Raw genomic sequence first — 54,759 nt, 5'->3', positions numbered from 1 at the left:
GCAGCAGCGCCGTGAGGACCACGGCGGTGTGCGCGGGGACCGTGCCCGGGCGCACGAGCGCCCAGAGCGCCATGCCGGCGACGGCCGCCACCTCGAGCTCCGCCACGAGGGTGGTGCGGGCGGCGCCCGCCCATACCAGTCCCGCCACGGCACAGACCGCGGCGAGCCGCAGCACGCTGCCGGGGACGACCGGGCCGTGCCCGACGCGTACGACCGGAAGCGGTCGTTCACGACGGCGTCGCACCCAGTCGTGCACCTCGGCGCGCAGGCTCATCGTCGGCCGTCCGTCACGTGCCGTCGCGAGGCCCAGCGGAACGCGTCGGCCGGTCGGGGGCGCCGGAGCTGGGGCGGTGTGTGAGGCACGCCCCCGAGGATCCCACGGCCGAGCAGCCGTGTCAGCCACGTCGTCGCTCGACGCGCGCGCCTGGCCTGCGACCGGGAAGCGCCTGTCCGCCACCACCTGGTCACCGACGTCACGACCCGACGCCGGCGTGCGAGCAGCCCGGGGCGGCGGGACGCTCGTGGCGGTCCCGCACGGCGCACACCGTGCCGTCCGCCGAACCGGGAGGTAGCCCATGACCACGACCGACGCCCGTCCCGCCACCCGTACCCTCGAGCGGCTCGATCCGGCGACCGGCCGGCCGGGCCGCGACGTCGTCTGCGCCGACGCCGACCAGGTCGGCGCGGCCGTGCACGCCGCCCGCGACGCGTTCGCCGGCTGGCGCGCGACGTCGCCCGCCGAGCGGGCCGGGCTGCTGCGCGAGGCGGCGACCGCCGTCCGTGCCCAGGCGGACGAGCTCGGCGACCTGCTGTGCTCGACCACCGGTCGCCTCCGCGGTGAGGCGCGCGAGTCCGCCGCGGTCGCCGCGGATCTGCTGGACGAGGCGGCGGTCGCGGGGCTCGGCCGCGCGGGCCGCGTGCTGGCAGGAGCCCCCGCCGCGATGGACGTGGTGCGCCGTGAGCCACGCGGCGTCGTCGCCGTCGTCACACCGTGGAACGACCCGTACCCGGCCGCCGCCGGACTGATCGCCGCGGCGCTCGTCACCGGCAACACCGTGGTCCACAAGCCGTCAGAGCGCAGCGACGTGCCCGGCGTCCGGCTCGCCGGGCTCGTGGCCCGGGCGCTTCCCGCCGGCGTGCTCGAGGTGGTCAGCGGCGACGCCGCGACCGGGGAGGCGCTCGTGGCGCACGACGACGTCGCGCTGGTCGCGCACGTCGGCTCCTCGGCCGCGGGCCGGCGCATCGCTGCGGCGGTCGGGCAGCGCGGAGCGCGGGCGCTGCTGGAGAACGGCGGCAAGGACCCGCTGGTCGTGGACGCCGGCGTCGACCCGGCGCGCGCCGCCGAGCAGATCGCGACCGGGGCCTTCGCCAACGCGGGCCAGCTCTGCACCGCCGTCGAGCGGGTGTACGTGGTCGAGGAGGTCGCGGACGCCGTCGTGGCCGAGCTCGCCCGCCGTGCCGAGGAGCTCGTCGTCGGCGACCCCGCCGACCCGGCGACGACCACGGGACCCCTCGTCGACGCCGACCAGCTCGCCGTCGTCGCGGCGCACGTGTCCGGCGCCGTCGAGGCGGGCGCCCAGGTGGTCACCGGCGGCCACCGGCTGGACCGTCCCGGCTCGTTCTACGCCCCGACGGTGCTCGACCGATGCCCGGACGACGTGCCGCTGCTGCGCGAGGAGACGTTCGGCCCCGTCGCCCCGGTGGTCCGGGTCGCCGACTTCGACGAGGCCCTGCGCCGTGCCTCCGCCTCGGCGTACGGGCTGGCGGCGACCGTGCTGACGCCACGGCTCGACCACGCCCTGCACGCGGCCGACGTCCTGGAGGTGGGGACCGTCAAGGTCAACGCCGTCTTCGGCGGCGCGCCGGGCGGTTCGGCCGACCCGCGGCGGGCGAGCGGCGGAGGAGCCGGGTTCGGGCCCGACCTCCTCGACGAGATGACCGTGCGCAAGGCGGTGCACCTCGAGGGGCTGTGAGAAGGGCTGTGACGAGCCTCAGCGCCGCACCATCGACAGGCTGACCGGGTCGACGACGACGGCGACCTCGCGCCGCACCCACCAGTCGCCGGTGCGCCGCCGCTCCTCGGGCGTCGAGAACCGGTAGCGGTACAGGCGTGCCCGCACCCAGCGTGGCCGCTCGCCACCGAACGGGTCGTGGCGCAGCAGGCGCAGCGTCGCCCGGTCCGCCTCGAGCAGCCGCAGCAGGAGGCGCTCGAACCAGAGCGTCCCGCCGGAACCGAGCGGCACGAACCACAGCAGCCAGTCGAGGCGCAGGTGGTACGGCGCGACCTGCGGCGGTCGGCGGTGCACGTCGCCGGGCTTGCCACGGAACTCGTACGCCTGCCACTCGTCCGGTCCCGGGTGGGGTGCGAGCGTGCCCTCGACGACGACCTCCTCGCGGCGGCGGGTCACCGACCCGAAGGCGCCGTACGCGTTGACCAGGCGCCAGGGCTCAAAGCTCGCGTTCATGCTCTGGTGACGCGAGGCGAGGTTGCGCGCGGGCCGCACGGACAGGACGGCGAGCACGGTGACGACCGTGGCGACCGCCACGACGTGCGCGACGGACAGGTCCGGGCTCGGCCCGGCCTGCGCGCCGTCGGGCCCGGACCCCACCGTGCTGAGCATCGACGACCACGCGCCGTCGGAGATCATCGCCGCACCCAGCACGATCGTGGCCCAGTTGAGCCACGCGAAGTTCCCGGTGACCACGAGCCACCCCTGGGTGAGGACCACGACGACGCCGGCGATGCTCGGCAAGGGCTGGGGCAGCCACAGCAGCCACGGCACGCCGAGCTGGGAGACGTGGGTGCCGACCACCTCGACCCGGTGCCACCAGCGCGGCAGGTGGTGGGCGTGCCAGCTGAGGGGGCCCGGCATGGGCTGGGTCTCGTGGTGGAAGTCGAGCGCCGTGAGGTCACGCCACTCGCGCCCGCCGCGCCACTTGATCAGGCCCGCGCCGAGCTCCACGCGGAACAGCAGCCACCGGGCCGCCAGCACCAGCAGGAACGGCACCGGCACGGCCTCGGAGCCGAACCAGGCCACGAGGAACGTCATCTCGCACAGCAGCATCTCCCAGCCGAAACCGTAGAACCGCTGGCCCACGTTGACGATCGACAGGTAGAACCACCACAGGACCAGCAGCACGAGCGTCGGCACCCACCAGGGGCCCGCCTGGGGCAGGCCCGCGACGAGGCTTGCCGCACCGACCACGCCGGTCCACGCCACCGTCGCGAGCAGCCGGTCGCTGTAGCGCCACTGGAACAGCGACGGCGCGTCACGGAACCGGACCTGCGCGGTGAACGTGCGCACCGGTGTCAGACCGTGGTCGCCGAGCAGCGGACGGAACTGGCCCAGCGCCTGCAGGAACGCCAGGCACAGCAGCACCCCGACGCCGCGCTGCAGCACCTGGCGGGCGACGTCGTAGTCGCCGGTCGCCCACCAGCTCTCGAGCCAGGTCGTCCACGCGGGCATGCCACCACGCTATCCAGGCCTCGCGATGCTCACCGCCGCGGACGCCGGCCCGGCCTCAGGTCAGGTGCCGCACCGAGGAACCGTGGTGACGCTCCGCCGCCCGCACGACCGCCTCGAACCGGGTGGACGCCTCGGCCCGAGCGGTGCCGGCCCACGCCACCACCGGCACGCCTTCGCTCCTGAGCTGTCGCAGCCGGTCCTCGCGCTCCATGCTGGTCACCCGCCACGCGATGCGCAGGTGCTCCTCGTGGACGGGACGCACGGCGGGCAGGGTGTCGACGACCACGACCCGGTGCCCGCCCTCGTGCCAGGTGCGCACCATGCGCACCGGCTCGTCGTCGAGCACCGTGGAGAACAGGTACACGACGGCGTCCGCCGGCACGCGCGGCGGACGCAGCCGCCGCGCCGGTGGGCCGAGCGGGCTCGACGTCGCCAACCCGTGCAGGACGCGCCGCAGGTGTCGTCGCCCGGCGGCCGGCGGCACGGGTCGGCGCCGGCGTCCCAGGTCCTCCAGCCCCACGCGGTCGCCGGCGTCCACGACCGCCCGGGCGACCGACGCCGCGGCGTGCCGGGCGAGGTCGAGCGAGGTCGGTTCGTCGATGCGTTGCGGTCCCTCGCCCCGCCAGGTGCGCAGGTCCGGGCCGACCTCGTCGCGGGAGTCGACCACCAGCATGGTCGTGGCCTCCGCCGTCGCGTGGGTGCGACGCACGTAGAGCTCGTCGAGGTCCGGGGCGCGTCGCGCGGTGGTACGCCAGTCGATGCGGCGCAGCCGGTCGCCCGGGGTGAAGGGATGGACGTCACGCAGCTCGCTGCCGTCGCCGAGGCGCCTCGAGGTGTGCGGGCCGGTCAGGCCGCGCAGCCGGTGGGGCAGGGGCACGCGTCCGAGCGGCATCACCTGCGGCAGGACGAGCCGGTCCGGCGCCGAGGAGCGGACCGGGTCCTCCGCCGTCGACCCGCCCGCCCCGTGACCGCGGACGTCCACGACGAACGTCGACTGCGGGCCGGTGCGCACCGTCGCCAGACCGAGGCGCACCGCACGCCGGGTGGCGGGCAGCACGACGTCGACCGGGACGTGCCCGGGAGCCGCGACGCGTGCCTGGAGCAGCTCCGCCCCGGGCGGCGGGTCCAGGAGCAGCGTCGCGCCGAGCTCGCCCGGGCTCGCCTGCTCGTCGTCCGACGTCAGCCTGGTCCGGGTGACCCGGTCCGGCACGCCCTGGGCGAGCGCACCCGGTCTGCCGGACCAGCCGGCACCCACGAGGACCGGCAGCCCCACGAGCGCGACGTCCGCACGCCCGGCGAGCAGCCCCACCGCCAGGAGCAGCAGCCCCACCGACGTCCCGACGACGCCGTGCGGCGTCCGGCGCCACACGGGCTCCCCGGGCCGGCGCGTCCCGCGCTCCTGAGCCCTGGCACGCTCCGTGGTCTCGAACGTCACCGGGCCGACCCGACGGCAGCGGGCCCGGGGACGGACGCCAGCAGCTCGCGGACCACGTCCTCGGGGCGCACCGCGGCCGCCCAGGCGGTCGGGGTCAGGGTCAGCCGGTGCGCGAGCACGGGGACCGCGACCCGCTTGACGTCCTCCGGCAGGAGGTGGTCGCGCCCGTCGAGCACGGCGACCGCGCGTCCCAGCAGCAGGAGGTTCTGCGACCCACGGGGCGAGGCACCCACCTCCAGCGAGGGGTGCGCGCGGGTCGCGGCGGCGAGGTCGACGCAGTAGCCCGCCACGTCCGGGTCGACCTCGACGGCCTCGACGCCCGCCTGCATGGCCAGGACGGTCTCCGCGTCGACGACACGGCGCACCGGTGCGGCCTCCTGCCGCCGCGCGACCCGGCGCAGCAGCACGTCGCGCTCCTGGTCGCGGTCGGGGTAGCCGACGGCGAGCCGCACCATGAAGCGGTCGAGCTGTGCCTCGGGGAGCGGATAGGTGCCCTCGTACTCCACCGGGTTGGACGTCGCCACGACGTGGAACGGCCGTGGCAGCGGGCGGGTCGTGCCCTCCGCGGACACCTGGCGCTCCGCCATGGCCTCCAGGAGCGCCGACTGCGTCTTGGGCGCCGTCCGGTTGATCTCGTCGGCGAGGAACAGCCCCGTGAAGACCGGCCCGGGCCGGAAGACGAACTCGCGGGTGGCGGGGTCGAAGACGCTCGAGCCGGTGACGTCGCTGGGCAGCAGGTCGGGCGTGCACTGCAGCCTGGCGAAGTCGAGCCCGAGCACCGTGGCCAGGGACCGCGCGGCCAGCGTCTTGCCGAGGCCGGGCACGTCCTCGAAGAGCACGTGCCCGCCGGCGAGCACCGCCGCGAGCGCCAGCTCGAGCGAGTCGCGCATGCCGACGACGGCGGTGCCGATCTCGTCGAGGACGGCGCGGCCGCGGTCGGCGACGTCGGCGACGGGCAGCGGGGTGGCGGGGTGGTTCATGCGGAGGGCCTTCCGGTGCGCGGGGGGTCGGGCGGGATGCGTTCGACGGCGTCGAGCCAGCGGTGCAGGGTGCGCGGCGTGGGTGGCCGGCGGGAGCGGAGCTGGTCGACGACGTCGGCGCCGAGGATCGTCGCGGCGGCGTCCCGGTGGTGCGGGTCGGTCAGGTCGATGCCGTGGGGGGCGAGCCGGTGCTGGGCGATCGCGTGGACGCGGCGGGTGATGCGGGCGGAGACCCGCCCGTCACGGGTGAAGGCGGCCCAGCCGAGGTCGGTGACGTCGTGGCGGGCGCCGTGGCGTCGTTCGGCGGGCGGTGCGGGCCAGGCGGCCTCGGCGCCGTCGTCGACCGTGCGCCAGGCGTGCCAGACGACGAGGCCGGCACAGGGCAGCAGGAGGGCGTGGAGGGGGTCGAGCGTGCCGGTGGCGGCCAGCGCGAGGGCGGTGAGGAGCGCGACGGCGGTCGGCAGGTGGCGGCGGGTCATGGTGCGGTGCCCCGCGTGTCGAGGCTGCGGGCGATGCGGGTGAGGGCGGTGCGGGCGGCGGTGACGTCGTCGTCCTCGGTGGGGTGGGTGGTGAAGCGGGCGCGCTGGTAGAGGGTGCGCAGCGTGGCGACCTGGCCGGGTGGGGCGGGGGTGGTGGCGAGGATCGCCTGGGTGAACTCGGTGGGCGTCTGGGCGGGGTCGCGTGCGGTGCCGTGCTCGGCGGCGGCGTCCTCGAGCGCCACCCAGGCGGCGATGACCGCGTCGGTGGGGGTGCGCGCGTCGTCGAGGTGCTGCAGGGCGCGGGTGACGGCGTCGGCGAGCTCGGGCAGGGGGACGGTGGGGACGGCGGCGGTGGCGAGGTCGCCGCCGCGGTCGAGGGTGTCGGGTTCGGGCGGCTTGCGCGGGGCGTCCCGCAGCGCGCGCAGGATCGTGCGGCCGGCGGCCCACAGCAGGAGCACGAGGATGATCGCCCCGAGCACGATCAGGGTGGTCAGGAGGGTGTCGTCGGGTTCGCCGGTGGAGGCGTCCGTGCGGGGCGCGGCTGGGGGCGGGGACGGCTCGGTGGTGGGGAGTGGTCGACCGGGTCCGGCGTCGAGGAGGAGCTCGGGCACGGTCAGGTGCCAGGGGGTGGCGGTGGCGGCGCCGAGGACGACGAGCACGGCGAGGACCACCAGGGCGGCTGGGTGGGAGAGGACGGTGGCCGGGTGCGTCCGCCGCCCGGCGGGCGTCACGGGAGCAGGTCGCGGGCGTGCTGGCCCGCGACGGCGGCCGCGACGAACGCCGCGGGGTCGGCGTCCAGGCCCCGGCCCATGGTGGACAGCCGCGCGGGGCATCGGCGCAGCGCCTCGAGGAGGTCGGTGGTGGCGGGGACGTCGACGAGGCGGTGGCGCGCACCGAGGGTGGCGGCCTGGTCGTGGACGCGACGGGTCAGGGCGGCGCCCCAGCCGGGCAGGTCCTGCAGGGTGTCGTCGGGGTGCGGCACGACGACGTCGGCGCGCGCGAGGGCGACCCGGCCGTACGCGGTCAGGGAGTGGTGGGACACGCCGAGGTGCCGGTCGCGCGCGTCGGCGCCGGACACGCGCAGGGAGGCGACGGGCCGGCCGCCGAGGGTGGCGGCGGCGTTGACGGCCTCGCCGGCCGTGACCCCCGAGAAGCCCCATCGGGTCCCGGTGCCGAGGTTGCCGGGCCCCTGAGCCACGACGACCAGGTCGGCACCGACGACGTGGTGGGCGGCGAGCAGCCCGCTGTGCACGCTGACGGCCTCGTGGTCGCCGCCGAACGCCTGGCCGACGGTGAGGGTCGCCTCGAGCCAGCCGTGCTCGCGCAGCGCGGCGACGGTGCGCGAGAACGCGGCGGGCAGCGCTCCGCCGTCGGTCATGAGGTAGGCGACCCGTGGTGCGGCCGTGCCCGCGAGCGCCGCGGCGTACCGGGCGCCCGCGACGATCGCGGGCACGGCGGAGTGCAGGTCGGCGACGACGACGGGGGTGGCCGCCAGGTCGTCGGCGTCGCGCAGGACGTCGTGGTGGGCGGACTCCTGCTCGTCGACGCCGAGCACCATCGCCTGCAGCGGGGTGTAGCGGGCCTTGACGAGGTGACCGGGTCCGGGGACCGGGTCGGGGGGCACGGCGTGGGGGTCGGCGGGGGCGACGACGAGGGCGTACCCGCCGGTCCCGAGCCCGCGGGCGAGCGCCGAGACGTTCAGTGCGAGCCGGTCGCCGACCTCGGGGTCCCCGACGAGCGTGGTGTAGGCCAGGGCGCGGACCTCGCGGACGCCGTCCCCGCCGTCCGGGGCGGGCAGCGGTTCGCCGAGCCGGACGGTGAGCTCGCGTGCGCCGGGCCAGGCGCGGCCCCGGGCGGTCACGGAGCCGGTGCGCCAGGTCACGTGGTCGGCGGCGGTTCGTCGGTGGGTCGGCCCTGTCGTCACCCGTGGAAGCGTACCTGGGACTACCGTGGTGGCCGATGGCAGGTGATGACGCGGCGGGCGGCCCGCCGACCCGACCGGACGAGCGTCTGCTGAACCTCGTCATCGCCCTGGTGAACACCTCGGCGGCCATGACGAAGCAGCAGGTGCGCTCGGGCGTGCACGGATATGACGGCGCTCCGTCCACGGAGGCGTTCGAGCGGATGTTCGAGCGCGACAAGGACACCTTGCGCGCGCTCGGCGTCCCGATCGTGACGGTCGAGGGCTCGGGGCACAGCGACGAGGTCGGCTACCGGATCGACAACGAGGCGTACGCCCTGCCCCCGGTCGACCTGACCCCCGCGGAGCTCGGCGTGGTCTCGCTGGCCGCGCAGCTGTGGTCGGACAAGACGCTGCGCACGGACATGTCCCGGGCGATGACGAAGCTCGCGGCCGCCGGTGCGGCGGACGCGGCGGGCGACGCCGTCGCCGGGCTGACGCCGCGGCTGCGGGCCGCCGGGGACGCCTACGGGCCGTTGCTCGAGGCGGTCTCGGAGCGCCGGGTGGCCACGTTCCGCTACCGGGCGGCGAACACGGGCCGGGTGCGGGTGCGCACCGTCGAACCGTGGCGGATCGCCGCGCGCGGCGGAGCCTGGTACGTCGTCGGGCACGACCGCGACCGGGAGGCGACGAGGGTGTTCCGGCTGTCGCGCATCGACGGCCGGGTCCGGGTGGGTCCTGAGGCCGGTGCGTTCACCATCCCCGACCGGGTGGACGTGGACGCCGCGCTGGGCGCCCACGTCGGCTCCGAGCGCACCGCGCACCTCGCCGTCGTGCCCGAGCGTGCCCCGGTGCTGCGGGCGCGCGCCGTGGAGCCGGCCGGTGCGGTGCCGCGAGCGCCGCAGGGTCGTGACGTCGTGACGGTGCGGTTCCGGTCGTTGACGGCTCTGGCGGACGAGGTCGCGGGCTACGGGGCGGCGGTGCTCGTCCTGGAGCCGGCCGAGCTGCGCGCGGAGGTGCGCCGGCGGCTGACCGCCGCGGCGGGCCTGGACCGCGCTCCGGGGGCTACGGGCGGGACGGACGGGGCCGGCGGGCCGGAGGTGCGTCATGGTTGAGCGGGCGGACGACCGGCTGGTGCGGCTGCTGGGCATCGTGGCGTACCTCGACGGTGCCGGTCCGGTGGGCGTGGACGAGCTGGCCCGGCAGTTCGGCGTGACGCCGGAACGTGTCCGCCAGGACATCGACGCCCTGTGGGTCTCGGGCACGCCGGGGTACATGCCGGACGACCTGATCGACTTCGACGCCTACTCCCTGGAGGAGGGGCTGGTGTCGCTGACCCAGGGCCGGGGCCTGACGCGACCGCTGCGGCTCGGCACCCGTGAGGCCGTGGCGCTGGTGGCGGCCCTGCGCGCGATGCACACCACGCCGGCGGTGCAGGCCGACCCGGAGCGGGCCGCCGTGGTGGCCTCGGCGCTGGACAAGCTGACGGCGGCCACGGGGGAGGCCGCCCAGGCGGTGGACGTGCGCCTCGGCGGCGAGGGCGACGCGCGGGTGCTGGGCGTCCTGGCGCACGCGGTCACGACGGGGCGGCGGGTGCGGCTGCGGTACGTCGACGCGGCGGACACCGTCAGCGAGCGCGACGTCGACCCGGTGCGGCTGGTCACGCAGGACGACGCGACCTACCTGGTGGGCTGGTGCTACCGGGCGGCGGGGCGGCGCACGTTCCGGGTGGACCGGGTGCTGGACGCCGTGCCCACCGGCGAGGCGGTGCAGGACCGCGAGGTGGACGGTGACGTGGACGTGTTCGCCCAGGTGGCCGCGGAGGCGGGGCAGTCGGCCCAGGTGGCGGTGCTGCGCCTGGCGTCCCCGGCGCGCTGGGTCGCCGAGGAGGTCCCGGTCGAGTCGGTCACCGACCTGCCCGACGGCTCGTTCGAGGTGCGCCTGCGGGTGACGAACCCGGCGTGGCTGCGCCGGCTGCTGCTGACCAACGCCCCGGACGTCCTGGCGGTCGAGCCCGCCGACGTGGCCCGGGAGGTGGCCGACGCGGCCCGCGAGGCCCTCGCGGCCGACGACGGCGATGCCGACGACGGCGACCCGCCGCGGCTAGGCTGAGCGCATGCCGGGTTGGGGATGGACGCTGCTCGTGGTGTGCGCGCTGGTGCTCCTGGGCTGGATCGCCTGGGGCGTGGTCCGCGCGGGCCTGGCGCTGCTGCGCGAGGTGACGGTCGCGGGCCGCACGTTCGGTGCGGCCTCCGAGCGGGTCTCGGACGCCGTCGCCCGGGCCGAGGCCGCGCGTCCCGACACCTCCGCGACGATGTTCGCCTCCCGCGCGTCCCTGCACGCGCGCGTGCAGGGACGGCGTCGTGCCGGTGACCGACGCCGGGTCGCGCGCCGCGCCCGCCAGCGCGCGACCTGGCAGGCGTGGCGGTCCGGGAGCTGGCTGGAACGACGTCGCGCAGGTGTTCCACCGCACCGTGGCGTAGGCATAGACTGATGTGGCGCCGGCCCGTGGCGCGCACCGAACGCTTGGGAGTTGAAGTCCGTGGGTATCTTCCGAAACCCCGCCGTCATCATCACGCTCATCCTGCTCGTCGTGGTGCTCTTCGGTGCGCGACGCCTGCCGGACGTCGCCAAGAGCGTCGGAACCTCCTTGAAGATCTTCAAGAAGGAGGTGCGTGAGCTGCGCGACGACGACGAGGACGAGCCGCGCCGCAGCACCACCGAGAGCGCCTCCACGGAGGCCGGGTCCGGCACCGGTGCCCCCGCCGGCACCAGCGCCACCACGCCGGCGCCGCCGACGTCCGCCGCCGGCACGAGCGACCCCGGCCCCGGCGCGGGCGAGCACCGGAACGCCTGAGGGGTCCACCGTGCCCCGCACCCCCCGGGACCCCGAGGGGCGCATGCCGCTGCGCGACCACCTGGTCGAGGTCCGCAAGCGCGTCGTGCGCATCGCGTTGGGCCTGCTCGCCGGCGCCGTCCTCGGCTGGATCCTCTACGACCCGCTGCTCGCGGCACTCGTGCAGCCGCTGCAGGAGGCCGCCGCACGGCGCGGCGCGCTCATCGGCCTGAACTTCGACGGTGTGGCGACCGCGATCGACATGCGGGTCAAGGTCTCGCTCTTCCTCGGCGTCCTGGTCTCCAGCCCCTGGTGGCTGTACCAGGTCTTCGCCTTCGTCAACCCCGGCCTGACCCGCAGCGAGCGGCGCTACGTCTACGGCTTCCTGTTCGCCGCCGTGCCGATGTTCCTCGCCGGGGCCGGCCTGGCCTGGTACGTCCTGCCCTACGTCGTGCAGGTCCTCAACGACTTCGTGCCCGAGGGCAGCTCGAACCTCGTGGGCGCCCAGCTGTACCTCAGCTTCGTCATGCGCCTCATCCTGGCCTGCGGCATCGCGTTCCTCGTGCCGGTGTTCATGGTGGTGCTCAACCTCATGGGCACCGTGCGCGCACGCACCTGGCTGGCCGGCTGGCGGTGGGCGATCCTGGTGTCCTTCCTCTTCTCCGCGATCGTGACCCCCACCATGGACGTGCTCAGCATGTTCGCGATCGCCGGTCCCATCTGCGCCCTGTACTTCATCGCGACCGGGATCTGCTTCCTGCACGACCGGCGCGTCGACCGCCGCCGCGTCGCGCCCGTCGGGTGACGCCGGCCGTCACCGGCGGCGCACGACGCCTGGGTGTGGTGGTCAACCCCGTGGCCGGCGGCGGGCGCGGTGCCCGGGCCGGGCGCGAGCTCCTCGACGCGCTGCGCGCCGCCGGGCACGACGTGACCGACCTGTCCGGCAGGGACCTGCAGCAGGCCACCGCGCGCGCCCGCACCGCCGTCGCGACCGGGAGCCTGGACGCGCTCGTCGTCGTGGGCGGGGACGGCATGGTCCACCTGGGCACGCAGGCCGTCGCCGGCACCGGGACGCCGCTCGGGGTCGTGGCGGTGGGCACCGGCAACGACTTCGCCACCTGCCTCGGCCTGCCCGTGCGCGACCACGTCGCGGCGGGCTCCGGTCTGCTGGCGGCGCTGGCAGCCGGGGCCGCGCGCGCCGTCGACGCGATCCGGGTCACCTCGCCCGGCCGGCCCGACCGGTGGGTCGCGGGTGCCGTGTCCGCCGGGCTGGACGCCGCCGTCAACGCCCGCGCCAACGCCATGCGGCACCCCCGCGGTCCGGCGCGCTACACCCTGGCCGCGCTCGCCGAGATCGTCGCCTTCCGCGCCTGGGCGTACACCCTGCACCTCGAGGACGTCACCGACGCCGCAGACCTGCCCCTGACCCAGCCCGACGGCGGCACCGGCGCACGCACGTGGACCGGCCGCGCCGCCATGGTCACCGCCGCGAACACCGACCGCATCGGCGGTGGCATCCGCGTCGCCCCGCACGCCAGCGTCGACGACGGTCTGCTCGACGTGCTCGTGGCCCCGGTGCTCACCCGCGCCGGCGCCGCGACGATCTTCCCGCTGATGTTCTCCGGACGGCACGTGCACCACCGTGACGTGCATCTGCTGCGGGCCCGTGCGGTGACCATCGCCCCGGCACCGCCACCGGCCGCCGACCTGCCGGCCGGCACCACCTCGCTGCCCGAGGCGCACGGCGACGGTGAACGGCTGGGCCCCCTGCCCGTGACCGCCCGTGCCGTGCCCGGCGCCGTCCGGCTGCTGGCCGACGGGCGGCCCTGAGCATCGCCCCTGGCGGCCCGCAGCGACCACCGAGCGGCGGGTGGACGCCGAAGTCACCGTAGGCTGGCGAGCATGACGGCCGACCTCAGCCCCGCCGAGCGGTACGCCGCCGCTCGAGCCCGCTCCGCCCGCGACAAGGCCGACGCCCTCGGCGAGCTCGGACGGTTCCGCACGGTCCTCGACTTCGAGCTCGACCCGTTCCAGGCCGACGCCTGCGCGGCCCTGGAAGCCGGACGCGGTGTCCTGGTCGCCGCCCCGACCGGCGCCGGCAAGACGGTCGTGGGCGAGTTCGCCGTCCACCTGGCGCTGGCCTCCGGCACGAAGGCCTTCTACACCACGCCCATCAAGGCGCTCAGCAACCAGAAGTTCAACGACCTGGCGCGGCGCCACGGCGCCCAGAACGTCGGCCTGCTCACCGGCGACACCTCCATCAACGCCGACGCCCCGGTGGTCGTGATGACCACCGAGGTGCTGCGCAACATGCTGTACGCCGGTTCGACCGCGCTCGAGGGTCTGTCCTACGTCGTCATGGACGAGGTGCACTACCTCGCCGACCGGTTCCGCGGTCCCGTCTGGGAAGAGGTGATCATCCACCTCCCCGACCACGTCCAGCTGGTCTCGCTGTCCGCGACCGTGTCCAACGCCGAGGAGTTCGGCGACTGGCTGGCGACCGTGCGCGGCGACACCGCCGTGGTGGTCAGCGAGCGCCGGCCCGTGCCGCTGTGGCAGCACGTCATCACCGCACCCAGCGAGCCGCGCGGCGTGCCGCGGCTGTTCGACCTGTACGCCGGGCACGTCGACCCGACCGACCCGGGCACGAACCCGCCGATCGACCCGGACCTGGCGCGGCTGTTCCACACCCACGGGCGGTCCGACGGCGGCACGCAGCGGGGCCGTCGTGGTCGCGGAGACCGCGGCTACCGGGGTCGCGGCGGTGCGCGCCCCGCCGGGGGAGCGGTGCCGCAGCGTCGCACGCCGCGGCGCTTCGGCGTCGTCGAGGCGCTGGACTCCGACGCGCTGCTGCCGGCGATCTACTTCATCTTCTCCCGGGCGGGCTGCGAGGGAGCGGTCGAGCAGTGCCTCGGGGCCGGCCTGCGCCTGACGGACGCGGAGGAAGAGGCGGAGATCCGGCGGGTCATCGACGAGCGCACGGTGACCATCCCGCCGGAGGACCTGGAGGTGCTCGGCTTCTGGTCCTGGCAGCACGCGCTGTGCCGGGGGATCGCCGCGCACCACGCCGGCCTGCTGCCGGTGTTCAAGGAGACCGTCGAGGAGCTGTTCGCCCGCGGGCTGGTCAAGGTGGTGTTCGCCACCGAGACCCTCGCGCTGGGCATCAACATGCCGGCCCGCTCGGTGGTGCTCGAGAAGCTCGTCAAGTGGGACGGCACGGCGCACCAGCCGGTGACGCCGGGGGAGTACACCCAGCTCACGGGGCGGGCGGGCCGCCGCGGCATCGACGTCGAGGGGCACGCCGTGGTGGTCGACCACCTGGGCCTGGACCCGGTGGCGCTGGCCGGTCTGGCCTCCCGCCGCCTGTACCCGCTGCGCTCGAGCTTCCGCCCGACGTACAACATGGCGGTCAACCTGGTCAGCCAGGTGGGTGCGGAACGGGCACGGGAGGTGCTGGAGACCAGCTTCGCGCAGTTCCAGGCGGACCGTGGCGTGGTGGGGCTGGCCAAGCAGGCGCAGGCGCACGCCGAGGCCCTCGAGGGCTACTCCGAGGCGATGACGTGCGAGCGCGGCGACTTCGCGCAGTACATGTCGATCCGCCGGGCGCTGACCGACCGCGAGAAGGAGCTCTCGCGCGCAGAGCAGGGCGCCCGGCGTGCCGACGCGGTGGCCTCGCTGGAGAAGCTGCGCCGCGGTGACGTCGTCGAGGTGCCCACGGGACGCCGCCGCGGGTACGTGGTGGTCCTGGACCCGGGCCGCGGCGAGGGCGGGTTCGACGGTCCGCGACCGACCGTGCTCACCCAGGAGAAGCAGGTCAAGAAGCTCACGCTGGCCGACGTGCCCGGCGGGGTGCGCACCGTGACGAGGGTGAAGATCCCCTCCGGGTTCAACCCGCGCAAGCCGGAGTCCCGCCGCGACCTGGCGTCCTCGATGCGCAACGCCCTGGGCGCGTTCTCCGACGACGGCGGCAGCGGGCGGGTGCCCGGGAGCCCCGGACGCCGGGCCGACGCGGCCTCGGACGCGCGGGTGCAACGGCTGCGCGCCGAGCTGCGCGACCACCCGTGCCACGACTGCCCGGAGCGCGACGACCACGCCCGGTGGGCGCAGCGGGCCGACAAGCTGCGCCGTGAGCACGCCACGCTGGTGCGGCGCATCGAGGGCCGCACCGGCTCGATCGCGCGGACGTTCGACCGCACCTGCGTGGTGCTGCGCGAGCTCGGCTACCTGGCCGCGGACGACTCCGGCGCGCTGCAGGTGACCGACGAGGGCCGCTGGCTGCGTCGGCTCTACGCCGAGGACGACCTGCTGCTCGCCGAGTGCCTGCGCCAGGGGACCTGGGACGACCTGCACCCGGCCGAGCTCGCCGCCGCGGTCTCCGCGGTGGTCTACTCGGGCCGTCGCGACGAGGTGGACGACCCGTACGTCCCGGGCGGCCCGCAGGGTCGGCTCGCCACGGCGCTGGACGCCACGGCGCACGTCTGGTCGCAGATCACGTCGCTGGAGGCCGCCTACCACCTGGAGGCCACCGGGCCCCTGGACACCGGTCTGGCCGGGGCCGTGCACCGGTGGGCCTCGGGCAAGAGCCTCGACGCGGTGCTGCGCGGCACCGACGTCGCCGCCGGGGACTTCGTGCGGTGGTGCAAGCAGGTCGTTGACGTCCTCGACCAGCTCGCCGTCGCGGCGCCCCGGCCCGGCGTGCGGGCCGCGGCGCGCACGGCGCAGGACGCCGTCCTGCGCGGGGTGGTGGCCTACTCGAGCCTGTGATCGTGACAGCATCGTGAACCGGCTCGTGGCGGCCGGGGCGACCAGGTGCTCTAGGCTTTCGGCCGTGACCTCCACCCTGTACCGCAACGGTGTCGTCCACTCCTCCGCGGACCCGTTCGCCGAGGCGATCCTCGTCGACGACGGGGTCGTGGCCTGGCTCGGGGCCGAGGACACCGCTGCCGGCCTGGCGGCACGTGCCGACGCCGTCGTCGACCTCGACGGGGCACTGGTGACACCCGGGTTCGTCGACTCCCACCTGCACACCCTGGAGACCGGGCTCGCGCTGGAGTCGGTCGACCTGAGCCCGGGGGCCGCCGGCGACCTGCCGGCCGCCCTCGAGGCGCTGGCGGCCGGGGCCCGCCGTCTCGAAGCCCGGGACCCGGGCGGCAGAGAGGTCCTGCTGGCCTTCGGCTGGGACGACGACGCGTGGCCCGCCGGACGCGCACCCCACCTGGGCGAGCTCGACGGGGCCACCGGCGGGCGCCCCACCCTGGCGGTCCGCGTCGACGGCCACACGGCGCTCGTGTCCTCGTCGTTCGCTGCTGCCACGGGCATCGACCGTGACCCGTCGTGGGACGGCTCCGGCGTCGTGACCGGCGAGACCTACCTGCGTGCCCGGGCCGCCGCCCACGACCTCGACCCCGCCCGGCGTACCCGCGCCTACCGGCAGGCGCTGCGGCAGGCGGCCTCGCACGGCATCGTGTCCTTGCACGAGATGAGCGCTCCGCACGTCGACACCCGCGCCGGGCTGACCGAGCTGATGGCGCTGGCCGCGGACCCCGCCGAGCCGTTGCCGCACGTGGTCGCCTACCGCGGCGAGCTGTGCGCGTCGGTCGACGACGCCCGTCAGCTGCAGGCCGAGCTGCCGTTCCTGACCGGCATCGGCGGCGACCTGACGGTCGACGGCTCGATCGGCTCGCGCACCGCCGCCATGCGCGCGGCGTACGCCGACCTGCCGTTCCCCTCCCCGTCGGGGACCTCCACGAACGGGCAGCTCTACCTCTCGGCGGAGCAGATCGCCGCCCACCTGGTCGCCTGCTCGGAGGCCGGGCTGCAGGGCGGCTTCCACGTCATCGGCGACCGCGCGATGGACGAGCTCGTGCACGGCCTCGAGGCGGCCGCCGACCGAGCCGGCGCGGGGCTGCTGCGCAGCGGGCACCACCGTGTCGAGCACGCCATGCTCGTGGACGCCGGGGCGCTGGCCGCTCTGCTGCTGTACGGCGTGGCCCTGTCGATCCAGCCGGCGTTCGACGCCACCTGGGGCGGACCGCACGGCATGTACGCCGCCCGGTTGGGCGGACCGCGGGCCTCGAGCCTGTCGCCGTTCGCGGACCTGGCCGGTGCGGGCGTGCCCCTGGCGTTCGGCTCGGACTCGCCGGTGACGCGCCTCGACCCGTGGGAGGCGGTGCGCGGCGCCATCAGCCACGCCGACTCCTCGCAGCGCATCAGCGCCCGTGCCGCGTTCCGCGCCCACTCCCGTGGCGGGTGGCGCCTCGCCGGCCTGGACCACACCGGCGCCGGCGAGCTGCGGGTCGGCGCGCCCGCGCACCTCGCGGTGTGGCGCGCCGACTCCCTGGCCGTCCAGTCCGCGCCCGGCCGGCTGTCGCAGTGGAACCCCGAGGCGCGCTCCGGCCAGCCGCTGCTGCCGGACCTGTCGCCCGGTACGCGCGCGCCGCAGTGCCTGCGCACCGTGCGCGACGGCGTCGTGCTGTTCGACGCGATCGACGCCTGAGACCATGGTGACCAGCGTGGACCCCGACGTCGGCCGCACCGCCGCCGCACCGCCGCCGCCCGCGGCGCGACCTGACCGGTGGACCTCCCGGCCGGTGACCCTGCTGCTCGCGGTCGCGGCCGGGGCCGGGCTGTGGGCCGCGTTCCCCGACGTCGACGCCTGGCCGCTGGCCTTCGTCGCCGTCGGCCTGCTGTACGCGGCGCTGCGGCGCGACGGGCGCCGTGCCGCCGCGTGGAACGCCCTGGTCGGTTTCGTGGCGATGCTGACGTTCTGGCTGCCGCACATCTGGTGGGCCAACTTCGCCACCGACACCGTCCCGTGGTTGGCCCTGTCGATCCTGCAGGCCTGCTTCGGCGCCGTCCTCGGTGTGCTGTGGACGTGGGCGCGACGGCTTCCACCGCTGCGGCTGCGCGGGGCCGGTCGACCCGGTGGGGCGACCACCGTGCGCGCATGGGGGCGTGCCGTCGCGCACGCGGGCGCGTTCGCCGTGGTGCTCGTCGCCGTCGAGCAGTGGCGTGCGGAGGTCCCGTTCGGCGGGTTCCCCTGGGGTCGGCTGGCCTGGACCATGGTCGACGCGCCCACCGGTCGGGCCGCGTGGCTCGGCGGCACCACCCTGGTCTCCCTGCTCGTCGCGTTCGCCGGCACCCTCGGCGCCCTGGCGCTGGCACAGGCCGTCGTCGCCTGGCGCACGCGTGCTGCCCGGCCGCGGGACCGCCGTCCGCTCACCGTCGCCGCGGGGCTCGTCGCCGTCGGCGCCCTGGCTGTGCTGGCACCGGCCGCGCTGCCGCTGCCGGCCGGGTCCGCCGCGGCGCCCGTCGCCACCGCCGAGCTGGACACCACGGTCGTCGACGCCGGCACGGCCACCCACGAGGCCGACGGTCCCGTGCTGCTGGCCGGAGCCGTCCAGGGCAACGTGGCCGAGCCCGGCCTGGGTTCCTTCGCCAACCGGGCCGAGGTCCTCAACAACCACCTCGAGGGCACCGCCGTCCTGGCCGACCGCGGCGAGGACCTCGACGTCGTGCTGTGGCCCGAGAACGGGTCCGACCTGGATCCGCAGGAGACTCCCGAGGTCGCCACGGCGCTCGACGAGGCCGCCACCGCGGTGGGTGCCCCGATCCTGGTGGGCGCCCAGGAGTACCCCGACACCGGCGGGCGGTACAACGTCTCGCTGCTGTGGCAGGCCGGCCGCGGCGTCACCGACCGGTACGCCAAGCAGCACCCCGCGCCGTTCGGCGAGTACATCCCCCTGCGCAGCTTCGTGCGGGTCTTCTCCGACCAGGTCGACCGGGTCACCAACGACATGCTCCCGGGCGCGGAGCCGGCGGTCGTCGAGCTGCCGCGCGACGACGGCACGACCGTGCCCATGGCCACCATCATCTGCTTCGAGATCGCCTACGACGAGATCGTCCGCGACGCGGTGGTGCGCGGCGCCGAGGTCCTCGTGGTGCCGACCAACAACGCCTCGTTCGGCTACACGGCCGAGTCCACCCAGCAGCTCGCGATGACGCGGATGCAGGCGATGACGACGGGCCGCGCGGCCGTGCAGATCTCCACCGTCGGCGTCTCGGGAGTCGTGACGCCGGACGGCACGCTCGTGGCGCGGACGGAGCTGTTCACCGCGGACCAGCTCGTCGCCGCGCTGCCCCTGCGCACCACGCTGACGCCCGCCGTGCAGGCCGGCTACTGGCCGGGCTGGGTCGTCGGCGGGCTCGCCGTCGCCCTGGTCGTGGCCGGTGCGGCCACCGCCGCCCGCGAGCGCCGCTCACGGGCCCGCTGATGCGGACGCTGGTGATCGTGCCGACGTACGACGAGCGCGAGTCGTTGCCGGTGCTGCTGGACAGGCTGGACGCCGTCGCGCCGGAGGTCGACGTGCTGGTGGTCGATGACGCGTCGCCGGACGGCACGGGGGAGCTGGCCGCACGCCGGGCCGCGGACGACGACCGGCTGCACGTGCTGCACCGGGCGGGCAAGGGCGGGCTCGGTGCGGCGTACGTGGCGGGCTTCGGCTGGGGGCTCGAGCGCGGGTACGACGTGCTGTGCGAGATGGATGCCGACGGCTCGCACCGGCCCGAGGAGCTGGAGCGCCTGCTGGACCGGCTGGCGGGCGACGACGTCCCGGACCTGGTGATCGGGTCGCGCTGGGTGCCGGGCGGGCGGGTCGTCAACTGGCCGTGGCACCGGATGCTGCTCTCGCGGGCGGGGAACACCTACGTGCGCCTGGCGCTGGGGATCGGTGTGCGGGACGCGACCGGCGGTTACCGGGCGTTCCGCGCGGACACGTTGCGGGCGGTCGACCTGGCGGCGGTGGAGTCGCACGGCTACTGCTTCCAGGTCGACATGACCTGGCGGGTGCTGCGGGGCGGAGGAACGGTGGCAGAGGTCCCGATCACCTTCGTCGAGCGTGCGGCGGGGGTCTCGAAGATGTCGCGGTCCATCGTGGTCGAGGCGCTGACGAAGGTCACGCTGTGGGGTCTGCGGTTCCGGTGGGGTCAGCTGCGCGGTCTGCCGGCACCGCGCTGAGGAGCCGCGGCGAGAAGCACGAAGTGCGGCCCTCCGGGGACGGAGGACCGCACTGGTGCTGCGCACGACCGTGGTGTGCCCACGGCGGGGCGTCAGGCCGAGCGACGCAGCTTGCCGGCGCGCAGCAGCTCGAGGCGCTCGTCGAGGAGCTCTTCGAGCTCGGAGACGGAGCGCCGTTCGAGCAGCATGTCCCAGTGGGTGCGCTGCGGCTTGGTCGGCTTGGCCTCGGGGCGTTCCGCGTCACGCAGGAGCGCCTCTCCACCGCACTGGCACTCCCACAGCGGGGGGACCTCGGCCTCGGTGGAGAACGGCAGGATGATGGTGTGGCCGTTGGGGCAGTCGTAGTGCGCCTGGAACCGCGGGGCGAAGTCCACGCCCTCGTCGGACTCCATGCTCTTGCTGCCGATGCTCATGCCGCGCAGGGAGCGGTCGGGCATGTCGTCCTCCACAGGTCGATGGGTTAGGGGCCTTGGTGTCCAACGCGCGCCTGACGGCGGTTGTTCCGCCGGGGCGTGAAGAACCGGTGAAGCGTACCGGCTCGGTCCGGGGTGGGGCCGTGTGCAGGTCAAGGCTGGCCAGCGCGGGCCCGCCACGCAAGTCGAGAACGGTCGCAGGGACCGGGTTGTGGGTGACGTCACCTCGTCGCTGACTGCGGCGCGACCGGGGGACGGGAACAATCGGGGGGAGCGGCAGGTTGGCACGGTCGATACATGCAGATGCATGAATCAGTGAGCGATCCAGGGAGTCATCGTGCAGTTCGGCATCTTCTCCGTCTCCGACATCACGCCGGACCCGACCACCGGACGGGTCCCGGACGACACCGAGCGTGTGCGCGACATGCTCACCATCGCCCGGCACGCCGACGAGGCCGGGCTCGACGTCTTCGCCACCGGCGAGCACCACAACCCGCCGTTCATGGCCTCCAGCCCCACCACCATGCTCGGTTACCTGGCGGGGGTCACCCGGAACATCACGCTGTCGACCGCCACCACGCTGATCACCACCAACGACCCGGTCCGCCTGGCCGAGGAGTACGCGATGCTCCAGGTGATCTCCGACGGCCGCATGGACCTGATGATGGGTCGCGGCAACACCGGACCTGTCTACCCCTGGTTCGGTCAGGACATCCGCAACGGCATCCCCCTGGCCGTGGAGAACTACGCGCTGCTGCGCCGGCTGTGGACCGAGGACGTCGTGGACTGGGAGGGCACGTTCCGCACCGCGCTGCAGGGCTTCACCTCCACGCCCCGCCCGCTCGACGGCGTGCCGCCGTTCGTGTGGCACGGCTCGATCCGCTCGCCGGAGATCGCCGAGCAGGCCGCCTACTACGGTGACGGGTTCCTGCACAACAACATCTTCTGGCCCATGCACCACACCCGGCAGATGGTCCGCTTCTACCGCCAGCGCTACGAGCACCACGGCCACGGCCGCGCCGACCAGGCGATCGTCGGGCTCGGAGGCCAGGTGTTCCTGCACCGCAACAGCCAGGAGGCCGTGCGGCAGTTCCGGCCCTACTTCGACGTCGCACCCGTCTACGGCCACGGGCCCTCGCTCGAAGACTTCTCGGCCCAGACACCCCTGACCGTCGGTTCGCCGCAGCAGGTCATCGACCGGTACGCGTCGTTCGTCGACGACGTCGGCTACTACCAGCGCCAGATGTTCCTCATCGACCACGCCGGTCTGCCCCTCAAGACCGTGCTGGAGCAGATCGACCTGCTCGCCGGCGAGGTCGTGCCCGCGCTGCGCACGATCGTCGAGGCCAAGCGCCCCGCCGACGACGTCCCCCTGAACCCGCCGACCCACGCCGAGCGCGTCGCGGCCGCCCGCGCTGCCGGCCGGACCGCCGCGACCCACGTCGGCGACGGCGTCGACGACGTGACCGGGACCCTCGCCGAAGGAGCACGCGCATGAGCACCGAACGTCTCCTCACGGTGGTCGCGGCGGGGCTGTCCCAGCCGTCCTCCACGCGGCTGCTGGCCGACCGGCTCGCCACGGCGACCACCGACGAGCTGCACCTGGCCGGCGTGCCGGTCCGGGTCGAGGTCGTCGAGCTGCGCGACCACGCGCACGCGATCGTCGACGCGATGCTCACCGGCTTCGCCGCGGGCGACCTCGCCGAGGCCGTCCGGCACGTCGAGCAGGCCGACGGGATCGTCGCCGTGACCCCGGTGTTCACCGCCAGCTACTCGGGACTGTTCAAGTCGTTCGCCGACATCCTCGACCCGGCCGCGCTCACGGGTGTCCCGGTCCTGCTCGGCGCGACCGGCGGCACCGAGCGCCACACGCTGGCGCTCGAGTACGCCCTGCGCCCGCTGCTGTCCTACCTGCACGCCGACGTGGTGCCCACCTCCGTGTTCGCCGCCACCGCCGACTGGGCGGGCGCCTCCGCCCCCGACGGGCCGCGGGACGGCGCCGGCGGGCTGCCGCAGCGCATCGCGCGCGCCGGCCAGGAGCTGGCCCGGGCCGTCGCGGCCCGCGAGCCGCGCGGCGAGCAGGCCGACCCGTTCGCGAGCACGCCGAGCTTCTCGGACCTGCTCGGCGGCTGACCCGACCACCGCGTCCGGGTCGTGACCGGCGCCCGGGCCGCCACCGCGGCCCGGGTAGGGTTGGGGCCATGCGCGTTCTGGTCTCCGGCGGTGCCGGCTACATCGGTTCCCACACCGTCCTGTCCCTGATCGCCTCCGGGCACGACGTCGTCGTGGTGGACGACTTCTCCAACGCCAAGCCCACGGTGATCGGCCGGCTCGAGTCGCTGTCCGGGACGCACGTGCCGGTCCACGCGATCGACCTGACCGACGCCGAGAAGACCGACCTGCTCTTCGCCCACGAGCGCTTCGACGCCGTGGTGCACTTCGCGGGGTTCAAGGCGGTGGGGGAGTCCGTCGCCAAGCCGCTGGAGTACTACCGCAACAACCTCGACTCCACCCTGTCGCTGCTCGAGGCGATGCGCCGCCACGACGTGTCCCGCCTGGTGTTCTCCTCCTCGGCGACCGTCTACGGCGAGCACGCGCCCGTGCCGTACCACGAGGACTACGAGCACCTGTCGTCCGCCTCGCCCTACGGCCAGACCAAGGTCATGATCGAACGCATCATGACCGACGTGGCCGCCGCCACCGAGGGCTTGCGGGTCGCGCTGCTGCGGTACTTCAACCCGGTGGGCGCCCACCCGTCGGGCGAGATCGGCGAGGACCCGCAGGGCATCCCGAACAACCTCATGCCGTTCATCGCCCAGGTCGCCGTGGGCCGGCGCGAGAAGCTCACCGTGTTCGGCGACGACTACCCGACCACCGACGGCACCGCCGAGCGCGACTACCTGCACGTCGAGGACCTCGCCGCCGGTCACGTGGCCGCCCTGGAGCACCTCGACACGATGGCCACCCCCGTGCGCGCGTTCAACCTCGGCACCGGTACCGGCACCTCGGTGCTGCAGATGCTGCACGCGTTCGAGCGCGCCGTCGGACGCGAGCTGGCCTACGAGGTCGGGCCGCGGCGCTCCGGCGACCTGCCGGCGTTCTGGGCCGACCCGACCCGGGCGCAGGAGGAGCTGGGCTGGCGTGCCGAGAAGTCCATCGACGACATGTGCGCCGACACGTGGCGCTGGCAGTCCGCAAACCCCCAGGGCTTCCCCGACTCCTGAGGCCGGCTGCGCCCGCCGACCGCTTGCGCGACGTCGACCCTGGGCGCGAGGATGATCCCATGACCGACGACGGCCGCACCCGCCCTGACCAGCGCTGGAACCCGGGCGCCCGGTACCGGGGCCCCATGCCGGCTCGTCGGCCGACGAGCGCTGCCGCGGACGTCCAGCCGCTGGTCGGTCGCCTGCGCCGCGGCCCGGCACGGCGCACCGCCGTCTTCGACCGTGACGTGTGGCGGCCCGCGACCGCGGGCGTGCGCCCCCAGGTCGCCGAGGCGCTGTCCGCGGCGGCCGAGCGCTACCGGCGTGGTGCGGTGAGCACCAGCGGTCTGGTCCGCGCCGTGGGGCACGCCCTGGCCTCGTGACCCGCTGAGCATGTCCCGGCGCGAGCTCGTCGTCCTGGGCACCGCGAGCATGGTGCCCACCCGGACCCGCAACCACAACGGGTACGTGCTGTTCTTCGACGACACCACGATCCTGTTCGACCCCGGCGAGGGCACCCAGCGCCAGATGACCCACGCCGGTGTGTCCGCCACCGACCTGAGCCGCATTGCGCTCACCCACCTGCACGGCGACCACTCGCTGGGTCTCGCCGGCGTCGTCCAACGGATCTCCGGCGACGGCGTGAAGCACACCGTGCCGGTGACCTTCCCGGCGTCCGGCGAGCCGTGGGTGCGCCACCTGCTGGCGGCCAGCGCGTACGACCACCACGAACGCCTGGCGCTGCAGCCCCTGTCGGTGCGTGCCGACGACGGCCCCGTCGTCGTGCCCCGCGCGACCGGGGAACGGGGCGCACCCGCGCCCGGCGACCCCCGTCCGGACGCCCCCGTGCTCACCGCCCGAGCCCTGGACCACCGGGTCGACGCCGTCGGCTACCGCCTCGACGAGCCGGACGGCGTCTCGTTCGACCCGGCGGCCCTCGCCGCCGCGGGCGTCACGCTCGGCCCCGACGTCGGTCGCCTGCGCCGGGACGGCGTCCTCGCCCTGCCGGACGGACGCGTCGTCCGGCGGGCACAGGTGAGCGTGCCGCGCCCCGGCCAGTCGGTGGCCTTCGTCATGGACACCCGCCTGTGCGACGCCGTCCATGCCCTGGCCGACGGCGTGGACCTGCTGGTCATCGAGTCGACGTTCTTGCACCGCGACGTCGAGATCGCCGAACGGTTCGCCCACCTGACCTGCCGTCAGGCGGCGTCGGTGGCCGCGAGCGCCGGGGTGCGCCACCTGGTGCTGACGCACTTCTCCCAGCGCTATGCCGAGCCGGACGAGCTGCCGCTCGCCTTCGAGCGGGAGGCGCGCGAGGTGTTCGACGGCGAGGTGACGGTGGCGGCGGACCTCGACCGGGTGCCGATCCCGCCCCGGCGTCGTGCCGGCGGGGTCACAGCACGTCGCTGACGGACACGTGCTCGAGGCCGTGCGCCTCGGCGACGCCGGCCTGGACGACGGCGCCGTCGTGGGTGTTCAGGCCGTGGGCGAGCGCCGGGTCCGCACGCAGCGCGTCGCGCCAGCCGTGGTCGGCCAGCGCCACGACGTAGGGCAGGGTCACGTTGGTCATGGCGTAGGTGGAGGTCCGCGGCACGGCGCCGGGCATGTTGGCCACGCAGTAGAAGATGCTGTCGTGCACGCCGTAGGTGGGGCGCTCGTGCGTGGTCGGGTGCGAGCTCTCGAAGCAGCCGCCCTGGTCGATGGCGATGTCGACGAGCACGGAACCGGGCCGCATGCGGGCGACGAGGTCGTCCGGGACGAGCACGGGGGCCTTGGCGCCCGCGACCAGCACGGCGCCGATGACGAGGTCGGCGTCCAGCACGGCGTGGGTGAGGGTGAGGCGGTTCGAGGAGAGAGTCTGCACGCGCCCGCCGAGTTCACGGTCCGCGGCGCGCAGGGCGTCGGCGGAGGTGTCCAGCAGGGTGACCCGCGCACCCATGCCCACGGCGATGCGGGCGGCATTCATGCCGGACACCCCCGCGCCGATGATGACGACGTGCCCGGCGGCGACCCCGGGCACCCCGCCGAGCAGCACGCCGCGGCCACCGGCGGCCTTGAGCAGGGTCGCCGCGCCGACCTGCGTGGCGAGCCGGCCGGCCACCTCGGACATGGGGGCGAGCAGCGGCAGGGAGCCGGCGGGAGTCTGGACCGTCTCGTAGGCGACGGCGGTGACGCGGCGGGCCAGGAGCTCCTCGGTGAGCGCCTTGTCGGCCGCGAGGTGGAGATAGGTGAACACCAGCTGGTCCGAGCGCAGCCGGTGGTACTCCTCGGCCACGGGCTCCTTGACCTTGACCACCACCTCGCCGGCGGCCCAGGTGGCGTCGGCGCCGTCGACGAGGACGGCGCCGGAGGCCGCGTACTCCTCGTCGGTGATGCCGGCGCCGAGCCCCGCTCCCGCCTGCACGTGCACCGTGTGGTGGTGCGCGGTGATCTCGTGGACCCCGGCGGGGGTGATCGCCACCCGGTGCTCGTGGTTCTTGACTTCCTTCGGGACCGCGATGTCCATGGTGTGCCGCCTTCGGTGTGGCTCCGGTGGGAGCGTGCTGCTGCGCCCGTCGGGGTGTGACGGCGCTCACCACCAGTGTGGTCCAGAAGTTCGACGCAGTGCCACGAACCGGACGATCGTTCGGTAGATTGCCGTCATGGTGCCAGATGCTTCAGGGCGCGGGCCGGGTAGGGTGGCGCGCCCGAACGATCTTCGGACCCGCGTGGGTGGCCAGTCGGGCCTCGAGCGCCGCCCCGTGGCGACGCTGCGGCTGGACGACGTCGACCACCGCCTGCTCGCCGCGCTGGCCGAGGACGCCCGCCTGGCGAACAACGCCCTGGCCCGCCGGGTGGGGATCGCGCCGTCGACCTGCCTGGCCCGGGTGCGACGCCTGCGCGAGGAAGGCGTCGTCCGTGGCTTCCACGCCGACGTGGACCCGGCGCTGGCAGGCCGGCCGCTGCAGGCGATCGTCGCGGTGCGGATGCACGGCGCCGCCCGCTCCAGGCTCAAGGCGTTCCTGCGCGAGCTCGCCGAGCTGCCCGGCGTGATGAACGTCTACCTGCTGGGCGGCGCGCACGACTTCTTCATCCACGTCGCCGCGCCCGACTCGGACGGCCTCAACGACTTCGTCATCGAGAACCTGTCCGCGAACCCTGGCGTCGCGCTGACCGAGACCAACCTGATCTTCGAGCACGTGCGGGCCAGCTGGTACTGAGCGACCGACGAGGCCCGCGTCAGGGCGTGCCGGAGGTCACGCGGACGAGCCAGCGGTGCAGCTCGGTGGCGAGCGCGACCGGGGCGTCGAGCTGGATCAGGTGCCCGGCGTCGGGCACGAGGGTCACGGTGCTGCCGGCGACGGCGGCCGCCAGCCGTGCTGCGCGGTCCGGGGGGATCCAGGTGTCCTGCTCGCCCCAGACGATGTGCGTGGGCACGTCGATCTGGCCGAGGTGCGGCTCGATCTCCGCGGTGAAGCGTTCGTCCGCCTGGGCGATCTGCCGGTAGAAGGCGGCCTGCCCGACGGGGTCACGCCACGGTGCGAGGAGCGCGGCGCTCTGCGCGGGGGACAGGCCGCGGTGGCTGGCCCCGGCGACGTAGGCCTCCAGCGCCCCGAGGTGCACCGGCGCCGGCAGGCGACTGAACGTGTCGGCGTGCTCGGCCACGAGGGTGAAGAACGGCGAGCCCCACGGCCGCAGCGCGACGACGTCGACCAGGCACAGCGACGCGAACCGCCGTCCGTGCAGCAGGTGCGCCCGCAACGACACCGCGCCGCCGTAGTCGTGGGCGATCACGTGCGGGGCCTCAAGGTCCCAGTGCTCCAGCAGTGCCGCGAACGCCTGCCCCTGCGTGCCGAGGTCGACGTCGTGCTCCGGTGCTTTCGACGAGGCGCCGTACCCGGGCATGTCCCACAGGTGCACGGTGAACTCGGCGGCCAGGGCGCGGGCGTACGGCGCCCAGAGCCACGAGGACCACGGCGTGCCGTGGCACATGACCACCGGCGGGCCCGACCCGATCGACGTCCAGGCGATCTGGCGCCCGCGCCACGCGAACCGGCGGTCGAGTTGCGGCCCTGTGTCGTGCACGGCCGCCATCAGTCCCGGCCCTGGGCGTCGGAGTCACGGGCATCGGTGTCGCGGGCGTCGGAGCGCCGTGCCTCCAGGGCCTGGCGCAGGCCGGCCACCTCACCCTCGGCCTGGGCGCGGGCCGCCTCGGCGGTGGCCCGCTCCCGCTCGGCCCGGCCGGCCTGCTCCCGCGCGGCCTGCAGCTCCTGCCGCAGTGCTGTGGTCTCGCCCTCGAGGCGCGCGACGGCACGCTGGGCGGCCGCGCGCTCGGCGTCGGCCTCGGCGCGATCCTCCTGGGCCCGCAGGCTCGCGGCCCGGGCCCGCTCCAGCGTGGCGCGGGCCTCGGCCAGGGCCTCCCGGGTGCCCTCGACCGCTCCGTGCGCCTGGGCGCGGGCCTCGGCCTGCTCGGCCCGACCCCGCTCGGCCTCGGCGAGCCGGCCGCGCAGGTCGGCGAGCTCGGTGCGCACCTGCGTGAGCTCGCCGTCCAGCGTGGCGGCCTGCCCGACGGCGTGGGCGGCCTCGGCGCGCGCCTCGTCGCGGGCGGTGGTCGCCGCCTCCAGCCGGTCCGCCAGGGTGGCGGCCTCCTCACGGGCAGCGTCCAGGTGGGGACGAAGGGCCGCGTAGTCGGTCTCGGCGCCGTCCAGCAACGCGGCGACCCGGGCGGCGTCCTCGCGAGCGGCGTCCAGCTGCTCGCGCGCGGCCGCCCGCTCGGCGGTGTGCTCGGCGCGGGCCGCCCGCACCGCCTCGGCCCACAGCGCCGTGACCCCCCGCTCGACGAGCAGGCCGACGCCGCGGGGGAGTGCGGGCAGCTGGGCCGCCTCCGCCGCGGCCGCGGCCCGGTCGGCGCGCCACCGGCGCAGGAAGGTCGTCGCGACGGCGTTGGAGCAGCCCGCTCGCTCGCGCACGGTCGTGACGGTGACGGCGGCGTCCTCGGCCGCGAGCGCGTCGGCGGCCGCGTACACCCGGTCGCGGGCGCTGACGGGCAGCGTTCCGGACGGCGGCGCGGGGTCGGAGGGGCGCTCCTCGGCGTCCGGCTCCCTCGCCGGGACCGTCGTCCCTGTCGTGCCGGCCGTCGTGGCGCTCATCGTCGCGGTCGTCGTCGAGTCCATCGTGGCGTCCTTGGATCAGGTCGGAGGAGGAGGAGAAGTTTCGCCAAACTACTCCTACTTCTCTCGGCAAACTATCGACACCCGCTTTTGCAAAGCGGGTGTCGGTGCAGGACGTCGAGCGGCCCTGAGCGGGGTGTTCTACCTGGTCAGCGCGCTGAGATGGAGGGCAGCGCGCGGACGTCGGGGACCGACACCGGGCTCTCGGTGAGCGTGTGGTGAGCAGCGGATGTCAGGCTCTGCGCCGCGAACTGCGCGGACATCGCCTCGCCCAACCGGTCGAGGTCGTCCTCGAACAGGCCCGCGTAGGTGCGCAGCGTGAGCACCGGCGACTCGTGCCCCAGCATGCGCTGGACGGCCTTGACGCTCGCACCGCCGGCGATGGCCAGCGAGGCGGCCGTGTGGCGCAGGTCGTGCAGCGTCAGCGGCTCGAAGTCCTCCGCGCCGGCGCCGAGGGTGAGGCGGGCCGCGACGCCCAGCCGGTGGCTGCGGGCGACCTTGGCGGCGCGGGACAGCTCGCCGCGGTGACGGCGGTCCTCGGCGACCAGCACCTCCCAGGTGGCGGCGTCGACGACTCCGGTGACCGGCAGCCCGCCCTGCGTCTGGACGCGGCGCACCGCGGCGAGGGTCTCGGCGTCCACGACCCGGGTGCCGCGCACCCCGAGCAGCTCCTGCAGCGTCGTGACCGCTCCGCCCGCGGCCCGTACCGCAGGGCGATAGGCGTTGCGGTCGAAGCTCTCGCGCCGCAGCGGGCCGCCGTCGCGCCCCGCGAACAGCAGGCCGGTTCCCCGGGCGGCCAGGAGCACGGACAGGTCGGCGGCAAGCACGCCGGGCACCGGCACCTCGCGCCGTGCGTGGGTCTTGGTGTCGCCGAGCAGCAGCGTACCGTCGTCGAGCCGGGTGTAGGCGCGCTCGATCACGATGCGTCCGCGCAGCAGGTCGACGTCGCCGGTGCGCAGCGCCGAGATCTCGCCCCACCGCAGGCCGGTCAGCCCGGCCAGCAGCACGAGGGTTCGTCCCTGGTGGGTGCGGGCGGCGTCGGCCACCCGCCGCAGCTGTTCGTGGCTCAGGTAGCGGTGCGCCTTGGTCCGCGGCGCCCGGGGCAGGCCGGGGACCCTGCCCGACGGCGTGCGGGCGGGGTTCGTGGTGAGCCGGCGCGAGTCGACGGCCGCGTCGAGCAGGGCGACGAGCAGGCGCACGGCGTCGCGTCGTCGCGCCCGCGAGGCCACCTCACCGGTGCGCGGCGCCCGCATGCCGGCTGCCCAGCGCGAGACGTCGTCGTGGGTGATGCGCCGCAGCGGGGTCTCGCCAAAGGTCGGTGCCACCAGGGAGCGGAACCGCTCGCGCTCGGCCTCCAGGGTGCGCGGGGCGCGATCGGCCCGGCTCGTCTGCCAGTCCGCGAACCAACCGGCCAGCGTGATCGCCGATCCGCGCGGGTCCACCCAGGCGCCGAGCTTGCCGGCCTCCTCGGCGCGGCGCGCCTCGGCCAGCGCGTCGCGCCGCGACCGGAAGGCGCGCGTGCTGCGCAACCGGCCGTCGACGCGGAACCGCCCGACGTAGGAGGCCCCACCGGTGCGGGTGTCGCGCTTCTCGGTGTAGGCCATGGCCCGACCCTAGCGCCCGGCGCACGCCGCTGACCTGCGGCGGCGCTCAGGACGCGGCGGCCCGGGCCCGGTCGCGACCCTGGGCCGGGGCGACCGGGGCCAGCGTCATGAACACGCTGTGCGGGTCCTCGACGTAGCTGCCGAACGGCCCGCACCCGACGAACCCGTGCCGCGCGTACAGCCGCCGCGCGGCGGCGAAGTAGTCCTGGGGCCCGGTCTCGAGACTCACGCGCGTATACCCGCGCTCGGCCGCGAGACCGAGCAGCCGGTCGAGCACCGCCGTCGCGACACCGCGGCCGCGGGCGGCCCGCGCGGTGCGCATCGACTTCAGCTCGCCGTGGCCGGTCGCACCGGGGCCGGGGGACGGCAGCTCGCTGAGCGCCCCGCACCCCAGCAGGGTCCCGTCCGCGTCGCGCGCCGTGAGGAAGGTGACCGACGGTGCCAGCAGGGCCGCGTGGTCGAGGGCGTGGACGGACTCGGGCGGCGAGGTCGCGAACATGTCGGCCAGGTGCTCGTCGAGCAGGGCGCGCACGTCCGGGGCGGCCGGGGTCTCCTGGGTGATCTTCACAGGGTCATCCTGCCCGAGGGGACCACGTCCGTGCACAGCCCGCCGGCCGCCAACTAGGGTGTGCGCGTGAGTCCTCGTGCACTGCACAACGTGCGCGCCGTCGGTCCGGTCGACGGCACTCCGCTGGTGCTCGCCCACGGCCTGGGCTGCGACCAGAAGATGTGGCACCGGGTGGTCGACGCCTTCGCCGTCGACCACCGGGTCGTCCTGTTCGACCACGCCGGTGCCGGTGGCGCCCACCCCAGCACGTTCGACCCCGACCGGCACGCGTCCCTCGAGGGGTACACCGACGACGTCGTCGCCCTGCTCGACGACCTGGCCCTCGGTCCGGTGGTGCTCGTCGGTCACTCCGTCAGCGCGACGATCGCGCTGCTCGTGGCTGCCCGGCGCCCGGACCTGGTGGACCGGCTGGTGCTCGTCGGGCCCAGCCCGCGCTACCTGGACGACGACGGGTACCGCGGCGGGTTCAGCGCCGCGGAGATCGACGAGCTGCTCGCCACCCTGGAGACGAACTACCTGGGCTGGTCGGACGTCATGGCACCAGTGATCGCCGGCAACCCCGACCGGCCCGAGCTCGGCGCGGAGCTCACCGCCTCCTTCCGGCGCACCGACCCGCAGGTCACCCGCGCCTTCGCCCGCGCGACGTTCCTGTCGGACAACCGGGCCGACCTGGCCCGGGTGCGCACCGCGAGCCTGGTCGTGCAGTGCCGCGAGGACGCGATCGCGCCCGTCGAGGTCGGTCGCTACGTCCACGAGCACCTGGCCGGTTCCCGGTTCGTCCTGATCGACGCCGTCGGGCACTGCCCCCAGCTCAGCGCGCCCGAGGCGCTCGTGGCGGCCGTGCTCGACTACCTGGCCGGACCGCCCGCACCATGACCGGCCCGGCGAGCAACGAGTCCCGTGCCTGGTCCACGGCGCCGCTGGGGCTGCTCCACCTGGATGCCGACGGCTACGTGCTGCGGGCGAACGACACGTTCGTCGGGTGGGTGGCGGGCCAGGACGCCGGCACCGGGGTGGCCGGGCGGCGGATCGGTGACCTGCTCACCGTCGGCGGACGGATCTACTGGGACACGCACGTGGCGCCCGCGCTGACCCTGGCGGGGCAGGTGGAGGCGGTGCGGGTCGAGGTGCGCACCGCGGCGGGTCCGCTGCCGGCGCTGCTCACGGCACGGACGCGTCCGCGCGACGGAGCGATCGACGTCGCGCTGCTGGCGGTCCGCCGCCGGGCCGAGTTCGAGCAGGAGCTCGTGCGCGCCCGCTCGGCCGCCGAACGGTCGACCGAGCGCCTGCGCTGGGTGCAGCACGCCACGGCCGCGCTGTCGCACGCCGCCGGGCCCGAGCAGGTCCGCGCCGCGCTGCTCGCGGCGGTCGCGGCGCACCCGGGCGTCGCCGCGGTGCGCCTGCAGACGGCAGGTGGCCTCCAGGCCGGTGACCCCACGGGCGGGCGGCACCCGGGTCCGGACGGGCGCCTGAGCGTCCCGGTCGCCGGCGCGGCAGGGACGCACGGCGACCTGGTCGTTCAGGTGCGCGGTCGTCCCGCGGAGGCGACCGTCGACGTCGACGCCCTGGCCACGATCGCCCAGCAGGGCGGCGTGGCGCTGGACCGCGCCCTGCTGCACGAGCGCAGCATGTCGGTCGCCCACGAGCTGCAGCACGCCATGCTGACGATCGACCTGCCGCACCGTGAGGACGTGACCGTCTCGGCCGGGTACCGGCCGGCGGACAGCGGGATGGAGGTCGGCGGCGACTGGTACGACGCGTTCTGGGTCGCGCCCGCCGTCCTGGCCCTCGTCGTCGGTGACGTGGTCGGGCACGGGCTGCTGGCCGCGACGGCCATGGGCCAGCTGCGCACCGCCACCCGGGCACTGGCCGGTCCCGGCCTGGGGCCGGGCCGGGTGCTCGACCGCGTCGACGGGTTCGTCGTGGACCGGGAGACCGGGTTCGGCTCCACGCTGGTCTACGCCGAGCTCGACACCGGTTCCGGGGTGCTCGCCTACGCCTGCGCCGGCCACCTGCCGCCGCTGCACGTCACCGACGCCGGCGCAGAGTTCCTGTGGGAGGGGCGCTCGACGCCCCTCGGCGTGCACCACCGGCGGGTGGGCCCCCCGCGTCGCCAGGGTCGGGTGCGGCTCGCGGCGGGCGACACGGTGCTGCTCTACACCGACGGGGTGGTCGAACGTCGTGACGTGCCGCTGACCGACGGGCTGGCCGGTCTGGCGCGCACCGCAGGACGACCGGCGGCGGGCGCGGCGCTGACGACCCAGGTCCTGGACGCCGGACCGAACCGCCGCGACGACGCCTGCGTGCTCGCCGTGACGTGGTCCGGCACCGCCGGCACCTGAGCGGCGTGGTGCACCCACCCGTCACCACGCCCGCGGTGCCTCCGGTGCGGTGCCGCCGGTGCGGCCGTGCCAGGATCACGCCCATGGCATCCTTCGAGCTCGCCCAGGTCAACGTCGCCCGCCTGCTGGCCCCGCTGGACAGCGCCGAGCTCGCCGACTTCGTCGATCTGCTGGCACCGGTCAACCAGCTCGCCGAGACGTCGCCGGGCTACCTGTGGCGACTGCAGAGCGACGGGGGCGACGCGACGGACATCGAGGGCTTCCGCTTCGACGTCGACGACTCGCCGGGCGTGATCGTCAACATGTCCGTGTGGCGCGACGTCGCCTCGCTGTCGGGGTTCGTCTACGGCGGCCTGCACCGTCAGGTGCTGCGCCGCCGCCGCGAGTGGTTCTCCCGGATGACCGAGGCGTACACGGCGTGCTGGTGGGTGCCCGCCGGGCACCGGCCGACGGTCGCCGAGGCCGAGGAGCGGGTGCTGCACCTGCGGGCCCACGGTCCGTCCTCGTGGGCCTTCACCCTGCAGCAGGCCTTCGACGCCACCGGGGCACCGGCGGCGTCGGACGGTGTGCCGGACGCTGTGTCGGATGTGGACCGCGCGAGCCGTCCCGCCTGAGTCGGCCGCACCGGAGCACACCCAGGGCGCGCAGGGCGTGTCAGGGGGCGTCAGGGGGCGTGGACCGTCGGGTCGGCGCGCAGCACGTCCAGCAGCAGGGCGCGCACCGCGTCCGGCAGCTCGAGGGCGGGCAGGTGCCCGGCCCGGTCCAGCTCGACGAGCTCGGCGCCCTCGATACCGTCGCCGACGCGGGCCGCGACGGCGCGGAAGTGGTCCATGTCGTGCGCGCCGGTGACCACCACCGTCGGCACCGCGACCGCCGCCAGGTCGACCTCGATGCGACGGGGCGCGGGCGGGTCGTCGCTCGCGTCGGCGGCGAGCTGGACCTCGAACGCACGGCGCTGCATGGCCGCGAGCGCCTCGCGCACGGACAGGTCGGCCGCGGGCCCGAGCCAGGTGTCCACGTTGAGCCGCACGGCGCCCTCGAGGTCACCGGCGGCCAGGAGCCGGTCCTCCTCGGTGTCGAACGCCGCGGCGGTGGCGCTCGGCTCGACCCCGCGCAGGTCCGGGTTGAGCAGGACGAGCTCGCGCACCCGGCCCGGGTGGGTCGTGGCGAGCTCCAGGGCGACTCGTCCGCCGAACGAGGAGCCGACGACGGCGACGTCGGCCACGTCCAGGTGGTCCAGGAGCACGGCGAGGTCGTCGGCGTCGGCGTACTCGCCGCCGGGCAGCGGTGTCTCGCCGAACCCGCGCAGGTCGGGGCGGATCACCCGGAAGGCGTGGCTCAGTGCGGGCACCAGCGGGTCCCACATGCGGCGGTCGGCCACACCGGCGTGGATCAGCAGCACGGCGGGTCCCGTGCCGGCGTCGTCGTGGGTCAGGATCACGGCCCGAGACTACGCCGCCGCCCGTCGTCGCCGCCCCCGGGCGGGAATGTCGCCCGGGGCCAGACGTTGACGCCGGTATGAAGCGCATCGGGTTCCTGTCCTTCGGCCACTGGACCGACCACCCCTCCTCGGCGACGCGCAGCGCCGCCGACGTGCTGACCCAGTCCATCGAGCTGGCGGAGGCGGCCGAGGAGGTGGGGGCCGACGGCGCCTACTTCCGGGTGCACCACTTCGCCCGCCAGCTCGCCAGCCCCTTCCCGCTGCTGGCGGCCGCCGGGGCGCGCACCCGTCGCATCGAGATCGGCACCGGCGTGATCGACATGCGCTACGAGAACCCGGCCTACATGGCCGAGGACGCCGGTGCGGCCGACCTGATCTCCGGCGAGCGCCTGCAGCTGGGGATCTCGCGGGGGTCACCCGAGCAGGTCGTCGAGGGCTACCGCCACTTCGGCCACGAACCGGGCCCGGGGGAGTCGGACGCCGACATGGCACGCCGGCACACCGCCCGGTTCCTCGACCTGCTCGACGGTGAGGGCTTCGCCGAGCCGAACCCGCAGCCGATGTTCCCCAACCCGCCCGGCCTGCTGCGCCTCGAGCCGCACTCGCCGGGGCTGCGCCGCCGCATCTGGTGGGGCGCCGGGTCGCGCGCCACCGCCGAGTGGACCGCCGCGCAGGGGATGAACCTGATGAGCTCGACGCTGCTGACCGAGGACACCGGTGTGCCGTTCCACGCGCTGCAGGCCGAGCAGATCCAGCGCTTCCGCGACGCGTGGGCCGCCGCCGGTCACGACTGGGAGCCGCGCGTGTCGGTGTCACGGTCGATCTTCCCGATCACCGACGACCGCGACCGCGCCTACTTCGGGCTCGAGACGCAGTCGACCGACCAGGTCGGCATCATCGACGGCGGCCGGGCGCGGTTCGGCAAGACCTACGCCGGCGAGATCGACGAGATCGTGGCCGCCCTGGCCGGCGACACCGCGATCGCGGCGGCCGACACCCTGCTGCTCACGGTGCCCAACCAGCTCGGCGTCGACTACAACGCCCACGTCATGGAGAACGTCGTGGCGCACGTCGCCCCCGCGCTCGGCTGGCGCTGAGCCTCAGGCGGCCTGCGCCAACGCCAGGTCGACCAGGTGGCGGCCGTGCGCCTCGACGGCGGCATCACCCGCCTGGTGGGCCCGCACGGCCGTGCCGATTGCCTCGCGCACGACGGCGCGGCGCCACACGTCGCCGCAGCGCGGGTCGGCGCCGTAGCCGGCCACGAACGCGGCCACCAGGTCCGCACGACCCGCCAGCCGGCGGTCCAGGCGGACGAGGTCCGTGCACGGTGCCCGCCACCCCGCGCGGCCGAAGCCGACGAACCGGACCACACCGTCGTCGAGGACCCAGCTGCGCGGCCCGACGTCACCGTGGGTGGGCACCACGAGCACCGGCGGGTGGGCGTGCGACGCCAGGACCGCCCGCAGGCGTCCCTCGAGGCGGGCTCCGAGACCGTGCGGCCCGTCCAGCCACCGCATCGCGCGCGCGTCCTGCGCCGCCTCCCAGTCGCCGTCCACCCGGGTGCCCAGCGCGTGCAGGCGCGCCAGGAGCTCGCCCGCCCGCCGGTAGGTGGCCGGGTCGTGCTCGGCCGCCGTGCCCGCGACCGGCTCGCCCGCCAGCCACGCGGTGGCGAGCAGGTGGCGCTCGCGGTCGGCGTGCAGCAGCCGGGGCACGCGACCACCGGGCACCAGCGGCGCCAGCAGCGACTCGTGGGCGGTGATCTCCCGTGCGAGGCGCAGGTCGGCCGGCCCGGAGGCCTTCAGCGCGACGTCCGTGCCGTCCGCGGCCCGCAGCCGCAGCACCGTGACGCCGGTCGACCCCCGCGAGTGGTCGGCGACCAGCGCCACCGGACCGCACCAGGCCGCGACGAGCTCACGCTGGGCGGCGTCCAGGCCGGGCAGGTCACGCATCACCCGTGCACGGTACCGGTCGGCGGCATACTGGGCCCCGACACATAGGTCCCACCGGGCGGCAGCGTCGCCGCCCGAGAAGGAAGGCATCGTGGCTCTTCCCAGCCCCAGCTACACCATCACCCTGCGCGTGCAGGTGCCGGCCTCCCAACGAGCCACCTCGACGGTGGTGGGTGCGGTCGCCGACGCCGGCGCGGCGGTCACCGGCGTCGACATCGCCCACTCCACACCCGCCGGCCTGGTCGTCGACGTCACCTGCGACACCGTCGACACCCAGCACAGCGAGCAGGTCGTGGCCACCCTCGAGGCGCTGGACGGCGTGCACGTGCTCAAGTGGTCCGACTCCACGTTCCTGCTGCACCTGGGCGGCAAGATCGAGGTCGCCCTCAAGGCGCCCATCACGACCCGGCGCGACCTGTCGCGCGCCTACACCCCCGGCGTGGCACGGGTGTGCACCGCGATCGCCGACAACCCCGACGACGCCCGCCGTCTGACGATCAAGCGCAACACCGTCGCCGTGGTCACCGACGGCACCGCGGTGCTCGGCCTGGGCGACATCGGCCCGGCGGCCGCGCTGCCCGTCATGGAGGGCAAGGCCGCCCTGTTCAAGCAGTTCGCCGGCGTGGACGCCTGGCCGGTGTGCCTGGACACGACCGACACCGAGGAGATCATCGCCGTGGTCAAGGCGATCGCACCCGTCTACGGCGGCGTCAACCTCGAGGACATCTCCGCGCCGCGCTGCTTCGAGATCGAGGCCCGCCTGCGCGACGAGCTCGACATCCCCGTCTTCCACGACGACCAGCACGGCACCGCGATCGTGGTCCTCGCGGCCCTGGTCAACGCCCTGAAGGTCGTCGACAAGAAGCTGGCCGACGTGCGGATCGTGGTCTCCGGCGTCGGCGCCGCGGGCAACGCCATCATCCGGCTGCTCAAGGCCCAGGGCGCCGAGCACATCGTCGCGTTCGGCCGCGGGGGAGCGCTCGGCCCGGACACCCTCGACGGCGACCCGCACCGCAACTGGATCTCGGCGAACACCAACACCGACCGGTTCGCCGGCGCCCTGCACGAGGGCCTCGCCGGCGCCGACGTGTTCATCGGGGTGTCCGCCGGCAACATCCTGACCGGCGCCGACATCGCCCGCATGAACGCCGACGCGATCGTGTTCGCCCTGGCCAACCCCACCCCCGAGGTCGACCCGATCGCCGCGGCCGAGACCGCCGCCGTCGTGGCCACCGGCCGCTCGGACTACCCCAACCAGATCAACAACGTCCTGGCCTTCCCCGGCCTGTTCCGCGGCCTGCTCGACGTCGGCGCCACCGAGATCACCACCGAGCTGATGCGGGTCGCCGCCCTGGCGATCGCCGACGTCGTCGCCGACGACGAGCTCAACAGCGCCTTCGTCATCCCCGGCGTGTTCGACCACCGCGTCGCCGAGTCCGTCGCCGAGTCCGTCGCCGAGGCGGTGCGCGCCGTCGCGGCCCCGCCCGCCCCGGACGCCCGCACCGCCTCCGGGCGCCGACCGGGCGCGAGCACTAGCCTGGCCCGGTGACCGCACGCCGCGCCCCCCGCACCCTGCTCGCCGCCCTGCTGGGCACGCTGCTCGCCGCGACGGCGCTCGCGGCCTGTGCGGGGGGCGCGGGCGACGTCGCCGGTCGCACGTTCGTCGTGACCGACGTCGTCGGCCGCGAGCTCGCCGGCGGGTCGCCGATCGTGCTGGCGTTCACCGAGGACTCCGTCGGTGCCCAACCCGGGTGCAACAGCATGTCGGCCCCGGCCACGTGGGACGACGGCACCCTGCGACTGACCGGCGAGATGCGATCGACCCTGATGGCCTGCTCGGACGAGCTGATGGACCAGGAGACGTGGTTCAGCGAGCTGCTGCGCGCCGAACCGACGCTGGCGCTCGACGGCGAGACCCTCACGCTCACCGCACCCGACGCCACGGTCACGCTCGTCGAGCAGACCTGACCGGCGCCCCTGCCTGCGACCTGCCTGCGACCTGCCCGGCGTCCGCATCGCGGTGCCCGGCGCGTGCCCGCCCGGCTCCCGTGCCACGATGCCCGCACAGACCTGGCGCGAGCAGCACACAGGAGGACACGTGGAACTCACCGAGCAGGTCCGTCGGCGACCGGACGGGCTGCTGATGTTCGCGATCACGCCGCCGCGGCGCACCACGACCCCCGCCGACGCCCAGCGCATCGCCGACCGCACCCTCGAACGGCTGGCCGGTCTCGACCTCGACGCGCTCGTGCTGTACGACATCGACGACGAGACCGACCGCAACCCCGACGAGCGCCCCTTCCCCTACCTGCCCACCCTCGACCCGGCCGAGTTCCGCAGCCGCTACCTGACCCGCTGGCAGCGACCCGTGGTCGTCTACCGCAGCGCCGGCAAGTACAGCCCCGCCGAGCTGGCGGACTGGGTCACCGCCCAGGACCCGCACCAGGTCAGCACCGTGCTGGTGGGCGCCTCGTCCGGCGACAGCGCCGTACGCACCACGCTCGGCGAGGCCCAGCGGCTGTGCCGCGAGCACGCTCCGGACCTGCCGCTCGGGGGAGTGGCGATCCCCGAGCGGCACGAGTCGCGCGGCGACGAGCACCTGCGCATGCGCCGCAAGCAGGCCGCCGGCGTCGGCTTCTTCGTCACCCAGGTCGTCTACGACGTCGGCGCCGCGAAGTCGATGGTCTCGGACTACCACTACGCCTGCCGCGACGACGGGCAGCAAGCCGTACCGGTCGTCTTCACCCTCTCGGTGTGCGGCTCGCCCAAGACCCTCGAGTTCCTGGAGTGGCTCGGCGTGCACGTGCCGGGCTGGATGCGCAACGACCTGCACCACACGGACGACCCGCTGGCCACCTCCTTCGACCAGTGCACGGCCATCGCCGAGGACCTCGCCCAGTTCTGCACCCGCCACCAGATCCCCTACGGGTTCAACGTGGAGTCCGTGTCCATCCGGCGCGCCGAGATCGAGGCCTCCGTCCGCCTCGCCGCGCACCTGCAGGCCCGTTCCCACGCCGGCCGGCACGCCGTCCCCTGAACCGGCCCCTGACCCGCCGACCCCGCGGAGCGCACCCCGGCCGGAGGGCCCACGACATGGCAGCATCGACCACGTGAGCACCCGCAGCGCCACCGACCAGCACCTGCGCGACCTCGCACTCCTGCGCCGCGTGCGTGACCGCATCGACCGCGAGTACGCCAGCCCCCTCGACGTCCCGGCGCTCGCGGCCGACGTCGGGCTGTCCGCCGGGCACCTGAGCCGCCAGTTCAAGGCCGCGTACGGCGAGGCCCCGTACAGCTATCTCATGACACGCCGGGTGGAACGGGCGATGGCCCTGCTGCGCCGCGGCGACCACACCGTCACCGACGCCTGCTTCGCCGTCGGGTTCTCCTCGCTCGGGACGTTCAGCACCCGGTTCACCGAGCTGGTGGGCATGCCGCCCAGCGAGTACCGCCGTCGCGCCCGGGACGCCGACGAGCTGCCGTCGTGCGTGACGAAGCAGGTCGCCAGACCGATCAGGAATCGAGAAGCGCCGGGGGTACGGGCACACCTAGCGTGAGGGGCATGGACATCACCATCCACACCACGTTCCTCCCGCACACCGACCCGGACGCCTCCCTGGCGTTCTACCGCGACCTGCTCGGCTTCGAGCTCCAGGGCGACGTCGGCCAGGGCGCCATGCGCTGGCTCACCCTCGTCTCCCCCGCGCAGCCCGACGTCCGCCTCGTCCTCACGCCGCCCGCCGCCGACCCTGGCGTCACCGAGGACGAGCGCCGCACCATCGCCGAGCTCATGGCCAAGGGCGCCTACCAGTCCATCATCCTGGCCACCCGCGACCTCGACGGCACCTTCGAGCGCCTCGCGGCCGCCGACGCCGAGGTCGCGTCCGAACCGGCCGAGCAGCCGTGGGGAGTGCGCGACTGCGCCTTCCGCGACCCCGCCGGCAACATGGTCCGCATCGACGAGGTGAAGTGACGTGGCCACCGCCACGACCACCGCGAGACGCCCCGGGAAGTTCTCCCGCTGGCTCCAGCACACCGCCAACGCGCGCACCGTCGACAAGATCCGCACCCACGGCGGCACCCGGATGGGCATGGAGCTCCTCGTGCTGCACACCGTCGGGCGGCGCAGCGGCTCGCGACGGCAGAACCCGCTGGCGTACGTCGACGACGGCACCGGCGGCTGGGTCGTCGTCGCCTCCGGAGGGGGCGAGCGCCACCCGGACTGGTACGAGAACCTGCTGGCGCACCCCGAGGCGGCCGCCGTCGAGGTCCACGGGAGCGAACCGACCGGCATCACGCCGCACGTGCTCGCCGGCGCAGAGCGTGACGCCGCCTGGCAGCGGCTGACGCAGGCCGTCCGCAGCCTGGCCAGGTACCAGACCAAGACCTCGCGCACCTACCCGGTGGTGCGGCTCGCCCGCCGCTAGCCTGAGCACGCCGCAGGGCGCCGCCGACGGCGCACCACGCCCCACGAAGGAGACCCCCAGCATGGCTCCCAGCACCCCCGAGCAGGTCCCCGCCCACCCGGCGGACGCCCACGACGTCATCCGGGTCCAGGGCGCTCGCGAGAACAACCTGCGCGGCATCGACGTCGACCTGCCCAAACGGCGTCTGACCGTGTTCACGGGGGTGTCGGGATCCGGCAAGAGCTCCCTGGTGTTCGCCACCATCGCCGCCGAGTCGCGCCGGCTCATCGACGAGACCTACTCCACGTTCGTGCAGGGCTTCATGCCGTCCCTGCCCCGGCCGGACGTCGACCTCCTCGAGGGGATCACCACCGCCATCCTCGTCGACCAGGAGCGCATGGGCGCCAACGTGCGCTCGACCGTCGGGACGGTGACCGACGCCAACGCCATGCTGCGCAACCTGTTCAGCCGGGTGGGCGAGCCGTACGTCGGCCCGCCCACCGCGTTCTCCTTCAACATCCCCACGTCCAGGGCGAGCGGGGTCTTCGCCACCGACAAGGCGGACGGCAAGACCGAGAAGAAGGTGGTGCGCGACCAGGTCTACCTCGGCGGGATGTGCCCCGAGTGCGAGGGGCGGGGGACCGTCTCCGACCTCGACCTGTCCGTGATCCTCGACGAGTCGCGGTCCTTGCGCGACGGGGCCATCCTCGTGCCCGGCTACAAGGCCGACGGCTGGATGGTCAAGGGCTTCTCGGAGTCCGGGTTCGTCGACGGTGACAAGCCGGTGCGCGACTACACCGAGGCCGAGCGCCACGACCTGCTGTACCGCGAGAAGGGCAAGGTCAAGGCCCTGGGCATGAACATGACCTATCAAGGCCTGATCCCCAAGCTGCGCGAGTCGTTGTTCTCCAAGGACCCGGAGTCGCTGCAGCCTCACCTGCGGCGGTTCGTCGAGCGGGCGGCCGTGTTCGGTCCGTGCCCGGCGTGCGAGGGCACCCGGCTCAACGCCTCGGCACGATCGGCCAAGGTCGAGGGCCGCACCATCGCCGAGGTGTGCGCGATGCAGATCACCGACGCCGCGCAGTGGGTGCGCGGCATCGGCGACCCCGGCGTCGCCCCCCTGGTCCGCAGCCTGCTGCACCTGTTCGACGCGTTCGTCGAGATCGGCCTCGGCTACCTCTCGCTGGACCGGCCCGCCGGGACGCTGTCCGGGGGAGAGGCGCAGCGCACCAAGATGATCCGCCACCTCGGCTCCGCCCTGACCGACGTCACGTACGTCTTCGACGAGCCGACCATCGGGCTGCACCCGCACGACATCGCGCGCATGAACAACCTGCTGGTCGACCTGCGCGACAAGGGCAACACCGTGCTCGTGGTCGAGCACAAGCCCGAGGCCATCGCCGTCGCCGACCACGTCGTCGACCTCGGACCGGGGGCGGGGACCGATGGCGGGACGATCTGCTTCGAGGGCACCGTCGAGGGGCTGCGGTCCAGCGACACCCTGACCGGCCGGCACCTCGACTACCGCGTCAGCGTCAAGGACACCGTCCGCGAGCCCGACGGCGCGCTCGAGATCCGCGGGGCGTCGCAGAACAATTTGCGCGGCGTGGACGTCGACGTACCCACCGGCGTCCTCACCGTCGTGACCGGTGTCGCCGGATCCGGCAAGAGCTCGCTGATCCACGGCAATCTCGCCGACCGGGACGGCGTCGTCGTCGTCGACCAGGGCGCCATCAAGGGGTCCCGGCGCTCGAACCCGGCCACCTACACCGGCCTGCTGGAGCCCGTCCGCAAGGCATTCGCCAAGGCCAACGGCGTCAAGCCCGCCCTGTTCAGCGCGAACTCCGAGGGCGCCTGCCCCACCTGCAAGGGCAACGGGCGCATCTACACCGAGCTCGGCTTCATGGAGACCGTCGAGAGCCCCTGCGAGGACTGCGGCGGCAAGCGGTTCATGGCCGAGGTGCTCGAGTACACCCTCGGCGGCAAGAACATCGCCGAGGTGCTCGACCTGTCCGTGGCGCAGGCGCACGACTTCTTCGCGGCCGGTGAGGCCAGGATCCCCGCCGTGGCGACGACGCTCGCCCACCTGCAGGACGTAGGGCTCGGCTACATCCACCTGGGGCAGCCGTTGAACACGCTGTCGGGCGGCGAGCGTCAACGCCTCAAGCTCGCCATGCGCATGGGGGAGCGCGGCGGGGTGTACATCCTCGACGAACCCACCACCGGTCTGCACCTGGCCGACGTCGAGAACCTCCTGCGGCTGCTCGACCGGCTCGTGGAGTCCGGCAAGTCGGTGATCGTCATCGAGCACCACCAGGCGGTCATGGCGCACGCCGACCGGATCATCGACATCGGGCCCGGCGCGGGGCACGACGGCGGCACGGTCGTCTTCGAGGGCACGCCCGCCGAGCTCGTGGCGGACGGGTCCACGCTGACGGGGGAGCACCTGGCCCGGTACGTCGGCGCCTGAGCGCCCTGCTCGCGCACGAGGGGGTGCGCAGGGGCAGGGACAGCGCACCTTGACAGGCAAGTCGGCACTTGCCTATCTTCGGGGCATGGCCGACGATCTCTTCAAGGCGCTGGCCGACCCGACCCGCCGCACGATCCTCGACGAGCTCGCCGAGAGATCAGGGCAGACGCTGTTCGAGATCTGCGGACGGCTCGCCGTGAAGCATCGGCTCACGATCTCGCGGCAGGCCGTCTCGCAGCACCTCGCGGTGCTCGAGGCCGCCGGGCTCGTCAGGAGCCGACGGGAGGGCCGCTACAAGTTCCACGACCTGGACACCGCGCCGCTGCGGCACATCGCTGCGCGGTGGCCTCTTCCCGACGAACCGGAGACCACCCCATGAAGATCCAGCTGACCAGCGTGTTCGTCGACGACCAGGCCACGGCGCACGCCTTCTACACCGACATTCTCGGCTTCAGGACCAAGCACGACGTCCCGCTGGGGGAGAGCGACCGGTGGCTGACCGTCGTGGCGCCCGACGACCCCGACGGCACCGAGCTGCTCCTGGAGCCCGCCGGACACCCGGCGGTCGCGCCCTACCGCGAGGCTCTCGTCGCGGACGGCATCCCGCTGGCCCAGTTCGCCGTCGACGACGTGCGTGCGGAGTGCGAGCGGCTGCGGGGTCTGGGCGTGCGGTTCACCCAGGAGCCGCTGACGATGGGACCGGTCACCACGGCCGTCTTCGACGACACCTGCGGCAACCTGGTCCAGATCGCCGGCCCGGCCTAGGGATCCGGCGAACGGACCAGCCGGTCAGAAGCTCTGCCGGGCGACGACGGCACGCTGGTGGCGCCGACGCAGGACGCGTGCGGTCGTGATCAGGGCGAGGCCGGCGACGAGCAGCGTCCAGGCCGCGACGACGTGGAAGGCGGCGGCGACACCGGTGGCGGCGAGGACGGGCGCGGTCTGGGCAACGGTGGAGTGGTACATGGCGAGCTCCTTCTGGGGGTTGTCTTCTTCGGTGTCCGGGCGCGGCTGACCGCGCCCGGTGGTCCTGCGGGCAGGAAAGACGGGGGAGTGGCGCCGCTCAGGCGACGGCGGTGACGTGGTTCCAGGTGGTCTGGCGGCGGCCGAGGAACAGCGCTGCGGCGTGGACGAACGCCCGCTGCAGCGCGAGGTCGTAGACGAGCTCGGGCAGCACGAGCGCCGCGAGGAGCCGTGCCCGGCGCCCGGCGCTCCAGACGGTCACCAGTCGCTCGACGGCGAACACCAGGCCGACGCCCGCCCAGAGCGGGGACAGCACGAAGGTTCCCGTGACGACCGTGACGGCGGTGAGCAGGAGGAACGCCGTCATCATCAGCGTGCCGACGACGAGCATGACCTGCTGGCCGATGTAGCGGGCGGTCGTCCGGGTCACACCGTAGGCGGCCAGGTTGTCGAGCATGCCCTTGTACCAGCGCACGCGCTGGCGGTGCAGGTCGCCCGCGGTCGGCATGAGCTCGGTGGTGCAGCTCATGGTGACGGGGGAGCGCAGCTCGTGGCCGAGGGTCCGCAGCGCGAGCGTCAGCTCCGAGTCCTCGGTGATCGCGTCGCGGTCGTACACGTCGCCGCGCCGGCCCGGCAGCGTGGTGCCGCGCGCGGCCGCGACCTCGTCGAGCGCGCTGCAGCGCACCAGCGCCGCGGTCCCGGTCAGCACCGCGGTACGGCCCGTGACGTCGACCTGGACGCCGTAGCGCGTGTACTCGTTGGCCTGGCAGCGCTGCAGGTAGCCGACCGGCGGGCGTCCGCGGAACACGCCGCCGACGGCGGCCACCCGCGGCTCCGCGGCGAGGACGGCGAGGCCCTCCTCGATGAACGTGGGCGCGATGGTCGTGTCGGCGTCGAGCACCATGACGACGTCCTCGCCGACCGTGCTGATCGCCTGGTTGAGCGCGCCGGCCTTGCGGGCGGTGTTGGCCACCGACTCCATGACCTCGGCGCCCGCCGCCCGCGCCACGGCGACGGTGGCGTCCGTGCTGTTGTCGGAGACGACGAGCACGCGGTCGGGCCGGCGGGTCTGGAGCCGCAGCGAGGCGATCGTGTCCGGCAGCGCGTCCTGCTCGTCGTGGGCGGGGATGATCACGACGACGCGCGGGCCGGTCTCGCCGACGGCGTGGTCCGGCTGAGCGAGGTGGCGCTGCGGGCGGTTCGACGAGGTGTTCACCGTGGGCTCCGAGGTCGACGTTGTGCGGTCGATACGAAGCCTCGGCGAGCGATCTCAGGCTGCCGTCGGGAAGTGCGCAGGTCAGCGCGTGTTCTCGCGCTGGATCGTCGCGGCTCGCTCAGTTGCTCAAGGCGCCGACGGCGTCGACGCCGGGGGACCTCAAGATGTGGTCAGCGCCCACCACTGGAGCAGCATGATGGTCTTGCCGTCGACGATGCGCCCGTCGTCGATCATCGCCAGTGCGCTGCCCAGCGAGAGCTCGACGATCTCGATGTCCTCACCCTCGGCGGCGACACCCCCGCCGGGCCCCGTCCGGTCTGCCGGGGAGTACGGCGCCGCGTAGAAGTGCACCTTCTCCGTGACGGACCCCGGGCTCATGTAGGCGGTGAAGACGTGGGTCACCGGCCCGACCGTGACGCCCAGCTCCTCGGTGACCTCGCGCCGGATCGCGGTCTCGGCGTCGTCGTCGTCCAGCAGGCCTGCCGCCGTCTCGATCAGCATGCCGTCGGGATGATCGTTGACGTAGGCCGGGAACCGGAACTGTCGGGTCAGCAGGACGCTGGACCGCGCGGCGTCGTGCAGGAGGATCGTCGCGCCGTCGCCACGGTCGTAGGTCTCGCGCTGCAGCGTCGACCAGCGTCCGTCCCGGCGCCGCTGGTCGAACGTGGTCCGGCGCAGCACGTGCCACCCCTGGGAGGTCAGCTCGACGTCGCGCACGACGACGTCGGGGTTGCGGTCCAACGTGCGACCCGCCTGGTCGAGACCCGTGCGTCCGCGGTGGTCCGGGACGTCGACGCCGGGCTGCCCGCTCACCGGTCGCCGTCCGTGCGGCGCGGCACGTCGGCGACGTCCTCGTAGACGGGCAGACCGCGACTCCTGGCGATCGCGACGTCCTGGTCCGCCCCGCTGGACTCGCCCGGCAACCTCAGCACGGCGTCGCAGTGCTGCAGGAGGCGTTGCGCGGTGGGGTAGAGCACCTCGGCCGCCAGGTCGTCGTGCACCGTTGCGCCCGCCGAGTGCAGGACCGGCAGCGCGACCCACTCACCGATCATGGGGACGTGGCCCGCCTCGAAGAGGGGCCAGGCGGCCTCCTCGAGACGTCGCAGGTTGGCCTCCATCGCGACGGGGTCCCCGGCGGTGCCGGAACGGTACGGGCCGGCGATCAGGATGAGCAGTGGTCGGTTCATGGCAGTAGGGTAGCCCTAGAACGTGAACAACTACGAAGAAACGAGATCAAACATGCTTGCCGCGGAGCGTCGCGACCATCTGATCGACACCCTGCGCCGCGACGGCAAGATCGTCGCCAAGACGGTGGCCGCGGAGCTCGGTCTCTCGGAGGACAGCATCCGCCGGGACCTGCGCGAGATGGCCGCCGAGGGCCTGTGCCAACGCGTCTACGGGGGAGCGCTGCCCGCCTCCGCCGCCCTCGCCGACTACGACGGACGACGACGGGTCGCCGTCGTCGGCAAGCAACAGGTCGCCACGGCCGCGGTGCGCCTGATCGACCCCGGCAGCACGGTCATCCTCGACGGCGGGACCACGGCGCTCGCGGTCGCGTCGGCACTGCCGCCGGACCTGCGCTGCACGGTGATCACGCACAGCCCGACCGTGGCCGCCGCACTCGTCGAGCACCCCGGCGTCGAGGTCTTCGTGCTCGGCGGCAGGCTGTTCAAGCACTCGGCGGTCACGAGCGGTGCCGCCGCGGCGGAGGCGGCGCAGCGGATCTCCGCCGACCTATTCCTGCTCGGCGTCACCGGGATCCACCCGGACGCCGGCCTGACCACCGGTGACGCCGACGAGGCCGCCATGAAGCGGGTGCTGGCAGGTCGAGCCGCCGAGACCTACGTGCTGGGCTCGTCGGAGAAGATCGGCACGGCGTCGCCGTACCAGGTGATCGGGTTCGACGCCGTCGCCGGCGTGATCACCGACGCCGGGCCGGACACCGACGTCATGGACGCGCTCGGAGCGCGGATCCGTCTCGTCCTGGCGCCTCGGTGAGAACGGGCACCGGAACGGTCACGGAACGCACGCCGGGCAGGCCGGAAGCGCTCCTGCACAGGTAGCCGATAATGCATATTATGTCATTTTGGGTGGAAGAAGCGGCCGACAGCGGCCGCCGGTCGCTCCCCCCGCAGCGTGTCAGTGCGTCGTCAGCTTCAGGCCCGCCACGCACGCGACGATGCCCAGGATGAGCACGATCCGGACGACGGTCACCGGCTCGGCGCCGGTCGCCATCGCGTAGCCGGCCGTCAACGACGCGCCGATGCCGACCCAGACGGCGTAGGCCGTGCCCACCGGCAGCTCGCGCAGCGCGTACGCCAGGCCGGCCATGCTGGCCGTCAGGCTGACCGCGAACACGATGCTGGGCACGAGCCGCGAGAATCCCTCGGAGCGGCCGAGCGCCGTGGCCCACACGGCCTCCAGCATCCCCGAGACGACCAGGACGATCCATGACATGACACTCACTCCCCGATGCCGTCTTGTCGCGTTCCGGGTACGGCAACCCTCGTCCGGGAGCCGTGTCAGGCTCTGGACCCGATCATCGCACGGCTCGGCGGCCCGTCGACGGCGCGCCCGGCGAGCTGACTCACCATCCGGTCACCATCTGACCATCTGGCCACCGTGCGCGTCCCGGGCTACACTGAAACGGACATTCGGATCAAACCATTGTGTATGCCACAACACAGTGGTTCCGTCCCGGTCGAGTCCTCCGCCCTGCCGTCGCTGTCGGTGCCGGCGTCTACCCTGACGACGATGACGGTGCAGGTCACAAGCCTGCGCTCCCCCGGTCATCCCAGGCCGCCAGAGGTCGGACAGGAGGAACACGATGGTCGCGCCGCCCCGGCTCGAACGGCTCACCGTCGCCCAGGCGGCGGACCGCTACCTCGCGTCGGTGCGGGTCGAGACGGTCCGTGGCGTCCTCTCCCCCGCCACCGAACGCTCCTACGCGCGCGACGTGGCCGAGCTCGCCCGCCTCCTCGGCCCCGACCGCGTGCTCGACGACGTCACCGGCGACGACGTCGACGACGCTCTCGTGCGCTACCAGTCAGGCCCGGACGGGCGGTACACCGACCCCCGCCGCAAGGGCGCCCCCGGCCGCTCCACCGCCACCGTCAACCGCTTCCGCCAGTCCGTGACCCGGTTCTTCTCGTCGGCCGCCCGGCACTGCTGGGTGCAGGCCGACCCGATGCAGTGGGCCGCACCGCCCGCCAAGGTGCGCGAGCGGCTGCGTGTCGAACGGACCGCGCTCTCGGCCTCCGCCGCGCAGGCCCTCGTGACCACCGTCCAGGAGGCCGCCGACCACCCGGGCCCGGCTCGCACCACCCGCGCCGACCAGGCGCTCGCGGCCCGGGACCGCCTCGTGGTCGCGCTGCTGATCGTCCTCGGGCCCCGCGTCTCCGAGCTCGCCCGCGCCGACGTCGCCGATCTCACCCGGGAACCGGACGAGACCCGCTGGCGCATCGTCGGCAAGGGCGGCTCGACCAGGACGGTGGCGCTGAGCCCTCCGCTGGCGACCGCCCTCGAGAGCTACCTGACGGGCCTGCGACCGCGGCTGGCCGCCCGCCGACCCGAGGACGCCGACGCCCAACGCGCGCTCCTGCTGTCGTGGCGGGGTCGTCGGCTCGACACCCAGGCGATCCGTGCCCTGCTGGCACGCGCCGTCGCGCGCATGCCCGAGGCCTACCGGCGTCCCGCCACCCCGCACGCGCTGCGCCACACCACCGCGACGCTCCTCGTCGCCGACGGGTGGGACGTCAAGGTGGTCGCCGAGCTCCTCGGCCACGCCTCGATCGCCACGACCGGCGCCTACCTCGACCGCATCGACGGTGAGCTCGCCGCAGCCATCCGCACCCACCCTCTCGCGGACTCCCTGCGGGACGCCTCACACGCCGTCGCGGCCGAATCACCAGGCGCGACGGCCTCGACGCCGCTAGCGTGAGGACGTGCCCAGCCCGCAGCAGCAGTCCCTCGCTCTCCCGGTCCACATCCAGGTCGACTGGCGACGCATCGGCAAGGCCGCCCGGCGTGCCGCGATCCTGGCCGCCGCCGTCCCGCTGACGGCCGGTGCCGCGGTCATGGTCACCGACAAGATCCGCGGCCAGCGGTACCCCCTCGACAGCAAGTTCCCGACCGCCGCACCGATGTCGACGGAGATCGACGGCACCACCGCGACGCTGTACACCTACGGTGACGACCTCTACGAGGCGATGCTCGAGGCGATCGACGGCGCCCGGCACACCGTCTTCCTCGAGACCTACATCTGGAAGGGCGACGACACCGGCGAGCGTTTCAAGCGGGCGATCTCCGAGGCCGCCGCGCGCGGCGTCGAGGTCTACGTCGTCTACGACGGCTTCGCCAACCTCGTCGTGCCCCAATCGTTCTTCCACTTCCCGCCGCAGGTCCACGTCCTGCGGTTCCCCGCCCTGCGCCCGGGCCTGCTCACGCTCGACGTGCGACGCTCCGGGCGGGACCACCGCAAGATCCTCGTCGTCGACGACGAGGTGGCGTTCGTGGGTGGTTACAACATCGGCGAGGAGTACGCCACCAAGTGGCGCGACACCCACATCCGGCTGGAGGGCCGGGCGGCGTGGGAGCTGCAGAACGCCTTCGTCGACTTCTGGAACCGCTGGCGCACCCACAAGCACCCGGTGCTGCAGGACAAGGGCGCCGAGCACTGGCAGCCCAGCCTCAGAGCGGCCCGCAACGCCCCCAGCGACCTCGTCTTTCCCATCCGGGGTCTCTACCTCGACGCGATCGACAGGGCGACGAGCCACATCTACATCACCCAGGCCTACTTCATCCCCGACCGCGACATCCTCAAGGCGCTGCTCGCCGCCGCCGCCCGCGGGGTGGACGTGCGCGTGCTCGTCCCCGAACGTTCCAACCACTCCCTGGCCGACTGGCTCGCCCGCGGCCGGTACACCAAGCTCCTGCGCGGCGGGGTGCGGATCATGCTGTACGAGGGGGCGATGGTCCACGCCAAGACGGCCACCATCGACGGCCGCTGGTCCACCGTGGGCACCGCGAACATCGACCGGCTCAGCCTCACCGGCAACTACGAGATCAACCTCGAGATCGTCGACGCCGGCGTGGCGAGCACGCTCGAGGAGGTGTTCCGCATGGACGAGAGCAACTCCCACGAGCTCACCTACGACGAGTGGCGGGAACGCTCGTTGCTGACGAAGGTCGCCGAGCGGGTGCTGGAGCCGCTCGAGCCGCTGCTCTGAGCCCGCCACGCCGGCTCGCGGGACGAGCGAGCCGGCGTCACACCTCGAAGGACTCCCCCGCGGCGAGGCGGCGGTACACGTGCTCGCCGCCGAGACGCCCGGTGTCCAGCCATCGCCGCGTCAGCTGGTGGCCCGTCTCGCTCAGCAGCGCGTCGTGCACCGGGACGACGGTGCGGGCGCTCGCGGCCAGGGTGACGTCGATGACCTCGGACAGCCGCAGCCACGGCCCGGACACGGGCAGGCACAGCACGTCCAGGGCTCCGGCGGGTACGTCGAACGAGTCCCCGGGGTGGTGGACCGTGGCACCGTCGAGCGCGACGGTGTACGTCCGGTTGGCGATCAGCGGCAGCCGCGGGTGGATCGGGGCATGGTCGCCGCCGCCGACCAGCACCCGGGCGGCACCGAGCTCCAGCTCCTCGCCCGGTTCGGCCGCCTGCGCACGTTCGCCGGGCATCCCGGCGTCGCGCAGCGCCTCGACGACTCCGGCGGTGCCGCGCACCGTGAGCGTGGCGTCGCCCCGCAGTGCCTCCACGACGGCCTCGACGTCCAGGTGGTCCGGGTGCTCGTGGGTGATCAGCACCCCGCTGGCGCCCGCCAGCGCCCCGCGAGCATCAGCCAGCGTGCCGGGGTCGATCACGACGCGGGTCCCGGCGCCCGAGATGCTGACGCAGGCGTGCCCGTGGAACGTCAGGCGCACGGGTCAGCCGACGTGACGTGCCCGCCGGCGTACGGCGAGCTCGTCCTCCCCGTGCGGTCCGTCGTCGCCCTCGTCCTCGAGCGACTCGGTCGGCATCTGGGACAGCGTGCCCTCGATCTCGCGCCAGACCCGGCCCACGGCGATGCCGAAGACGCCCTGGCCGCCCTGCACGAGGTCCACGACCTCGTCCGGCGAGGTGCACTCGTAGACGGACGCACCGTCGCTCATGAGCGTGATCTGGGCCAGGTCGTCGACGCCGCGCTCGCGCAGGTGGGTGACGGCGCTGCGGATCTGCTGCAGCGACACCCCCGTGTCGAGCAGCCGCTTGACGACCTTGAGCACCAGGACGTCACGGAAGCTGTACAGCCGGTGCGTGCCGGAGCCGCTCGCCGGTCGGATCGACGGCTCGACCAGACCGGTGCGTGCCCAGTAGTCGAGCTGCCGATAGGTGATGCCCGCGACCCGGCAGGCCGTGGTCCCGCGGTACCCGGTGCCGCCGTCCTGCTCCGTGAGGTCCTCACCGAAGAGAAGTCCCTGGGCGCCGGTCGGCGCTGCGCTGACCTCGACGCTCGCCTCACCGCTGCTGTTCACTGTGCCTCCAAGATGTCGATTCCACGCTAGGACCGCCCCCGGGGGGCGTCAACGACGTTGCGCTCGAGACGTTCGGCGTGTCGCGGACCGGTGCTGAACCGTGACCTGTCGTGGCGACCGTGAACCGCTGGTAGAGGGTTCCTGGACACCATAACCCGCGACCTTCAGGCTGAACCTGAGGGTCAAGGTGGCGTGTCGTCGCCGAGATCGCTCGGCCCCTCGGGTGTGGTGAAGTCCTCGGCGGTGACGTGGTCGAGGAAGTGGCGGAACTTCTCGACCTCCTTCTGCTGGTCCAGGTCGACGACCTCGACGCCGGCGGCTGCGACCACCTCGGCCGAGCAGAGCACGGGACTCTCGGTGCGGACCGCCAGGGCGATCGCGTCGGAAGCCCGCGAGTCGAGCCGGACGCCGGTGGACAGGACGAGCTCGGCGAAGAAGATCCCACCGTCGAGGGCGACGATCTCGACGCGGTCCAGGTCGACGCCCACGGCACCGAGCAGGTCTCGCAGGAGGTCGTGGGTCATGGGACGGGGCGTCGCCACGCCTGCTTGCGCCATGGCGATGGCGGAGGCTTCGCGGGCGCCGATCACGATGGGCACGGCAAGCTCGGCCGCGGTGTCGAACAGCAGGACCACGATCTCCTGGTCACGCTGCTGCTGTCGGACCCCGAGCACCTCGACCGGCACCATCGGTGCCTCCGCGTCGTCGCTCTCCACGCGTTCCACGGTATTACGGCACGGGTCCGCGCGCCCCCAGAGACGACGTGTCCGGCCGGTCGGGTTCAGCCGAGGGACGAGGTGCCCTCGCGGACCCAGGCGGCGTGCAGCCGGGCGACGAGGTCGCCGAGCTCTTCGGCCAGGCCGGCGGCGTGCGCGCGACCGTCCGCGGCCTGCTGGCTGCGGTAGGGCGCGACGACCTGGTCGACGAGGCCGACGTGGCGGTCGGCCGACGAGCGCAGCGGTCGTAGGTGCCGGGGCTCGATGCCGTGCTCGGCCAGCCGGGTGGCCAGGCGCACCACCTCGGGCGCTCCGGCGTCGAGGTATCCCGAGGAGGTGCGCAGCAGCCCCGCCGTGATGAGCGCCCGGACGAACTCCGGCGGTGTGCTCGTCGCGTCGCAGACCGACTCGACGGTCCAGCGGCGACGCGCGGCGTCGGTCGTCGCCCCGGCGTCCGCGGCGAGGCGCGGAGCCGGTCCGGGCGCGGGCTCGCCCGCGTCCATCGCGGCCAACCGTTCCTTGATGACCTTCAGCGGCAGGTAGGAGTCGCGCTGCTCGGCGAGCACGAAGCGCAACCGCTCCACGTCCGCAGGGCTGTACTGGCGGTAGCCGGCCGGCGTGCGGACGGGCGTGATCAGCCCCTGCTCCTCGAGGAAGCGCAGCTTGGAGTGGGACACGGAGGGGAAGTCGCCGCGCAGCTGGGCGAGGACGTCCGAGATCCGCATCGAGGCCTGCCGTGATATCCCGCGCGGCCAGGGCTCCTGGGCGTCGTCGGGCTCGGGGGCCGGCTCGACCCCGGCCCCGATGCTCACGGGACCGGCGCCTGGTGGTCCCGCGGCGCCTGCGGGCTCGCGTGGAAGGACATGCGGAACTTGCCGATCTGGACCTCGTCGCCGGTGGTGAGCGTCGCGGCGTCGATGCGGTCGCGGTTGACGTAGGTGCCGTTCAGCGACCCGATGTCACGGACCACGAACCGGTCGCCCTCCCGCACGAACTCGGCATGCTTGCGCGACACCGTCACGTCGTCGAGGAAGATGTCCGCCCGCTCGCTACGGCCGGCGACGGTCCGGTCGGAGTCGAGGAGGAACCGTTCGCCGACCGCGCCGGAGCCGTACTGCACCACCAGCAGGGCGGAGTGCCGGGGCAGCGCGGCCACGGCCGCAGCCTCCTCGGCGGTCAGGGGGATCCGGGGGGCCTGCTCCTCCGCGGGCGCGCCGAGCCGGCCGAGGTGGGCCGTGGTGTCAGCACCCGTCTCGTGCGGGAGTGCGCGGGGGTCCGTCATCAGTCCTCCTGGCTGGGTCGGGCGGTCCGACGTGCGCCGTCGTCCGTCAAACCTACCCTCTCACCGGTCGTGGCGGGAAGCCGCACGCTACGGCGTGCGCAGGTCATCCCTCCGGTCCCTGCGGTGTCGCGTACTGCGGCTCGGGAGGTTCGCGCACCGCCGTCACCTCGACCTCGTCGTGCTGGGTGATCGTGGCCTCGGCACCGGCCGTCCGCAGCGTCGCCAGGGCGCCGCCGGGGATCTCCAGGGCGGGGCTGAGCGTCGAGGGGTCGCCGATGACGGTCCACCGGTACGGCGAATCGAGCACCTGGTCGTCGACGACGATCCCCTCGTCGGTGTCGCGGAACCACGTCGAGGTCACCAGACGCACGCCGTCGAGCTCGACCACCTCGGCGCCCGCGTTGCGC

At 74.3% G+C, this 54,759-nt stretch carries 59 protein-coding genes and 1 riboswitch (2 of these 60 cut by a window edge); of the genes, 33 read left to right on the top strand and 26 right to left on the bottom strand.

The annotated features are described in order from the left end of the window. Window positions 1–274, bottom strand: the 5' portion of a protein-coding gene (locus BCL65_RS14900; RefSeq protein ID WP_106269283.1) for a hypothetical protein. The gene continues 284 nt to the left of window position 1, outside the view; only the first 274 of its 558 coding nucleotides appear in the window; the start codon lies at window positions 272–274; the stop codon falls past the left edge of the window. A gap of 301 nt (window positions 275–575) precedes the next feature. On the opposite strand from BCL65_RS14900, the gene BCL65_RS14895 reads away from it, so the two are divergent. Then, window positions 576–1,973, top strand: a complete 1,398-nt coding sequence (locus BCL65_RS14895) for an aldehyde dehydrogenase family protein (protein WP_106269282.1) — start codon at window positions 576–578, stop codon at window positions 1,971–1,973. Between the two features lie 18 nt (window positions 1,974–1,991). Here the strand turns inward: BCL65_RS14895 and BCL65_RS14890 are convergent, their stop codons facing one another. Genes BCL65_RS14890 through BCL65_RS14865 form a run of 6 tightly spaced genes read right to left on the bottom strand, consistent with a single transcriptional unit; the run spans window position 1,992 to window position 8,285 of the window. Beyond that, window positions 1,992–3,467, bottom strand: a complete 1,476-nt coding sequence (locus tag BCL65_RS14890; RefSeq protein WP_106269281.1) for a lipase maturation factor family protein — start codon at window positions 3,465–3,467, stop codon at window positions 1,992–1,994. A 55-nt stretch (window positions 3,468–3,522) separates the two neighbouring features. After that, window positions 3,523–4,902, bottom strand: a complete 1,380-nt coding sequence (locus BCL65_RS14885) for a DUF58 domain-containing protein (RefSeq protein WP_243401067.1) — start codon at window positions 4,900–4,902, stop codon at window positions 3,523–3,525. Then, the gene (locus tag BCL65_RS14880) at window positions 4,899–5,882 is read right to left on the bottom strand and encodes an AAA family ATPase (RefSeq protein WP_106269279.1); all 984 of its coding nucleotides are present in this window, start codon (window positions 5,880–5,882) and stop codon (window positions 4,899–4,901) included. Before BCL65_RS14880 ends, BCL65_RS14885 begins: the two co-directional genes overlap by 4 nt. Further along, complete coding sequence (locus BCL65_RS14875; protein WP_106269278.1) at window positions 5,879–6,361, bottom strand: hypothetical protein; 483 nt, start codon at window positions 6,359–6,361, stop codon at window positions 5,879–5,881. Before BCL65_RS14875 ends, BCL65_RS14880 begins: the two co-directional genes overlap by 4 nt. Continuing rightward, complete coding sequence (locus BCL65_RS14870) at window positions 6,358–7,092, bottom strand: DUF4129 domain-containing protein (protein WP_106269277.1); 735 nt, start codon at window positions 7,090–7,092, stop codon at window positions 6,358–6,360. The genes BCL65_RS14875 and BCL65_RS14870 overlap by 4 nt, the downstream gene beginning before the upstream one ends. Continuing rightward, complete coding sequence (locus tag BCL65_RS14865) at window positions 7,089–8,285, bottom strand: DUF3866 family protein (RefSeq protein ID WP_243401068.1); 1,197 nt, start codon at window positions 8,283–8,285, stop codon at window positions 7,089–7,091. Before BCL65_RS14865 ends, BCL65_RS14870 begins: the two co-directional genes overlap by 4 nt. 35 nt (window positions 8,286–8,320) lie before the next feature. Here BCL65_RS14865 and BCL65_RS18470 point away from each other — a divergent pair, with 35 nt between their 5' ends. The 10 genes from BCL65_RS18470 (at window position 8,321) to BCL65_RS14815 (ending at window position 20,113) form a co-directional block, all read left to right on the top strand. Then, entirely contained in the window at window positions 8,321–9,376 is a 1,056-nt protein-coding gene (locus BCL65_RS18470) for a helix-turn-helix transcriptional regulator (RefSeq protein WP_106269275.1), read from the top strand. Further along, window positions 9,369–10,373: a helix-turn-helix transcriptional regulator gene (locus BCL65_RS14855; protein WP_106269274.1), complete on the top strand. Its 1,005-nt coding sequence runs from the start codon at window positions 9,369–9,371 to the stop codon at window positions 10,371–10,373. The genes BCL65_RS18470 and BCL65_RS14855 overlap by 8 nt, the downstream gene beginning before the upstream one ends. Before the next feature lie 4 nt (window positions 10,374–10,377). Next, window positions 10,378–10,755 (top strand): hypothetical protein, encoded by a 378-nt coding sequence (locus BCL65_RS14850; protein WP_106269273.1) that lies wholly within the window; start codon window positions 10,378–10,380, stop codon window positions 10,753–10,755. 48 nt (window positions 10,756–10,803) lie between these two features. Next, complete coding sequence (locus BCL65_RS18175; RefSeq protein WP_106269272.1) at window positions 10,804–11,118, top strand: twin-arginine translocase TatA/TatE family subunit; 315 nt, start codon at window positions 10,804–10,806, stop codon at window positions 11,116–11,118. 10 nt (window positions 11,119–11,128) lie between these two features. Further along, a complete protein-coding gene (gene tatC, locus BCL65_RS14840) occupies window positions 11,129–11,902 on the top strand; it encodes a twin-arginine translocase subunit TatC (protein WP_308221120.1) in 774 nt (257 codons plus the stop codon). Continuing rightward, on the top strand, window positions 11,899–12,927 hold the full coding sequence (locus BCL65_RS14835) for a diacylglycerol/lipid kinase family protein (RefSeq protein ID WP_106269270.1): 1,029 nt from the start codon (window positions 11,899–11,901) through the stop codon (window positions 12,925–12,927). Before tatC ends, BCL65_RS14835 begins: the two co-directional genes overlap by 4 nt. 72 nt (window positions 12,928–12,999) lie before the next feature. After that, window positions 13,000–15,861, top strand: coding sequence for a DEAD/DEAH box helicase (locus BCL65_RS14830; RefSeq protein WP_106269269.1), 2,862 nt, complete (start codon window positions 13,000–13,002; stop codon window positions 15,859–15,861). Window positions 15,862–15,925: 64 nt separating this feature from the next. Next, entirely contained in the window at window positions 15,926–17,593 is a 1,668-nt protein-coding gene (locus tag BCL65_RS14825; RefSeq protein ID WP_106269268.1) for an amidohydrolase, read from the top strand. Window positions 17,594–17,609: 16 nt separating this feature from the next. Continuing rightward, entirely contained in the window at window positions 17,610–19,370 is a 1,761-nt protein-coding gene (gene lnt, locus BCL65_RS14820) for an apolipoprotein N-acyltransferase (RefSeq protein ID WP_243401069.1), read from the top strand. After that, a complete protein-coding gene (locus tag BCL65_RS14815; protein ID WP_106269266.1) occupies window positions 19,370–20,113 on the top strand; it encodes a polyprenol monophosphomannose synthase in 744 nt (247 codons plus the stop codon). The genes lnt and BCL65_RS14815 overlap by 1 nt, the downstream gene beginning before the upstream one ends. 92 nt (window positions 20,114–20,205) lie before the next feature. Here BCL65_RS14815 and BCL65_RS14810 read toward each other — a convergent pair whose 3' ends face one another. Next, entirely contained in the window at window positions 20,206–20,550 is a 345-nt protein-coding gene (locus tag BCL65_RS14810; RefSeq protein ID WP_106269305.1) for an RNA polymerase-binding protein RbpA, read from the bottom strand. A gap of 313 nt (window positions 20,551–20,863) precedes the next feature. Here BCL65_RS14810 and BCL65_RS14805 point away from each other — a divergent pair, with 313 nt between their 5' ends. From BCL65_RS14805 to BCL65_RS14785, 5 genes are all read left to right on the top strand, one after another. Further along, window positions 20,864–22,024: an LLM class flavin-dependent oxidoreductase gene (locus tag BCL65_RS14805; RefSeq protein WP_106269265.1), complete on the top strand. Its 1,161-nt coding sequence runs from the start codon at window positions 20,864–20,866 to the stop codon at window positions 22,022–22,024. After that, the gene (locus tag BCL65_RS14800; RefSeq protein WP_106269264.1) at window positions 22,021–22,659 is read left to right on the top strand and encodes an FMN reductase; all 639 of its coding nucleotides are present in this window, start codon (window positions 22,021–22,023) and stop codon (window positions 22,657–22,659) included. Before BCL65_RS14805 ends, BCL65_RS14800 begins: the two co-directional genes overlap by 4 nt. A gap of 68 nt (window positions 22,660–22,727) precedes the next feature. Next, window positions 22,728–23,750 (top strand): UDP-glucose 4-epimerase GalE, encoded by a 1,023-nt coding sequence (galE, locus tag BCL65_RS14795; protein WP_106269263.1) that lies wholly within the window; start codon window positions 22,728–22,730, stop codon window positions 23,748–23,750. A 59-nt stretch (window positions 23,751–23,809) separates the two neighbouring features. Beyond that, on the top strand, window positions 23,810–24,112 hold the full coding sequence (locus tag BCL65_RS14790; protein ID WP_106269262.1) for a hypothetical protein: 303 nt from the start codon (window positions 23,810–23,812) through the stop codon (window positions 24,110–24,112). A 10-nt stretch (window positions 24,113–24,122) separates the two neighbouring features. Further along, the gene (locus BCL65_RS14785; RefSeq protein WP_106269261.1) at window positions 24,123–25,139 is read left to right on the top strand and encodes a ribonuclease Z; all 1,017 of its coding nucleotides are present in this window, start codon (window positions 24,123–24,125) and stop codon (window positions 25,137–25,139) included. Here the strand turns inward: BCL65_RS14785 and ald are convergent. Beyond that, window positions 25,123–26,235, bottom strand: a complete 1,113-nt coding sequence (gene ald / locus BCL65_RS14780) for an alanine dehydrogenase (RefSeq protein WP_106269260.1) — start codon at window positions 26,233–26,235, stop codon at window positions 25,123–25,125. The two genes, BCL65_RS14785 and ald, sit on opposite strands and share 17 nt — an antisense overlap. Before the next feature lie 202 nt (window positions 26,236–26,437). On the opposite strand from ald, the gene BCL65_RS14775 reads away from it, so the two are divergent. After that, complete coding sequence (locus BCL65_RS14775) at window positions 26,438–26,929, top strand: Lrp/AsnC family transcriptional regulator (RefSeq protein ID WP_243401070.1); 492 nt, start codon at window positions 26,438–26,440, stop codon at window positions 26,927–26,929. A gap of 19 nt (window positions 26,930–26,948) precedes the next feature. On the opposite strand, the gene BCL65_RS14770 is transcribed toward BCL65_RS14775, so the two are convergent. From BCL65_RS14770 to BCL65_RS14755, 4 genes are all read right to left on the bottom strand, one after another. Then, on the bottom strand, window positions 26,949–27,794 hold the full coding sequence (locus tag BCL65_RS14770; protein ID WP_219885666.1) for an alpha/beta fold hydrolase: 846 nt from the start codon (window positions 27,792–27,794) through the stop codon (window positions 26,949–26,951). A gap of 8 nt (window positions 27,795–27,802) precedes the next feature. Next, complete coding sequence (locus BCL65_RS14765) at window positions 27,803–28,882, bottom strand: DNA-binding protein (RefSeq protein WP_106269257.1); 1,080 nt, start codon at window positions 28,880–28,882, stop codon at window positions 27,803–27,805. 146 nt (window positions 28,883–29,028) lie between these two features. Then, window positions 29,029–30,483, bottom strand: coding sequence for a tyrosine-type recombinase/integrase (locus tag BCL65_RS14760; RefSeq protein WP_106269256.1), 1,455 nt, complete (start codon window positions 30,481–30,483; stop codon window positions 29,029–29,031). A 46-nt stretch (window positions 30,484–30,529) separates the two neighbouring features. Beyond that, on the bottom strand, window positions 30,530–31,051 hold the full coding sequence (locus BCL65_RS14755) for a GNAT family N-acetyltransferase (protein ID WP_106269255.1): 522 nt from the start codon (window positions 31,049–31,051) through the stop codon (window positions 30,530–30,532). Window positions 31,052–31,117: 66 nt separating this feature from the next. Between BCL65_RS14755 and BCL65_RS14750 the strand changes: the two genes are divergently transcribed. From BCL65_RS14750 to BCL65_RS14740, 3 genes are all read left to right on the top strand, one after another. Beyond that, on the top strand, window positions 31,118–31,927 hold the full coding sequence (locus BCL65_RS14750; protein WP_165800030.1) for an alpha/beta fold hydrolase: 810 nt from the start codon (window positions 31,118–31,120) through the stop codon (window positions 31,925–31,927). Then, the gene (locus tag BCL65_RS14745) at window positions 31,924–33,393 is read left to right on the top strand and encodes a PP2C family protein-serine/threonine phosphatase (RefSeq protein ID WP_106269254.1); all 1,470 of its coding nucleotides are present in this window, start codon (window positions 31,924–31,926) and stop codon (window positions 33,391–33,393) included. The genes BCL65_RS14750 and BCL65_RS14745 overlap by 4 nt, the downstream gene beginning before the upstream one ends. A gap of 83 nt (window positions 33,394–33,476) precedes the next feature. Next, window positions 33,477–34,007: a DUF3291 domain-containing protein gene (locus BCL65_RS14740; protein WP_106269303.1), complete on the top strand. Its 531-nt coding sequence runs from the start codon at window positions 33,477–33,479 to the stop codon at window positions 34,005–34,007. Between the two features lie 50 nt (window positions 34,008–34,057). Here BCL65_RS14740 and BCL65_RS14735 read toward each other — a convergent pair whose 3' ends face one another. Then, complete coding sequence (locus BCL65_RS14735; RefSeq protein ID WP_106269253.1) at window positions 34,058–34,834, bottom strand: alpha/beta fold hydrolase; 777 nt, start codon at window positions 34,832–34,834, stop codon at window positions 34,058–34,060. Window positions 34,835–34,911: 77 nt separating this feature from the next. Between BCL65_RS14735 and BCL65_RS14730 the strand changes: the two genes are divergently transcribed. Then, on the top strand, window positions 34,912–35,931 hold the full coding sequence (locus BCL65_RS14730) for an LLM class flavin-dependent oxidoreductase (RefSeq protein ID WP_106269252.1): 1,020 nt from the start codon (window positions 34,912–34,914) through the stop codon (window positions 35,929–35,931). 3 nt (window positions 35,932–35,934) lie between these two features. Here the strand turns inward: BCL65_RS14730 and BCL65_RS14725 are convergent, their stop codons facing one another. Further along, window positions 35,935–36,786 carry a phosphotransferase gene (locus BCL65_RS14725; protein WP_165800031.1) on the bottom strand — a complete coding sequence of 284 codons (852 nt, stop codon included), beginning with the start codon at window positions 36,784–36,786 and terminating at the stop codon, window positions 35,935–35,937. An 88-nt stretch (window positions 36,787–36,874) separates the two neighbouring features. Between BCL65_RS14725 and BCL65_RS14720 the strand changes: the two genes are divergently transcribed. The 9 genes from BCL65_RS14720 to BCL65_RS14680 all read left to right on the top strand — a co-directional run bounded on the left by BCL65_RS14720 (window position 36,875) and on the right by BCL65_RS14680 (window position 44,424). Further along, window positions 36,875–38,332 (top strand): NAD-dependent malic enzyme, encoded by a 1,458-nt coding sequence (locus BCL65_RS14720; protein WP_106269250.1) that lies wholly within the window; start codon window positions 36,875–36,877, stop codon window positions 38,330–38,332. Beyond that, the gene (locus BCL65_RS14715; RefSeq protein WP_106269249.1) at window positions 38,329–38,751 is read left to right on the top strand and encodes an META domain-containing protein; all 423 of its coding nucleotides are present in this window, start codon (window positions 38,329–38,331) and stop codon (window positions 38,749–38,751) included. Before BCL65_RS14720 ends, BCL65_RS14715 begins: the two co-directional genes overlap by 4 nt. 130 nt (window positions 38,752–38,881) lie before the next feature. Next, window positions 38,882–39,820, top strand: coding sequence for a methylenetetrahydrofolate reductase (locus tag BCL65_RS14710; protein ID WP_243401071.1), 939 nt, complete (start codon window positions 38,882–38,884; stop codon window positions 39,818–39,820). 73 nt (window positions 39,821–39,893) lie between these two features. Next, the gene (locus BCL65_RS14705; RefSeq protein ID WP_106269248.1) at window positions 39,894–40,340 is read left to right on the top strand and encodes a helix-turn-helix transcriptional regulator; all 447 of its coding nucleotides are present in this window, start codon (window positions 39,894–39,896) and stop codon (window positions 40,338–40,340) included. Window positions 40,341–40,345: 5 nt separating this feature from the next. Next, entirely contained in the window at window positions 40,346–40,756 is a 411-nt protein-coding gene (locus BCL65_RS14700) for a VOC family protein (protein ID WP_106269247.1), read from the top strand. 1 nt (window position 40,757) lies between these two features. Next, window positions 40,758–41,210, top strand: coding sequence for a nitroreductase family deazaflavin-dependent oxidoreductase (locus BCL65_RS14695; RefSeq protein WP_106269246.1), 453 nt, complete (start codon window positions 40,758–40,760; stop codon window positions 41,208–41,210). 61 nt (window positions 41,211–41,271) lie between these two features. Beyond that, window positions 41,272–43,659 carry an ATP-binding cassette domain-containing protein gene (locus tag BCL65_RS14690; protein ID WP_106269245.1) on the top strand — a complete coding sequence of 796 codons (2,388 nt, stop codon included), beginning with the start codon at window positions 41,272–41,274 and terminating at the stop codon, window positions 43,657–43,659. Window positions 43,660–43,744: 85 nt separating this feature from the next. Beyond that, window positions 43,745–44,038, top strand: coding sequence for an ArsR/SmtB family transcription factor (locus BCL65_RS14685; RefSeq protein ID WP_106269244.1), 294 nt, complete (start codon window positions 43,745–43,747; stop codon window positions 44,036–44,038). Further along, a complete protein-coding gene (locus BCL65_RS14680; protein WP_106269243.1) occupies window positions 44,035–44,424 on the top strand; it encodes a VOC family protein in 390 nt (129 codons plus the stop codon). Before BCL65_RS14685 ends, BCL65_RS14680 begins: the two co-directional genes overlap by 4 nt. Before the next feature lie 24 nt (window positions 44,425–44,448). Here the strand turns inward: BCL65_RS14680 and BCL65_RS18050 are convergent, their stop codons facing one another. From BCL65_RS18050 to BCL65_RS14665, 4 genes are all read right to left on the bottom strand, one after another. After that, a complete protein-coding gene (locus BCL65_RS18050; RefSeq protein WP_165800032.1) occupies window positions 44,449–44,625 on the bottom strand; it encodes a hypothetical protein in 177 nt (58 codons plus the stop codon). A gap of 97 nt (window positions 44,626–44,722) precedes the next feature. Continuing rightward, window positions 44,723–45,838 carry a glycosyltransferase family 2 protein gene (locus BCL65_RS14675; RefSeq protein ID WP_165800033.1) on the bottom strand — a complete coding sequence of 372 codons (1,116 nt, stop codon included), beginning with the start codon at window positions 45,836–45,838 and terminating at the stop codon, window positions 44,723–44,725. Window positions 45,839–45,997: 159 nt separating this feature from the next. Then, the gene (locus BCL65_RS14670) at window positions 45,998–46,651 is read right to left on the bottom strand and encodes an NUDIX domain-containing protein (RefSeq protein ID WP_106269241.1); all 654 of its coding nucleotides are present in this window, start codon (window positions 46,649–46,651) and stop codon (window positions 45,998–46,000) included. Next, window positions 46,648–47,025 carry a DUF4406 domain-containing protein gene (locus BCL65_RS14665; RefSeq protein ID WP_106269240.1) on the bottom strand — a complete coding sequence of 126 codons (378 nt, stop codon included), beginning with the start codon at window positions 47,023–47,025 and terminating at the stop codon, window positions 46,648–46,650. The genes BCL65_RS14670 and BCL65_RS14665 overlap by 4 nt, the downstream gene beginning before the upstream one ends. 52 nt (window positions 47,026–47,077) lie before the next feature. Between BCL65_RS14665 and BCL65_RS14660 the strand changes: the two genes are divergently transcribed. Beyond that, window positions 47,078–47,836 carry a DeoR/GlpR family DNA-binding transcription regulator gene (locus tag BCL65_RS14660; RefSeq protein WP_106269239.1) on the top strand — a complete coding sequence of 253 codons (759 nt, stop codon included), beginning with the start codon at window positions 47,078–47,080 and terminating at the stop codon, window positions 47,834–47,836. A 141-nt stretch (window positions 47,837–47,977) separates the two neighbouring features. Here BCL65_RS14660 and BCL65_RS14655 read toward each other — a convergent pair whose 3' ends face one another. Continuing rightward, window positions 47,978–48,295: a DMT family transporter gene (locus tag BCL65_RS14655; RefSeq protein WP_106269238.1), complete on the bottom strand. Its 318-nt coding sequence runs from the start codon at window positions 48,293–48,295 to the stop codon at window positions 47,978–47,980. A 12-nt stretch (window positions 48,296–48,307) separates the two neighbouring features. Further along, window positions 48,308–48,371: riboswitch (guanidine-III (ykkC-III) riboswitch) on the bottom strand. A gap of 294 nt (window positions 48,372–48,665) precedes the next feature. Here BCL65_RS14655 and BCL65_RS14650 point away from each other — a divergent pair. Together BCL65_RS14650 and BCL65_RS14645 are read left to right on the top strand one after the other, a co-directional pair. Beyond that, entirely contained in the window at window positions 48,666–49,778 is a 1,113-nt protein-coding gene (locus BCL65_RS14650) for a tyrosine-type recombinase/integrase (protein WP_106269237.1), read from the top strand. A 4-nt stretch (window positions 49,779–49,782) separates the two neighbouring features. Then, a complete protein-coding gene (locus BCL65_RS14645; protein WP_243401072.1) occupies window positions 49,783–51,066 on the top strand; it encodes a phospholipase D-like domain-containing protein in 1,284 nt (427 codons plus the stop codon). A 37-nt stretch (window positions 51,067–51,103) separates the two neighbouring features. Here the strand turns inward: BCL65_RS14645 and BCL65_RS14640 are convergent, their stop codons facing one another. The 6 genes from BCL65_RS14640 to BCL65_RS14615 form a co-directional block, all read right to left on the bottom strand. After that, window positions 51,104–51,763 (bottom strand): MBL fold metallo-hydrolase, encoded by a 660-nt coding sequence (locus BCL65_RS14640; protein ID WP_106269236.1) that lies wholly within the window; start codon window positions 51,761–51,763, stop codon window positions 51,104–51,106. A gap of 3 nt (window positions 51,764–51,766) precedes the next feature. Next, entirely contained in the window at window positions 51,767–52,354 is a 588-nt protein-coding gene (locus tag BCL65_RS14635; RefSeq protein ID WP_106269235.1) for a MerR family transcriptional regulator, read from the bottom strand. Window positions 52,355–52,536: 182 nt separating this feature from the next. After that, window positions 52,537–53,043 carry a bifunctional nuclease family protein gene (locus BCL65_RS14630; RefSeq protein ID WP_106269300.1) on the bottom strand — a complete coding sequence of 169 codons (507 nt, stop codon included), beginning with the start codon at window positions 53,041–53,043 and terminating at the stop codon, window positions 52,537–52,539. Window positions 53,044–53,135: 92 nt separating this feature from the next. Then, entirely contained in the window at window positions 53,136–53,882 is a 747-nt protein-coding gene (ftsR, locus tag BCL65_RS14625; protein ID WP_243401073.1) for a transcriptional regulator FtsR, read from the bottom strand. Next, complete coding sequence (locus tag BCL65_RS14620) at window positions 53,879–54,352, bottom strand: FHA domain-containing protein (protein ID WP_106269234.1); 474 nt, start codon at window positions 54,350–54,352, stop codon at window positions 53,879–53,881. Before BCL65_RS14620 ends, ftsR begins: the two co-directional genes overlap by 4 nt. A 103-nt stretch (window positions 54,353–54,455) precedes the next feature. Then, a protein-coding gene (locus tag BCL65_RS14615) for a DUF881 domain-containing protein (protein ID WP_106269233.1) crosses the window boundary here: on the bottom strand, window positions 54,456–54,759 show its final stretch. 791 nt of this gene lie beyond the right edge of the window; 304 of the gene's 1,095 nt are visible here — the last part of the coding sequence; its start codon lies beyond the right edge, outside the window; its stop codon occupies window positions 54,456–54,458.

This window comes from Isoptericola halotolerans, from assembly GCF_003003075.1.
In the GTDB taxonomy this organism is placed as follows: Bacteria; Actinomycetota; Actinomycetes; order Actinomycetales; family Cellulomonadaceae; genus Isoptericola; species Isoptericola halotolerans_A.
The sequence above is the reverse complement of the archived record's forward strand: the minus strand, read 5'-3'. Positions and strand labels throughout refer to the sequence as shown.

What these genes read in the sequence shown, in the direction of transcription:
- BCL65_RS14745 (WP_106269254.1), top strand. Translation starts at nt 31,924, where the DNA reads ATGACCGGCCCGGCGAGCAACGAGTCCCGTGCCTGGTCCACGGCGCCG.
- BCL65_RS14650 (WP_106269237.1), top strand. Translation starts at nt 48,666, where the DNA reads ATGGTCGCGCCGCCCCGGCTCGAACGGCTCACCGTCGCCCAGGCGGCG.
- BCL65_RS14660 (WP_106269239.1), top strand. Translation starts at nt 47,078, where the DNA reads ATGCTTGCCGCGGAGCGTCGCGACCATCTGATCGACACCCTGCGCCGC.
- galE (WP_106269263.1), top strand. Translation starts at nt 22,728, where the DNA reads ATGCGCGTTCTGGTCTCCGGCGGTGCCGGCTACATCGGTTCCCACACC.
- BCL65_RS14880 (WP_106269279.1), bottom strand. Translation starts at nt 5,882, where the DNA reads ATGAACCACCCCGCCACCCCGCTGCCCGTCGCCGACGTCGCCGACCGC.
- BCL65_RS14685 (WP_106269244.1), top strand. Translation starts at nt 43,745, where the DNA reads ATGGCCGACGATCTCTTCAAGGCGCTGGCCGACCCGACCCGCCGCACG.
- BCL65_RS14785 (WP_106269261.1), top strand. Translation starts at nt 24,123, where the DNA reads ATGTCCCGGCGCGAGCTCGTCGTCCTGGGCACCGCGAGCATGGTGCCC.
- BCL65_RS14790 (WP_106269262.1), top strand. Translation starts at nt 23,810, where the DNA reads ATGACCGACGACGGCCGCACCCGCCCTGACCAGCGCTGGAACCCGGGC.
- BCL65_RS14815 (WP_106269266.1), top strand. Translation starts at nt 19,370, where the DNA reads ATGCGGACGCTGGTGATCGTGCCGACGTACGACGAGCGCGAGTCGTTG.
- BCL65_RS14680 (WP_106269243.1), top strand. Translation starts at nt 44,035, where the DNA reads ATGAAGATCCAGCTGACCAGCGTGTTCGTCGACGACCAGGCCACGGCG.
- BCL65_RS14740 (WP_106269303.1), top strand. Translation starts at nt 33,477, where the DNA reads ATGGCATCCTTCGAGCTCGCCCAGGTCAACGTCGCCCGCCTGCTGGCC.
- BCL65_RS14800 (WP_106269264.1), top strand. Translation starts at nt 22,021, where the DNA reads ATGAGCACCGAACGTCTCCTCACGGTGGTCGCGGCGGGGCTGTCCCAG.
- BCL65_RS14700 (WP_106269247.1), top strand. Translation starts at nt 40,346, where the DNA reads ATGGACATCACCATCCACACCACGTTCCTCCCGCACACCGACCCGGAC.
- BCL65_RS14830 (WP_106269269.1), top strand. Translation starts at nt 13,000, where the DNA reads ATGACGGCCGACCTCAGCCCCGCCGAGCGGTACGCCGCCGCTCGAGCC.
- ald (WP_106269260.1), bottom strand. Translation starts at nt 26,235, where the DNA reads ATGGACATCGCGGTCCCGAAGGAAGTCAAGAACCACGAGCACCGGGTG.
- BCL65_RS18050 (WP_165800032.1), bottom strand. Translation starts at nt 44,625, where the DNA reads ATGTACCACTCCACCGTTGCCCAGACCGCGCCCGTCCTCGCCGCCACC.
- BCL65_RS18470 (WP_106269275.1), top strand. Translation starts at nt 8,321, where the DNA reads ATGGCAGGTGATGACGCGGCGGGCGGCCCGCCGACCCGACCGGACGAG.
- BCL65_RS14850 (WP_106269273.1), top strand. Translation starts at nt 10,378, where the DNA reads ATGCCGGGTTGGGGATGGACGCTGCTCGTGGTGTGCGCGCTGGTGCTC.
- BCL65_RS14690 (WP_106269245.1), top strand. Translation starts at nt 41,272, where the DNA reads ATGGCTCCCAGCACCCCCGAGCAGGTCCCCGCCCACCCGGCGGACGCC.
- BCL65_RS14665 (WP_106269240.1), bottom strand. Translation starts at nt 47,025, where the DNA reads ATGAACCGACCACTGCTCATCCTGATCGCCGGCCCGTACCGTTCCGGC.
- BCL65_RS14765 (WP_106269257.1), bottom strand. Translation starts at nt 28,882, where the DNA reads ATGGACTCGACGACGACCGCGACGATGAGCGCCACGACGGCCGGCACG.
- BCL65_RS14855 (WP_106269274.1), top strand. Translation starts at nt 9,369, where the DNA reads ATGGTTGAGCGGGCGGACGACCGGCTGGTGCGGCTGCTGGGCATCGTG.
- BCL65_RS14620 (WP_106269234.1), bottom strand. Translation starts at nt 54,352, where the DNA reads ATGACGGACCCCCGCGCACTCCCGCACGAGACGGGTGCTGACACCACG.
- BCL65_RS14895 (WP_106269282.1), top strand. Translation starts at nt 576, where the DNA reads ATGACCACGACCGACGCCCGTCCCGCCACCCGTACCCTCGAGCGGCTC.
- BCL65_RS14655 (WP_106269238.1), bottom strand. Translation starts at nt 48,295, where the DNA reads ATGTCATGGATCGTCCTGGTCGTCTCGGGGATGCTGGAGGCCGTGTGG.
- BCL65_RS14890 (WP_106269281.1), bottom strand. Translation starts at nt 3,467, where the DNA reads ATGCCCGCGTGGACGACCTGGCTCGAGAGCTGGTGGGCGACCGGCGAC.
- BCL65_RS14760 (WP_106269256.1), bottom strand. Translation starts at nt 30,483, where the DNA reads ATGGCCTACACCGAGAAGCGCGACACCCGCACCGGTGGGGCCTCCTAC.
- BCL65_RS14630 (WP_106269300.1), bottom strand. Translation starts at nt 53,043, where the DNA reads ATGGTGCCGGTCGAGGTGCTCGGGGTCCGACAGCAGCAGCGTGACCAG.
- BCL65_RS14875 (WP_106269278.1), bottom strand. Translation starts at nt 6,361, where the DNA reads ATGACCCGCCGCCACCTGCCGACCGCCGTCGCGCTCCTCACCGCCCTC.
- BCL65_RS14730 (WP_106269252.1), top strand. Translation starts at nt 34,912, where the DNA reads ATGAAGCGCATCGGGTTCCTGTCCTTCGGCCACTGGACCGACCACCCC.
- BCL65_RS14810 (WP_106269305.1), bottom strand. Translation starts at nt 20,550, where the DNA reads ATGCCCGACCGCTCCCTGCGCGGCATGAGCATCGGCAGCAAGAGCATG.